This is a genomic window from Pseudomonas sp. Rh2 (assembly GCF_040762985.1).
In the GTDB taxonomy this organism is placed as follows: domain Bacteria; phylum Pseudomonadota; class Gammaproteobacteria; order Pseudomonadales; family Pseudomonadaceae; genus Aquipseudomonas; species Aquipseudomonas taiwanensis.
On record NZ_CP142890.1, the window covers coordinates 4,890,685 to 4,948,355 of the forward strand.

The following is a 57,671-nucleotide window of genomic DNA, read 5'->3' on the forward strand; positions in this document are numbered from 1 at the left end:
AGGTGAACCGCGCCGACCTGAGCCCCTCTTACTGCTGGGCGTCGCTCAGGATCAGCTGGCCATTCTTGTCCACCGGAATGGTCGAGCCAGGTTCGTGATCCATTTTCACCCGACCCACTTTGTCACCGATGGAATAGGTCACGTTGTACCCGACCACCTTCTCACTGACGTCATGCACCGTGCTGCAGCGCGTCTGGGTGGTGGTGTAGGTGTCGCGCTCCTGCATACCTTCTTGCACCTTGTTACCGGCATAGCCACCACCGACCGCACCGGCCACGGTGGCGATCTTCTTGCCGGTACCACCCCCGATCTGGTTACCCAGCAGGCCACCGGCAATGGCACCGACTACGGTACCGGCGATCTGATGCTGGTCCTTGACCGGAGCCTGACGGGTTACCGCCACGTCCTTGCAGACCTCTCGCGGCGTTTTCACCTGCTGCTTGATCGGCTGAACGTCGGTGACTTGAGCATACTCGGGGCCTTTGTTCACCAAGCTGTAGGTCGCCACAGCACCTCCGGCGGTAACACCGACAGCACCCAGAACCGCACCCACCAGCATTGATTTGTTCACGTGAACCTCCTGATCGTACCCGCGGGACTCACCCGCCTTCTCCCTGCCTTGGAACGAAAAAAAAGGCGCGAGTTCAACACTCGCGCCTTTTGAGGTGCCGGATGGCGAAGGATCGATCGTTAAGGACGGTCGTCCACACCCTCGGTCTTGGCAGGCGGAATCAGGTCTTCACTGCTCAGATTCAGCCAGATCAGCACCACGTTGGCGATGTAGATCGACGAATAGGTACCGGCCATGACACCGATGAACAACGCCAGCGAGAAGCCAAAGAGGTTGTCGCCACCGAAGAACAGCAGGGCCGCGATCGCCAGCAAGGTCGATACCGACGTGGCGATGGTGCGCAACAGGGTCTGGGTGGTCGAGACGTTGATGTTCTCGATCAGCGAGGCCTTGCGCATTACCCGGAAGTTCTCACGCACCCGGTCGAACACGACGATGGTGTCGTTCAGCGAGTAACCAATGATCGCCAGCACGGCCGCCAGCACCGTCAGGTCGAAGGTGATCTGGAAGAACGACAGGATGCCCAGGGTCACCACGACGTCGTGGATAAGCGAAACGATGGCACCGACCGCGAACTTCCATTGGAAGCGGAAGGCCAGGTAGATCAGGATGCCGCCCAAGGCCAGCAGCATGCCCAGGCCGCCCTGGTCGCGCAGCTCTTCACCCACCTGCGGGCCGACGAACTCGACGCGCTTGACGGTCGCCGGGTTGTCGCCGCCAGCCTTCTGCAAGGCGGCAGCCACCTTGTTGCCCAGCTGCGGGTCATCGCCCGGCATACGCACCAAAAGATCGGTGGTGGCGCCGAAGCTCTGCACCACGGCTTCGTGGAAGCCCGAATCGACAAGCTCTGCCCGGACGGCCTTGAGGTCGGCGGGGCGCTCGTAGGTCAGCTCGATCAGCGTACCGCCAGTGAAGTCCAGGCCGAAGTTGAGACCCTTCTGCCACCAGCTGAACAGTGCCAGTACGGTGAGGAGCACAGTGATGGCGAACGCGACATTGCGCACGCCCATGAAGTTGATGGTTTTCATCGCAGCTCCCTCAAACCCACAGCTTCTTGATGTCACGCCCGCCGCAGGTCAGGTTGACCATGGCGCGGGTCACCATGACGGCGGTGAACATCGAGGTGAAAATCCCGAGGGACATGGTGACCGCGAAGCCCTTGACCGGGCCAGTGCCCATGGCGAACAGGATGCCACCCACCAGCAGGCTGGTCAGGTTGGCGTCGATGATCGCGGTATAGGCGCGGTTGAAACCTTCGTGAATGGCACGCTGCACCGACATGCCGGCATTCAGCTCCTCACGAATACGCGAGAAGATCAGCACGTTGGCGTCCACCGCCATACCCATGGTCAACACGATACCGGCGATACCAGGCAGGGTCAGGGTCGCGCCCAGCAGCGACATCAGGGCCAACAGCAGCACCATGTTGCCCGCCAGGGCGATGGTGGCGATCACACCGAAAGCGCGATAGATGGCGATGATGAACAGCGAGACGAACAGCATGCCCCACAGGGACGCATCGATACCCTTGGTGATGTTGTCGGCACCCAGGCTCGGGCCAATGGTACGTTCTTCAGCGAAGTACATCGGCGCGGCCAGACCACCGGCACGCAGCAGCAGCGCCAGCTCGGAAGATTCGCCCTGGCCATTGAGGCCGGTGATGCGGAACTGGCTGCCCAGAGGCGACTGGATGGTCGCCAGGCTGATGATCTTCTTCTCTTCCTTGAAGGTCTGGACCGCGACGTCCTTCTCAACGCCGTCGACCATCTGCTTCTCGTAGCGAGTGACCGGCTTCTGCTCGATGAAGATCACCGCCATGCTGCGCCCGACATTGGAGCGCGTGGCACGGCTCATCAGTTCACCACCATGGCCATCAAGGCGAATGTTCACCTGTGGACGGCCATGCTCGTCGAAGCTGGCCTGGGCATCGGTCACCTGGTCACCGGTGATGATCAGACCCCGCTCGACTGCAGCGGAACGACCGCCTTCGCGGAACTCGAAGACCTCGGTAGTGGCCTTGGAGGCACCGGGTTCGGCACCGAAGCGGAACTCGAGGTTGGCGGTTTTACCCAGGATACGCTTGGCCTCGGCAGTGTCCTGCACGCCTGGCAGCTCGACCACGATACGGTTGGCGCCCTGACGCTGTACCAGCGGCTCGGCCACGCCCAGCTCGTTGACGCGGTTGCGCACGGTGGTGAGGTTCTGCTTGATCGAGTATTCGCGGATCTCGGCGACTTTCGCCTGGGTCAGCGCCAGACGCAGCACCGCGACATCGTTGCGCTCGGTGGTGGTCAGGTCGAAATCATTGAAATTCTTGCGGATCAGGACACGTGCCTGCTCGCGGGTAGCATCGTCAGCGAAGCCCAGCATGATCCCGCCATCCTGCTGCGGCAGGCTGCGGTAGCGGATGCGCTCTTTGCGCAGCAAGGTCTTCACCTCGCCTTCGTAGACCTTCATGCGGGCCGTCATGGCCTTGTCCATGTCCACTTCCAGCAGGAAGTGCACACCACCGGACAGGTCCAGGCCGAGCTTCATGGGGCTTGCACCCAGGTTGCGCAGCCACTGCGGGGTGGTTTGCGCCAGGTTCAGGGCCACGACGTACTCATCGCCCAGTACCTTGCGTACCACATCCTTGGCTGGAAGCTGGTCTTCCTGGTTGGTCAGACGCACCAGACCACTGCCCTTTTCGCCCAGGCTCGCGCCCTTGACGGCGATGCCGGCATCGACCAGCGCCTTGGTAGCGCGGTCCAGGTCGGCCTGGCTCACGTGCAGCGCGGAACTGGCGCCGCTGATCTGCACCGCCGGATCATCCGGGTAGAGGTTGGGAGCGGAATAAATAAAGCCGATCGCCAGTACCAGCACGATCAGTGCGTATTTCCACAGAGGGTATTTGTTCAGCATCACGCCGCCCGTTCAAGACGCGGGGCGCGTTGCGCGCCCCGACTGGTAAGAAAAAACGGTAACTCAGATAGCCTTGAGCGTACCTTTTGGCAGGGTCGCAGCCACGGCGCCCTTCTGGAACTTCAGCTCGACGTTGTCGGAAACTTCCAGAACCACGAAATCATCGGAAACCTTGACGATCTTGCCAGCGATACCGCCGTTGGTGACAACTTCGTCACCTTTCTGCAAGTTGCTCAGCAGGTTCTTCTGCTCCTTGGCACGCTTGGCCTGAGGACGCCAGATCATCAGGTAGAAGATGACCAGGAAGCCAACCAGGAAAATCCACTCGAAGCCAGTACCGGCGGGGCCGGCGGCAGGTGCAGCAGCATCCGCGTAAGCGGCGGGAATCAAGAAGCTCATTGGGCACTCCAGTTGCTAAGTTTTAATAATAAGAGCGAACAGTCAGTCCAAAGGCGGCACAGGCAGCCCGCGTTTGGCATAAAAGGCGTCGACAAAGGCGGCCAATTTACCCTGTTGAATAGCCTCGCGTAAACCGGCCATCAAGCGCTGGTAATGGCGCAAGTTGTGGATGGTATTCAGCATGCTGCTCAACATTTCGCCGCACTTGTCCAAGTGATGGAGATAGGCACGGGAGAAGTTGGTGCAGGTGTAGCAATCACAGGTCGGGTCCAGCGGCGAATCATCGTGGCGATGGAACGCATTGCGGATCTTGATCACCCCTGTATCGACGAACAGATGGCCGTTACGCGCGTTGCGCGTCGGCATCACGCAGTCGAACATGTCGACGCCGCGGCGCACACCCTCAACGAGATCTTCCGGTTTGCCTACCCCCATAAGGTAACGAGGTTTGTCAGCAGGCATCTGCGCCGGCAGGTAATCCAGCACCTTGATCATTTCGTGCTTCGGTTCGCCCACCGACAGGCCGCCAATGGCAAGGCCGTCGAAGTCGATGTTGACCAACGCTTCCAGCGAGCGCATGCGCAGGTCCTGGTACATGCCACCTTGGACGATGCCGAACAGTGCCGCTGTGTTGTCACCATGGGCGTTCTTCGATCGCTGGGCCCAGCGCAGCGACAGCTCCATGGAGGTGCGCGCCACGTCGTGCTCGGCCGGATACGGCGTGCACTCGTCGAAGATCATGACGATGTCCGAACCCAGGTCGCGCTGGACCTGCATGGACTCTTCAGGGCCCATGAACACCTTGGAGCCGTCCACCGGCGAGGCGAAGGTCACGCCCTCTTCCTTGATCTTGCGCATGGCACCCAGGCTGAATACCTGGAAACCACCGGAGTCGGTGAGGATAGGGCCTTTCCACTGCATGAAATCGTGCAAGCCGTTGTGCTTCTTGATCACCTCGGTACCTGGACGCAGCCACAGGTGGAAGGTATTGCCGAGGATGATCTCGGCGCCGATGGCCTCGATGTCACGCGGCAGCATGCCCTTGACCGTGCCATAGGTACCCACCGGCATGAACGCCGGGGTTTCCACCGTGCCACGTGGGAAGGTCAGACGGCCACGACGGGCCTTGCCGTCGGTGGCCAGCAGTTCGAAGGACATTCGACAGGTGCGACTCATGCTTGATCCTCTGGGCCGCGTGGCGCCGGATTGCGGGTGATGAACATGGCATCACCGTAACTGAAGAAGCGGTACCCCTGCTCGACCGCCGCCGCGTAGGCGGCCATGGTTTCGGGGTAACCGGCGAAGGCCGAGACCAGCATCAGCAGCGTGGACTCCGGCAGGTGGAAATTGGTGACCAGGGCGTCGACCACATGGAAGGGACGGCCTGGGTAGATGAAGATATCGGTGTCGCCGCTGAAAGCCTTGAGCACACCATCGCGGGCCGCGCTTTCCAGCGAACGTACGCTGGTAGTACCGACCGCCACCACTCGGCCACCGCGCGCACGGCAGGCATCGATGGCATCGACCACCTCCTGGCTCACCTCAAGCCACTCTTTGTGCATGTGGTGGTCTTCGATCTTGTCGACCCGCACTGGCTGGAAGGTGCCCGCCCCCACGTGGAGGGTGACGAAGGCCCGTTCCACGCCTTTGGCGGCGATTTTTTCCAACAACGCTTCGTCGAAGTGCAGCCCGGCAGTGGGTGCCGCTACCGCGCCCGCACGCTCGGCATACACAGTCTGGTAGCGTTCACGGTCGGCGCCTTCGTCCGGGCGGTCGATGTAGGGCGGCAACGGCATGTGCCCTACCCGCTCAAGCAACGGCAGCACCTCTTCGGTGAAGCGCAGTTCGAACAGCGTTTCGTGGCGCGCGACCATCTCGGCCTCGCCACCACCGTCGATGAGGATCAGCGAGCCGGCCTTTGGCGCCTTGCTGGAGCGCACATGGGCCAGAACCCGGTGGCTGTCGAGCACCCGTTCTACCAGCACCTCCAGCTTGCCGCCGGAAGCCTTCTGGCCAAACAGCCGCGCCGGGATCACCCGGGTATTGTTGAATACCATGAGGTCGCCAGGGCGCAGGTAGTCGAGCAGATCGGGGAACTGCTTGTGCGCCAGCGCCCCGCTAGGTCCATCGAGGACCAGCAGACGGCTACCATGGCGCTCGGCCAGCGGATGACGAGCGATCAGGGAATCGGGGAGTTCGAAAGAAAAATCGGCGACGCGCATGATGGTGTTCGGTTCGACAGGGCCGCAAAGTTTAGCCCAATGTGTGAAAATTGACTATGAAACACGATTGACCGACCCAAGACACCTCTCTATACTGCGCGCCACACGCCCTGATGGCGGAATTGGTAGACGCGGCGGATTCAAAATCCGTTTTCGAAAGGAGTGGGAGTTCGAGTCTCCCTCGGGGCACCAAATCCGAAGAAAACCGACCTTATGGTCGGTTTTTTTGTGCCTGTAACCAGGCTCCTGCCCTGTACCCTTGCTACCGCACCGAACCTGCCAATGACACGCCATTAATTGGCGCCACGCCAACGACTGTGCCGCCTGCAGCCATGCCTGGATTCTATTGGCCAGCAGCCAAGCCTCTACTTAGGATGTTATTCGTCGGATATACGCAGAAAGCATTGATCGAATGATGTCATCTGGCCATAGTTGCGCTCCCGTTTTTCCACCTCTGTGTGTGCCATGAAAAAAACCGTGCCCTGCCTGGCTGCAATGATGCTGCTCAGTGGGTGCAATGGAATGCCAACCTCCTACGTCTCAGATCCCGTCTACGACCAGGCTTTCGTGGTCACCTCAGGTGCTCCGCTGCCGATGCTGCTGATGGCCTCGGCCATTCAGTGGAATGAAGACTATGCGGTAACCGCCAAACACACGCCCTTCCTGCGCAACGTGGTCCACGAAGGCCTCGGCGACGTGGTGTTCTTCAAGCACAAGGCGGCGCAGGTTCCCACCTGGCGCCAGTATGTGCCGGGCGAGTCGGTCACGGCGGTAGGTTTCAACAGCTTCATGGTCCCCGTTCAGGGCACCGGTCATGCCCTGCCATCGCTGGTACGCCTGGAAGGTACGCCAGGCAGTGTGTTTTATTCGGTACACGACGGGCCGATGGTCAAGGGCATGTCTGGCGGCCCGGTGTTTGCTGGAGACGGCAAGGTGGTGGGTATCAGCGTCGCGTTCATCCCCACGAAGCAGATCGACGCGCAGAGCCGGCCGGACCTGGCCGGGCGTGAGCGCGTCAGTGTGTTCATGTCCTACAGCGAAATTGCCAAGGAATGGCGACGTTTCCAGTACCTGCAGGCGCGCAAGGCCAATCCTCGCGCGACGCCGCCAGCCATCAAGGGCTATGTGGCAACCGCCAACCCAGGAGGCTAAAGCGTTCAGGGGCAGCTTGTCCGATCGGCGCCACCGATGGAAGATGACGGACCATGAGCAATCATCAGTAAGGAACGCTGCCCCATGCTCCTGACACATCGCCCCGCGCAAACCGCCGATATACCCGTCATCTGCTGTTTCCCCCAAGGTCCGGACGAACTGTTCTACATGTTCCCCAAGGCCAGCTACCCGCTGACACCTGCTCAGTTGAGCGACGCCATCGCCCAGCGCAGTGGCTCGACGGTGGTCGAGGGCGAGGGCGTGGTTCTGGGCTTCGCCAACTTCTACAAGGCAGAAAGGGGCGGGGTTTGCGCATTGGGCAATGTCGTCGTGGCGCCGGCGGCGCGTGGCCGAGGGGTGGCGCGCTATCTGGTGCAACGCATGGTCGATCTGGCCCGCGAACAATTCGCGGCGCGGGAGGTGTGGGTGTCGTGCTTCAACCACAACACCGCGGGCCTGCTGCTTTATCCATCGCTTGGTTTCGCGCCCTTCGCAATCGAAGAACGGCACACCCCGGATGGCAAGCGGGTGGCGCTGGTGCAAATGAAGCAAGTGATAGGTTGACCCTTCACCTTTGCCAGGCTCTGCGTGAAAAGTCTTGAGACGAAGGTCAGGCTGTTTTCAACGCAGCCTCACCGAGTAGCAAGGCTTTTCATACAGCGCCTAAAACCCTTGGTCCCGTTACAGCGAACCTTCCCTTCTCCTCGACGTCCGAACCTGCATCGCCCACGTTTCGAGGTAGCGCGTGTGAAGAACCTCATCGCCCGCCAGTACCGCCTGGTGGTGAAGACTTTCGGTTACATCGGTTGGTCGCTGTTCTGGCTGCTGATCTGGGATGTGCTGGTCACCATCGACTTCATGCTGTTCTTCAACAGCAAGTTCACCCTGCCACTGATCCCGCTGACCCTGCTGGGTTCGGCGCTGGTGGTGCTGGTGAGTTTTCGCAACAGCAGTGCCTATAACCGCTGGTGGGAGGCCAGGACACTCTGGGGCGCGTTGGTGAACAGCTCTCGCAGCTTTGCCCGGCAGACGCTGACTTTGATCGACGACCCCACGGAGGGCCTGAACCCGGCCAAGGCAACCCTGCTGCGCAGGCACATCGCCTACGTCAACTGCCTGGCGGCACACTTGAAGGGCGAGGCCTGCCCGGATGAACTGATGGCGTTCATCCCCTTGGACGAGTTCGAGCGGCGCAACCGTTCCAACAATTTCGCCAACGATATTCTCAGCGGTTCGGCAACCCTGTTGGCCAGGGAATACCAGGCTGGCCGCCTGGACAGCATCCGTCTGGCGCGGCTGGAGTCCACCCTGGTGGACCTCTCCAATGCCCAGGGCGGCATGGAACGAATCGCCAACACGCCCCTGCCCTACCCCTATGTGTATTTCCCACGGCTGTTCATCACCTTGTTCTGCCTGATCGTGCCAATCGGGCTGGTGGAATCGCTGGGGTGGTTCACGCCCCTGGCGTCGACGGTAGTGGGGTTCATGTTGCTGGCCATCGAGCGTATCGGCACCGACTTGCAGAGCCCGTTCAAGTTCAGCGAGCACCAAATCCAGATGGACACCATCTGCGAAACGATCGAGCGGAACCTGGAATCGATGCAGCGCGAGGCGCAGCGCGGGGAACGGGTGTAGGCGCCGGCTTGCCAGCGGGGGGCCGCAAAGCGGCCGGTCCCTCTATCAGGCGCGCACGAACCGCTGGCGCAACAGATCACTCAACGCATCGACCAGCAGCACCAGCACCAGCATGGCAATGATCACCGTACTGGCCTGCGCTTCCTGGAACAGGCTCAAGGTGGTGTAAAGCATCTGCCCCAATCCCCCCGCGCCGACGAAACCCAGCACGCTGGCCATGCGGATGTTGTTTTCCCAGCGGTACAAACTGTAGGCCAGCAGCTGAGGCCAGAGGTTGGGCAACGTCCCGAAACAGAACGCAGCCAGCTGGCTACCACCTTGCAAACGAATGGCCGCCGCCGGTTCCGGTGACGCATTCTCCAACGCTTCGGCGAACAGACGCCCCAATACCCCGGCGGTATGCAGTGCCAGCGCCAGGGTACCGGCATTCGGCCCAAGCCCGGCAGCCAGCACCGTCAACGCAGCCCATACCAGTTCAGGTATGGCCCGCAGGGCGTTCAGCAGCAGGCGCGCGGCAGCCTGTAGCAGCCAGCCGAAACGCCCTGCCGCAGGCAATGCCAGCAGCATCCCCAAGCCCATTGCAAGCAGGGTGCCCATCCCGGACATGGCCAGGGTTTCCAGGGCACCACGCCCCACTGCGCGCAGGTGCTCGCCAGTCAGGTCAGGCCGCAGGAACCGCCCGGCATACTCACCCATCTGCCCCAGGCCACCGTTGCCGACCACCGCATGAAGATCCAGCTCAAGGTATGCGAAAGACGCCACCACCGCCGCGATGATGACAGCGACCACCAGCAGGTTGATCACCCGGTTCATGCCAACCTCCCCCGCAGGAAGCGGCTGAGTTGGTCGGCCAGAAATACCAGCACCAGAAACGCCAGCAGCATGCTTGCCACTTCAGCACCGGCGAACATGCGCATCGAGAGGTCTATCTGCTGGCCAAGCCCACCGGCGCCGACGAAGCCCATCACCACCGAAGCGCGCACCGCGCACTCCCAGCGGTATACGGTGTAGGACACGACCTCGGCTCCAGCCGTGGGCAGAATGCCGTAGAAGAATGCGGTCAGTCGGCCACTGCCGGCCTGCAGCAACGCATGGGCCGGGCGCTGGTCGACCGACTCGAAGATCTCTGCGTAGACCTTGCCGAGCATACCGCTGTAGGTAATGGCGATGGCCAGTACCCCGGCTGTCGGCCCCAGCCCCACGGCGCGCACGAACAGCAGCGCCCAGACGATCTCCGGCACACTGCGCAGGAAGATCAGCAGGCCGCGCACGGGCATGCGCAGCAACCGCGACCACAGCCCTGCCCTACCGCCCCTGGAGGCTGCGCGCAACGACAGGGCGCGGCTGGCCATCAGGCTGGCCGGCACCGCCAGCAGCAGCGCCAGGGCCATACCGGCAGTGGCCACGGCCAGGGTCTGCAACGTCGACTGATACAACAGCGCCAGGAACTCGTGGTCATGGGCTGGCGGCCAGAACGCGCGGGTGAAACTGGCGATCTGCTGCCGGTTCTCTGCCTGCAGCAACACACCAGGATCGAGCTCGCTCAACTGCAAACCGGGCCACAACAGGGCCACGGCAATCAGGCTCAGCAATAAGCGCGGCAGCAGCGCCGGGTCGCGGACATCGGATTTCAGCATCGTGGAATCTGTACCGTCAACGTCGGGCTGGTCGTGGGGGGCGACGCCAGTTGCTCGTTGGCATACAGCGCATCCAGGCGTGCTTCGCTGACCGCCGCCGCGGGGCAATCGAACGCCACCTGGCCATCACGGATGCCTACCACCCGAGGGAAATGCGCCAGAGCCAGGTCCACGGCATGCAGGCTCGCCACCAGGGTCACGCCATTGGTCATGGCGTGGCGGTTGAGCAAGGCCAGGCTGTGATCGGCCAACACGGGGTCCATGGCCGACACCGGCTCGTCGGTCAGCAACAGTTCAGGCTGCTGGTAAAGCGCCCGGGCGATGCCGACCCGCTGCAACTGGCCGCCAGACAACTGCCCGCACTGCACGAACAGTTTATCGGCCAGCCCCAGCTCGGCCAGCGCCTGACGCGCCCCCGGCACGTCGCTTGGGTAAAGCAGGTTGAGCAAGCCACGCAGGGTGCCCCACCGTCCGAGTCGGCCGGCCAGCACCGCCGTTACCACTCGCTGGCGCGGCGGCAAGGGCGGTGCCTGATGCACCAGCCCCACCCTCGTGCGCAAACGCTGACGAGCCCCTGCGGACAGGCTCCAGGGTTGTTCGCCAAACACCTCCAGGCGGCCGGCACTGGGCTCGATGGCCGTCGCCATCAGGTGCAACAGGCTGGATTTGCCAGCCCCTGAAGGACCGATGATCGCAACCCGTTCACCCTGCTCGATCCGCAGGTTGACGGCATTCAAGGCACGAACCTGGCCGTGTCGCAGGTCGACGTTGTGAAGATGGATAGTCACTTGAGCAGGCCGGCCTCACGTGCCGCTTGCTCGGTGCCTGCATAGTTCTCAGGCTGGGTCTCGATGAAGCGGCTGGCGGCCTGCAGGTCGAGGATCGCCTTGTGCTCCGGGTTGGCCGGGTCGAGGTCGAGGAAGGCCTTCTTGATCTTTTCCTTCAGCTGCGGATCCATGTTGCCGCGCACGGTCCAGTTGTAGTCGTAATAGGCCGGGGTAGTGGCGAACACCTTGACCTTGCTGGTGTCGACCTTGCCGGCATCGACCAGCTTCTGCCATACGCTGGCATTGAGCACGCCACCATCGACCTTGCCGGCCTGAACCCAGGCAACCGTCGCGTCGTGCGCACCGGAGTAGGCCACGCGGCTGAAGTAGCTCTCCGGCTTGATGTTGTCTTCCTTGAGCATGAAGTAACGCGGCATCAAGCTACCGGAAGTGGACGAGATCGAACCGAAGGCGAAGGACTTGCCCTTCAGGTCGGCCAGGCTCTTGACGTCCGGATTGGCAGTGATGAACTTCGAGGTGAATTGCGCGTCCTGTTCACGTTGTACCAATGGCGTGGCTTTGGGGTCCTTCAGGTGCACCTGGACGAAGGTGAAGCCTCCCAGCCAGGCCAGGTCCAAGCGGTCGGACGCCAGCGATTCGACCACTGCCGGGTAATCGGCCACCGGCACGAACTTCACGTCCATGCCCAGCTGCTTGGACAGATATTCCCCCAGCGGCTTGAACTTGCGCAGCAGTTCGGTTGGCGCTTCGTCTGGGATGGCACTGACTCGCAGGGTATCGGCAGCCTGGGCGATGACGGCGCAGCAAGACAGCGCAAGTCCGGCTGCAAGGGCCAGAGGGCGTTTGAGCATTGGGGTTCTCCGGTTCAATAGCGGGGAAAGGGCCGGCATCCGCGCCGACCGTGGCAAGTATAAGAGTCCATGGCGCAAAGACCAGCTTTGCTACAATCGCGCAACATCATTGAGCGCACGAGGTGCATATGAGCGAGCCGATTCGCCTGACCCAATACAGCCACGGTGCCGGCTGTGGCTGCAAGATCTCTCCCAAGGTGCTGGACGTGATCCTCGCCGAAAGCGGTGCACAGGCCCTCGACCCGAAGCTCTGGGTGGGCAATGCCTCCCGCGACGATGCCGCCGTCTACGCACTGGACGATGAACGTGGCGTGGTCTCGACCACCGACTTCTTCATGCCCATCGTCGATGACCCGTACGATTTCGGCCGCATCGCCGCCACCAATGCGATCAGCGACATCTACGCCATGGGCGGCGACCCCTTGATGGCCATCGCCATTCTTGGCTGGCCGGTCAACGTACTGCCACCGGAAGTGGCTCGCGAGGTGATCCGTGGCGGGCGCGCCGTGTGCGCCGAAGCAGGCATTCCATTGGCAGGTGGCCACTCCATCGACGCCCCGGAACCGATCTTCGGCCTGGCCGTCACCGGCGTGGTCAGCAAGCATCACCTCAAGCGCAACGACACCGCTACCGTGGGCTGCCGTCTGTACCTGACCAAACCCTTGGGCATCGGCATCCTCACCACCGCCGAGAAGAAAGCCAAGCTGCGCGAACAGGACCACGGCCTGGCCCGTGACTGGATGTGCACCCTCAACACCCCCGGCAGCCGCTTTGGCAAGCTTGGCGGCGTCAAGGCCATGACCGACGTGACCGGTTTCGGCCTGCTCGGCCATTTGGTGGAACTGGCCGAAGGCAGTGGCCTGACCGCGCACCTGAACTACACAGCCGTACCGCGTCTGCCCAGTGTCGACCACTACCTGGCCGAGGGCTGCATCCCAGGAGGCACCCTGCGTAACTTCGACAGCTATGGCCACAAGATCGGCGCCTTGAGCGACGAGCAGAAGCACCTGCTGTGCGACCCGCAGACCAGCGGCGGCCTGTTGGTAGCCGTTACTCCAGAGGGTGAAGCGGAGTTTCTCGACGTAGCTGCAGCGCTTGGCCTGAAGCTCGCGCCGATCGGCGCGCTGGTCGAGCGACAGAGCCACGCGGTCGAGGTGATCTGATGCGCCCCGACTGCACCGATTTTCGCCAGCTGTTCCTCGACGACGCGCCCATGATGGACATGCGCGCGCCCATCGAGTTTGCCAAGGGGGCCTTCCCGGGCTCCGTCAACCTGCCGCTGATGACCGATCAGGAACGGCAGAAGGTTGGCACCTGCTACAAGCAACAGGGCCAGGCCGCCGCCATCACCCTGGGCCACCAACTGGTCAGCGGCACTACCAAGCGCGAGCGCCTGCATGCCTGGGCCAGCTTTGCCAAGGCCCACCCCGACGGATACCTGTACTGCGCCCGCGGCGGCCTACGCTCGCTGATCGTCCAGCAGTGGCTGCGTGACGAGGCCGGCATTGACTACCCACGCATCAAGGGTGGCTACAAAGCCATGCGCATGTTCCTGCTGGAAACCACCCTGCAGGCGGTGGCGCAATGCGATTTCGTACTGGTGGGCGGCCTGACCGGCACCGGCAAGACCGATGTCTTGCACCAGCTGAGCAACGTGCTCGACCTGGAAGGCCATGCCAACCATCGCGGATCCAGTTTCGGCAAGCGTGCCACCGCACAGCCTTCGCAGATCGACTTCGAGAACCGCCTGGCCATCGACGTACTGAAGAAGCGCGCTCGCGGCATCGACCAGTTCGTGCTCGAGGATGAAGGCCGTATTGTCGGCAGTTGCTCGGTGCCGCTGGAGTTGTACCAGGGCATGCAGCAATATCCGATGGTGTGGTTGGAGGACAGCTTCGAGAACCGCGTGGAGCGCATCTTGCGCGATTACGTGGTCAACCTGAGCGCCGAATTCATCGCACTGCACGGCGAGGAGCTTGGTCAACGACTGTTCGCCGAGCGCATGCTGCAAAGCATGAGCAATATCCACAAGCGCCTGGGCGGCGAGCGTTTCCAGCGCTTGTCCGAGATCATGCGCCAGGCGCTGGACGAACAGCAGCGCTGCGGCGCGGTGGACCTGCACCGGGGTTGGATCGAGGGCTTGCTCAACGAGTACTACGACCCGATGTACGCCTACCAGCGCGAGGCCAAGGCCGAACGCATCGAGTTTGCCGGCGATGCACGCGAGGTGCGTGAGTACCTGAAGGCGCGCAAGCGATAAAGGATGGCTGCGCGACTTGCGCACTGACACCATCGCCGGCAAGCCGGCTCCGGCGAGGACTGCGCCAGGAATCGGCTTGCCGGCGAGCGTGACGGAGCCCCCACATCACTGCCCAGGGCTGAGCACCCGATCCAGCTCCCCCGCCCGCTCCCGAGTCATGTCCAGCATGCACATTCCACCTTCAAGCAGAGCCATGGTCCCGCCACTGGCCTGCACATGGAACTGGCAGTTGCCGTCGCGATAAGCGATCCACTGGCGCTGCACCTCCCGCAGACGCTTCTGCTGACCGGCATCGAGCTTGGCCATCAGCCGCTTGTAGACCCGGTTCAACCGCTGGTCCTGCAGCGCGGTCTCCTGTTGAATGCATGCACTCATTGCCGCCGTACTGGCCGCCTTGTCCATGCACTGGCCATAGCCCTGCGAGTTTTCCTCGGCCCATGCCTGCGGCAGCAAACCGGCCACTGCAAGGCCTATCAAAAAATGTCTGATCATCATCGTCCCTCCTGGCGAGCATCAGAATGCCCGCGGCTGCTCCGGCGGCATCAGCACCTTGCCAGGCTCGAAGCGCAACGATGGCATCTGCGTGGCGGCATAAAAGGTCACCCCAAGCGCCGCAATCAATGCCACATCCAGCCAGTTCCAACCTGGCACATCGTCACGGCTGCGGGCCTTCCAACACTGCCAGGCCTGGCCGGCACAGAACACGACGATTGCCGCCAGCCACAGGTAGAAGCCCGCACCAAAGCCGGTTCGCTCATGGAACTCATAGCTGATGTTATCGGGCAGGCGTTCAATGCCGAAGCTGCTGGCGGCGAGGTACAGCGCCCCCAAACCCAGCCCCAGGGCCAGCCGTCGGAAGCGCCGATGGCTCAGGAATGCCAATGCCAGCAGCGGATTGGCGAACCACTGGAACAACCCGAAGGGCACGCCCCAGGGCCCGTAAAGCAGCATCTGCAGTGCTGGCATGTGCCGATCAGCGCCCATCAGGGCGCCATCGAACGCCAGGCAGAGCAGGTACAAGGCGAGACTCAAGGTGAGGTAGAAAGCTGGCAAACGGCGGCTCCGTGCTCAATCGTCGAGATTGCCGACCATACAGCACCGGGCGGTCAGACGACAGGCGGCTCAAGTAACAGACCGTATATCCCCGAGTCGGACAGCTCGCCCGCCACGCACCAGCGTGCTCGCAGCGTGCCTTCCAATACGAATCCCTGGCGTTCCAGGGTACGGGCCGAACCGCTGTTGCGCGGGTCGATTTCCGCTTCAAGGCGGCGCATGTGCAAGGTGTGGGCGAGGTAATCGATGAAGCAGGTCAGCGCTTCATCCATGTAGCCCCTGCCCTGCACGGCGCTGGCCAGGCAATAGCCGATTTCGCCACGGCGGGAGACGTCATCGATATTGAACAGCTGCACCATGCCGATCAGTGCGCCGTTGTCACGGCGATACATGCCCAGCTTGAGCTGGTCGCCATTGGCGTACGCTTCGCGGTCGGCGGCCAGTGCGCTCTGGGCTTCGGCAAGGTCTTGCCAGGGTGCGTGGTGCCAGTAACGCATGACCTCGGGGTCGGCCATGATCTTCAGCCATTGTGCAGCGTCGGCGTGGCGCATCGGGCGCAACTGCAGGCGCGGGCTGTCGAGGCAGAGGTCACTGGGGAAACTGCGGGGTGGGGTCACGCCGGATCTCCTGTCCATGGCTGGGGAGATGACAGTTTAACGTCATGTGGGGTGGGTGGGGGTATGGCTTGGGTTTGGAGTGGGCGGCGGGTGCATGCCTGGCGTTTGCGGTGGTGCTGAAACCGAGCGCCGCCCGCGCGGCGCATCGCGAGCAAGGCTCGCTCCTACGTCTGTTTCGGGCCAGTAACGCCAGTGACAGGCGCGCGCGACCGCCTTGTTTGTACGGCACGGTATCGCGCTATGCAGCCAGGCGTTCGCGTGCAAATCCCGCAGGACTCATTGGCCCGAAACAGACGTAGGAGCGAGCCTTGCTCGCGATGCGCCGCGCGGGCGGCGCTCGATCTCAAGAACGCTGCAGCTCTATCGGCGAACACGCCTCAAGCCCAGCACCACCGGCAGCTCATCGAAGGCGTGGTCGAGCCGGATGCCGGGCTGGATGACGTACAGGTCGCGACACGGCCAGACCGAAGTCTGCACGCGCACCGCCCCCTGCCCTACTGAAGCATTCGGTTTCAGATTCAGAACCTTCTTACAGCTGACGCTTCAGGCCACCTCGGCCCCATCATCCGGCCAATGCGGCTCGTTGGCCTCTGGTGGCGTCAACGGAGGCAGGCCATAGAACGCCCGCGCATCGTCGCAACTTGGATTATGCACCCCACCCTCCCAAGACGCCTCGAACTCGCGGCATGGGCTGGAACGGTTGGCGTAGATGGTGCACGCGACTTCCTTGCCAATCTCGCCCTGCAGGCTCACGCAGCGGCAAGGCTTGGCGTCGGTGCCGATCATGGCAACACGCGTCGGGTTGATTTGCACCACCAGGTCATCCGGCACAAGGCCGCCGGCAGACTGGCATTCGCCCCAGAAAAAGGACACACGGAAATACCCGCAGCAGGCGCCGCAGTCAAGGCAAGGGTTGTATTCGGACATGATGGCACGGAGGGAAGGTTGTTGTTATCGGGGTTGGCCCGCGCGCCATTTGTAATCGAAGCCAGGTCGGCTGAGAAGAGGGGTAATGCAAAAATAGTTTGCCGTTGATCCGGCAATGGCAGGGGCCGCTTCACAACCCCTGCCCGTGTGCTATTTACGGGCCAGGCCGTCAGCTCGGAACATCTGGCGAATGCCGCGAATCGCCTGGCGAATCCGGTCCTGGTTCTCGATCAGGGCAAAGCGCACATGGTCATCGCCATAGTCCCCGAAGCCAATCCCCGGCGACACACAAACCTTGGCCTCGGCCAGCAGCTTCTTGGAAAACTCCAGCGAACCCAGGTGTGCGTACTGCTCCGGGATCTTCGCCCAGACATACATCGACGCCTTGGGGTTCTCGACCATCCAGCCCAGCTCGTGCAGCCCCTTGACCAGCAGGTTGCGCCGCTGGCGGTACTGCTCGGCGATATCACGCACGCATTGCTGGTCGCCCTCAAGTGCAGCAATCGCGGCCACCTGCAGCGGGGTGAAGGTACCGTAGTCGTGGTAGCTCTTGATCCGCGCCAGGGCGCTGACCAGCTCCGGGTTGCCGACCATGAAACCGATACGCCAGCCGGCCATGTTGTAGCTCTTGGACAGGGTGAAGAACTCCACCGCAATGTCCTTGGCCCCCGGAACCTGCATGATCGACGGCGCTTTCCAGCCATCGTAGACGATGTCGGCGTAGGCCAGATCGTGCACTACCAGCACGTCGTACTGCTTGGCCAACGCCACCACGCGTTCGAAGAAGTCCAGCTCCACGCATTGCGCGGTAGGGTTGGAGGGAAACCCAAGGATCATCATCTTCGGTTTGGGAATCGACTCGCGAATCGCTCGCTCGAGCTCGTTGAAAAAGTCCACACCCGGCACCAGCGGCACAGAACGCACCTGCGCGCCGGCGATGACCGCGCCATAGATGTGAATCGGGTAGCTCGGGTTGGGCACCAGCACCGTGTCGCCATGGTCGAGGGTGCCAAGCATCAGGTGCGCCAGGCCTTCTTTCGAACCGATGGTGACGATGGCTTCGCTTTCCGGGTCGATGTCGACCTCGTAGCGATCCTTGTACCAGTTGGAGATCGCACGACGCAGGCGCGGAATACCGCGCGAGGTGGAATAGCCATGGGTGTCTTCTCGCTGTGCGACCTGAACCAGCTTCTCGACGATGTGCGGCGGCGTGGCCCCGTCGGGGTTGCCCATGCTCAGGTCGATGATGTCCTCGCCACGGCGACGGGCCGCCATCTTGAGCTCGGCAGTGATGTTGAAGACGTAAGGGGAGACGATCGATGCGCGCGAAGCGGCGCGGCGAACCTGGATTGGCCATGGTTTCCTCTGAGAACGTAAGCGCCCGGAACCGTCCGAGCGACGCTGGCCGCTGCGGCGGCCTGAATCAGAAGATAATGCCGATACAGGTTATCTGTAAATGATAATTTCCTGTTTTGTTAGACCTTTTCAGACGATTTTATTGAATATTTCAAGTTTATGGTTTGACGAGCAGCCCTTTCGCCGACCAACCCGCTCCTACAGGATCAACCACATGCCTCGGAACGAGCTCACCGGCGAACGGGGCTGCACAGGAAGACGCCCATGAAAAACCCCGGCACATGGCCGGGGTCTTCGTGAAACAGGCGTCTGAATCAGCGTGCGTAGGTCATCAGTACGTCCGCAGCGGTCTGGCTGTCCACCGACATCATCACGCTAAGCGCAGTGACGGTGAGGATGGAGAAACCGAATACCTTGCGAGCCCACTTGTTGTCGTCCTCGGCCTTGTAGCCACCCCATGCCATATAGAGCCAGTACAGGCCCATGGCTGCTGCCACGGCCAGGTAGCCGAGGCCGGCGTAACCGCCGAGGGTAAGCATCAGGGTTGCGAGCACGAAGGCCAGCACGTACAGCACGATCTGCTTCTTCGCCGCCAGGATACCGCGAGCCACCGGCAAGACCGGAATGTTGGCAGCGCTGTAGTCCTTGAAGCGGAAGATGGCGATCGCGAAGCTGTGTGGCATCTGCCACAGGCTGAACATCACCAGCAGGGTCACTGCAGCCAGGTCGAAGTTGTTGCTCACGGCACAGTAGCCGATCACCGGAGGCATGGCACCCGAAAGGCTGCCGACCAAGGTGCCGTGCACCGATTTGCGCTTCAGCCACAGGCTGTAGAAACCGACGTAGACGATGAAACCGATCAGCGCACAGAACGCCGACAGCGGGTTGGCCTGTACATACAGCAAGCTGAAGCCCGCCACCCCAAGCAGGGTGGCATAGGCCAGCGCGAGGGGCAGCGGCATGCCGCCCTGAACCATGACACGGTTCTTGGTGCGTTCCATCTTCTGGTCGATGTCGCGGTCGATGCAGTTGTTGAACACGCAACCGGACGCCACCACCAGAGAAGTCCCTACCACCACCGCCAGGAACAGGGCGAAATCCACATGGCCCTTCGCGGCAAGGAAGAAACCGCCTGCCACGGAAAGCACGTTACCGAAAATGATCCCCGGTTTGGTGATTTGGATAAAGTGCTTCACGGACATGCAGTCTTACCTCACTTGGCCATCATTTCGATGTGGATGTTGAACATGATCCACAGCGACAGGCCGACCAGCAGTGCAATAACCAGAGTGGTGAACAGGAACGTCGACACGTTGGAACGCTGCTCTTTCGAGCGGTCCATGTGCAGGAAGTACACGAGGTGCACTACTACCTGGATGACGGCCATGGCCACAACAACCAGAACGGTCAGGTTCTTCGGCAGGCTTGGGAACATCACCAGGCCGAACGGAATCGCAGTCAGGATGATCGACAGCACGAAGCCGATCATGTAGGACTTGACGCTACCGTGGTTACCTTCGTGATGAGTGTCGTGTGCGTTAGCCATTACAGAACCCCCAGCAGGTAGACGACGGTGAATACGCAGATCCAGACCACGTCCAGGAAGTGCCAGAACAGGCTCAGGCAGCTCATGCGGGTCTTGGCGGTCGGCGTGATGCCCTTGGTGCTGATCTGATACATCAGAACAGCCATCCAGATCAGGCCGGCGGTTACGTGCAGACCGTGGGTACCTACCAGCGCGAAGAACGCCGACAGGAAACCGCTGCGGTTCGGGCCGTAGCCTTCGTTGATCAGGTGATGGAACTCATAGATTTCCATCGCGATGAAGCCAGCACCGAACAGGAAGGTGATGGCCAACCAGCCCAGCACGCCGCCCTTGTTGCCTTTGAACATCTGCAGCATGGCGAAGCCGAAGGTGATCGACGACAGCAGCAGGAAGGCGGTTTCAACAGCTACGAAATCGAGCTGGAAGATGTCATGACCCGACGGGCCGCCGGCAAAACTGCCGGACAGCACCGCGTAGGTGGCGAAGAGCGACGCAAACAGGATGCAGTCGGTCATCAGGTACAGCCAGAAACCGAGGACGGTCATCTGGCCCGAGTCGTGGTGGTGGTCGTCATGCCCATGGTCGTGACCATGAGCAGCACCGTGCATTACTTGACTGGACATTGATTACACCCGCTCAAACGATTCGACACGTGCGCCGGCAGGCAGAGCACCTGCTTTGGCCAGCGCTTTCATGCGCTCGCCTTCGATGCGCGCCACTTCTTCGGCCGGAACCATGTAGCCCTGGTCGTCACGCGCAGCGTGGCGAACGAAGACAGCGATGGTTGCAACCAGGCTCGCGCCAACCAGCCACCAGATGTGCCAGATGAAGGCGAAGCCGAAGACGGTCAGGAACAGGCCCATGAACAAACCGGTAGAGGTGTTGCTCGGCATGTGGATCGCTTCGTACTTGGCCGGAGCCTTGTAGGCGACACCGGCTTCCTTGGCTTCGTGCCAGGCATCCAGGCCAACCTTCTCAGGCATGTGGGCGAAGTTGTAGAACGGAGGTGGCGACGAAGTCGACCATTCCAGGGTACGACCGCCCCACGGGTCGCCGGTCACGTCCAGGTTCTGGTTGCGGTCGCGGACCGAAACGTAGAGTTGGATCAGCTGGCAAGCGATACCGAACAGGATCAGCACGGCGCCGACGACGGCAACGTACAGGTAGGGTTCCCACAGTGGGTTGTCGGAGTGGTTCAGACGACGGGTCATACCCATGAAGCCCAAGGCATACAGAGGCATGAACGCTACGTAGAAGCCCGAGATCCAGAACCAGAAGGCAGCTTTGCCCCACTTCTCGTTCAGGGTGAAACCGAAGGCTTTCGGGAACCAGTAGGCGAAGCCGGCGATATAGCCGAATACCGCACCACCGATGATCACGTTGTGGAAGTGAGCGATTACGAACAGGCTGTTGTGCAGCACGAAGTCAGCACCCGGAACAGCCAGCAGAACGCCAGTCATGCCACCGATGGAGAAGGTGATCATGAAGCCCAGGGTCCACATGATCGGCGCGGTGAAGCGCAGACGGCCCTGGTAGATGGTGAACAGCCAGTTGAACAGTTTCACACCGGTCGGAATGGAGATCAGCATCGTCGCCAGACCGAAGAAGGTGTTGACGCTGGCGCCTGCACCCATGGTGAAGAAGTGGTGCAGCCATACAGCGAAGCCCAGAACGGCGATTGCGCCCGATGCGTAGATCATCGAGTGGTGGCCGAACAGACGCTTGCCAGCGAAGGTCGAGGTCACTTCCGAGAACACACCGAAGGCCGGCAGGATCAGGATGTAAACCTCAGGGTGACCCCACGCCCAGAACAGGTTGACGTACATCATCGGGTTCCCACCAAGCTCGTTGGTGAAGATGTGGAAGTCCAGATAACGGTCAACAGTCAGCAGCGCGAGTGCAGCGGTCAGGATCGGGAACGAAGCCACGATCAGCACGTTGGCCCAGGTGCAGGTCCAGGTGAAGATCGGCATGTCCATCAGCTTCATGCCAGGGGCGCGCATCTTCATCACGGTGACGAGGAAGTTCACGCCTGTCAGTGTCGTACCCAAGCCTGAGAGCTGTAGCGCCCAGATGTAGTAGTCGACACCCACCCCAGGGCTGTACTGAATGCCCGCGAGCGGCGGATAGGCAACCCAGCCGGTCTTGGCGAATTCACCAACGCCCAGCGAAATGTTGACCAACAGCACGCCTGCCAGCAGCAGGTAGAAGCTCAGGGAGTTCAGGAACGGGAAGGCAACGTCACGTGCACCGATTTGCAGAGGAACGGCAAGGTTCATCAGGCCGGTGAAGAACGGCATCGCCATGAAGATGATCATGATCACACCGTGAGCGGTGAAGATCTGGTCATAGTGTTCAGGCGGCAGGTAGCCTTCGGAGCCACCGGTGGCGGCGGCCAGCTGGGTACGCATCATGATGGCGTCGGCGAAGCCGCGCAGCAGCATGACCATCGCGACGATGATGTACATCACCCCGATTTTCTTGTGGTCGACCGTGGTCAGCCACTCAGTCCACAAGTAGGTCCACTTGCGGAAGTAGGTGATAGCACCGACCAAAGCGATACCACCGAGCGCGATAATGGCGAGTGTCACCATGACTATCGGCTCGTGATAGGGTATCGCCTCCAGGCTTAATTTACCGAACATCTCTTACTCCTCTGCACCGGCAGCTGGTTGCATACTCGATTCCACACCCTTGGTAGTGGCCAGATCTTTGCTGCCTGCTTCTTCGTGGCTCGGACGACCGCGGTTCATGCCTTCGTACTTGTCGACGATGATCTGGAACTGGTCAGGCGAGGCCTCGCTGTACAGCGCGACTGGGTTGTTTTCGCTTGGTTTGGCCAAGGCTTCGTATTCGGCCTTGTCCAGCTTCTTCGGCGACTGCTTGACCTCGGCGACCCACTTGTCGAAGTCTTCCTGGGAGGTTGCAGTGGCCTTGAATTTCATGCCGGTGAAGCCAGCGCCGCTGTAGTTGGCGCTGATACCGTCGAACTCGCCGTTTTCGTTGGCGATCAGGTGCAGCTTGGTGGTCATGCCGGCCATGGCGTAGATCTGGCCGCCCAGGCCCGGGATGAAGAACGAGTTCATCACGGCGTCGGAGGTGACGCGGAAGTTGACCGGGGTGTTAGCCGGGAAGACGATCTTGTTGACCGTGGCGATACCTTGCTCCGGGTAGATGAACAGCCATTTCCAGTCCAGCGCGACCACGTCGATCTGCACCGGCTTCACATCGGAATCCAGTGGACGGTACGGGTCCAGCTTGTGGGTGGAGTGGTAGGTGAACCAGCCCAGGGCGATGATGATCAGGATCGGGATGATCCACACCGCGGCCTCGATCTTGGTCGAGTGCGACCAGTCAGGGGTGTAGGTGGCGGCCTTGTTGGAAGCGCGGTACTTCCAGGCGAAAACCACGGTCATGATGATGACCGGAATCACCACCAGCAGCATCAGGCCGGTAGCGATAAGGATGAGGTTCTTTTGCTCAATGCCGACCTGACCTTTCGGGTCGAGCAGGGTCCAGTTGCACCCACTGAGTAAAAGCATGCCTAAAAAGGGCAATATGCCAAACAGTCTGGGGTAACGCTTTTTACTCATCTCACGACCTCTAGATCAGCTTGCTTCAATGCAATTTGTGTTTTGGTAGCCAACACTTCGTCCTGCCAAGTGCGGCATTTCGCGCCCGTACTCGCTCCTGCCCGGGGTCCGACTGCAGGAACCTTGGCGTCAAGCGGGTTAGCGGTGCTTATGGTTTCGTAGGCAACAGGCCTGTACTTCAGACCAAGTCCGTTTGGTGCGGGAAAACGCGGAGGGGGGTCCGCCCGGTATCGCCGTTGGGCGAAACTTGACGAAGTCAGCAAAAAGGAGCGCTGCGGCTTCCTTCAATCCTGCGACTCGCAAGCAGTGCCGAACGGAAATTGGGGGCGATTGTAGATAGGTCGCTTACCCTTGACTATGACTTATTGAGCAACAGTCTTTTACAGAATCCGCAACAATGACCCTGAAAAAATCAACTTCGCGACAGTTTGTCGCACCCCGCTTGATAGCCCTGGAAGCCGCATTCTGCAAGGCTTTGAGATTGACCTGGATCAAGCGGGAGGTGACTTTTCGCTCTTCTCACGCGGCGTAAAAGACCACGTGGAAATCGGGACTTTTGTCTAAGCCCCACGTCGGTTGCGGTAGATCCCCAGCGGTACCAGAACGGTGGTAAGGACGAATGCAACCAGCGCCCATTGCGCCAGCGACAAACCGAGGATCGGCGGGTACGGCGTGCTACAGAAGCCGTCGACCTGAAACGCCAGCGGCCACAGCTTGGCCAACGGCAGGTCATCGACGATCGGCTGCAGGGTATCGATGCCGCAACTGACCATCGGGTTGGCGAGTATATACACATGGTTGCCCGCCGCAACGATTCCGCCAATCGCGCTGAGCACCACCAATGCCTCGAAGAAGGTCAGGCTGCGACGTCCCGGCATGGCTGCGGCGATGAACGCGAACACGGCAATCAACAGCAATGCGTAGCGCTGCAGGATGCACAACGGGCAAGGCGCCTCACCGAGCACCACTTGCATGTAGAGCGCGCCGCCAATCAGGGAGAGGCAGATCACCCCCAGCAGCACCAGAAAGCGCCGTTCCCGATTAAGGCGCGATGTTTGTTCGTTCATTGCCGATTCCTTCGATGGAGAGTGGCAGCGTGTGATTCGCCTGCCTTGCGCAAGTCTACACGCCGGTTTGACCTTTGAGCATGTCGAGGACGAGGCATGGCAGCGCTGCACTATCCAGAGATGGCTGAGACCTGTTGCTGCGGCGTCGGTTCAACGTCGGCCAGCAAAAAAGCTACCCAGGTGCCGCGCAGGGACAAGCCCCTCGACACCCGGGAGTGAAGGATACAGTGATTAAAGGAGGATTAAAGGTGAAAGATGGTCAATGCTGATTCATCATTCCTTCTATATAGGCAACCACCTGAGGGAGCGACTCTGCGTCGCGAGGCCGCTCCCACCGGGTCACCGTGGTACCTCTGTGATCAGGCCTGCAGGGTCAGCACATCACTGCAGCGCGGCCGCCGGCCCGAAGAACTCGTAGCGGCTCTGCTGCTCCGGAACGCCCAGCCCCTTCAGGTAGCCTTTGACCGCCGCCATGAAGCCCTTGGGCCCGAGGAAGTAGGCATCCACGTCACGCTCGACCGGCATCCATTCGGCCAGCAGATCCTCGCTCAGCAGGCCAACCGCATGGGCGTCGTTGCTGCCATCCGCTTCGGCATAGCAATAGAAGTGCTGCAACTGAGGGTGACGTTCGGCCAACGCGCTGATCCAGTCGCGGAAGGCATGCACAGCGCCATTGCGCGCACAGTGAATGAAATGCACTGGACGCTTGGTCTCAAGCGCCGCCTCCAGCATCGCCAGGGTCGGGGTGATACCCACACCTCCACTGATCAATACCAAGGGCTTGTCGCTGGCGGTCAGCGTGAAGTCGCCCGATGGTGGGAACAGCTGCAGGGTATCGCCGACGACAAGCTGGTCGTGAAGGTAGTTGGATACCTTGCCACCGGCCTCGCGCTTGACGCTGATCCGGTACTCCTTGCCGTCGCACAGCGCCGACAGCGAATAGTTGCGGCGCTGCTCGACCCCGTCGATGAACAGCTGCAGGCCAATGTATTGGCCCGGCTCGGCCTTGAGCACCGGCTTGCCATCCAGCGGAGCAAAGTAGAACGAAACGATTTCGCTGCTCTCTTGCGCGCGGCGGACCAGGCGGAACTCACGGGCGCCACGCCATCCACCGGCGGCCTCTTCCTTCTGTTTGTACAAGTGCTCTTCCGCGCCGATCAGGATATCGGCCAGCTGGCCGTAGGCAGCGCCCCAGGCCGCGATCACTTCGGGGGTGGCGATTTCCTTGCCCAACACTTCCTCGATGGCCCGCAGCAGGCAGCTGCCGACGATCGGGTAATGCTCCGGGAGAATCTGCAGGGCGACGTGCTTGTTGATGATCTGGCCAACCAGGCCGCCCAGCTGTTCAAGCTGGTCGATATGGCGGGCATACATCAGCACACCGTTGGCCAGCGCGCGAGGCTGGTCACCGCTGGCCTGGTGAGCCTGGTTGAACAGGGGACGCACTTCGGGGTATTCGCTGAGCATCATCTTGTAGAAATGAGTGGTCAGCGCTTCACCACCGCTTTCGAGCAGCGGGACAGTGGCCTTGATAATTGCACGTTGTTCGGCATTGAGCATTGCGACGACTCCTAAGCCTGTGGCTTCGAATGGTTGCACTGGCTATTTCAGCATTCGTGCCAACTCGAAAGGCCCATGAAATCAATGCCTTGACACCGATCATGTCAAAACGACCCACCCCAGCGTATAGTCATTACGACCAATAGGAGTCAATATGACTGCAAAGCCTCTGCTCACCGCCCTCCTCCCGCTGGTCAGCGACCTGTCCCGCGACCTGCCCGACCAGGAGCGTTACCGCCGCCTGTTACAGGCCATGCGCGGCCTGCTGCCGTGTGACGCCGCCGCCCTGCTCCGCCTGGATGGAGAATGGCTGGTGCCACTGGCAGTGGACGGACTGTCGCCAGATACCCTCGGCCGGCGTTTCAAGGTCAGTGAGCATCCACGCTTCCAGATCCTGTTGAGCCGCCCCGAGCCTACGCGCTTCGCCAGCGACTCCGCGTTGCCCGACCCTTATGACGGCCTGGTGCATGCCCCGGACGCCAACCTTGAAGTCCATGACTGCATGGGCTGCCCGCTGATGGTCGATGAACGTCCCTGGGGCCTGGTCACCCTCGACGCGCTGACCCCCGGCCAGTTCCAAAGTCTTGAACTGGAAGCCCTGCAGGCCTTCGCCAGCCTGGCAGCGGCTACCGTGACCGTGGCCGAGCGCATCGAACACCTGGCTCTGCGCGCCGAGGACGAACACCACCGTGCCGAAATCTACCGTCAGGCCAGCGGCCAGCATCAGGAACTGATAGGCCAGAGCAAGGCACACAAACGCTTGGTGGAGGAGATCCGCCTGGTCGGCGGCAGCGACCTGACCGTGCTGATCACCGGTGAGACCGGGGTGGGCAAGGAGTTGGTGGCCCAGGCCCTGCACCAGGCCAGCAAACGCGCCGACCAGCCAATGATCAGCCTCAACTGCGCAGCCCTGCCAGACACCCTGGTGGAAAGCGAGCTGTTTGGCCATGTGCGCGGCGCCTTTACTGGTGCCCATGGCGAACGACGCGGCAAGTTCGAACTGGCCAACGGCGGCACGCTGTTCCTCGATGAAGTCGGCGAGCTGCCATTGACCGTGCAGGCCAAGCTACTTCGGGTGCTGCAAAGCGGTCAGTTGCAACGCTTGGGGTCGGACCGTGAACATCAGGTCGATGTGCGCCTGATCGCCGCGACCAACCGCGACCTGGCCGCGGAAGTGCGCAACGGCAACTTCCGCGCCGACTTCTATCACCGCTTGAGCGTCTACCCCCTGCAGGTGCCACCGCTGCGCCAGCGAGGCCGCGACGTGCTGTTGCTGGCCGGCTACTTCCTCGAACAGAACCGCTCACGCCTTGGCCTCAATAGTTTGCGCCTGTCCAGCGACGCGCAGGCCGCACTGCTGGGTTACGACTGGCCTGGCAATGTCCGCGAACTGGAACACCTGATCGGCCGCTCGGCGCTCAAGGCACTGGGCCAACACGCCGACAGACCACGGATTCTGACCCTGGAAGCCCGCGACCTGGACCTGCGCGCGGTCGCGTCTTCCAATGAGGCTCAATCCGCCCTGCCACAGCAGGAAGCGCCCTTACCTGAAGGCGGCCTGCGTGACGCGGTGGACGCCTATCAACGCCAGGTGATTGAAGCCTGCCTCCAACGTCATGACCACAACTGGGCTGCCGCTTCCCGTGAACTGGGCCTGGACCGCGCCAACCTCAACCGACTGGCGCGCCGGCTAGGGCTTCGCTGAGGCCCGTGCACCAAAGCATTAGTCGGTAAAGCTATCTAGCCGATTGCCAGTTGGCTGCTTAACTGCATAAGGAATCGGTACCTCGGCCTTTGAGTGGCCAGTACTGTTGAAGGCATGCCGCGCCCGCTCGGCCCTGGGCCAATGGACGTCGACCATGTCGCCGTACAACTGCAGGGAGCACTCATGGACAGTATTGTCGTTGCCGATAAGCAAACTTCAGTCGCTACCCAGAATGCCTGGGGCAATATCAGCCTGAAAAGCCCCGCGGTCGTGCAAATGCCGATTTCGCCCAACCAGGTGGCCACCGTCACCCAGCGCGGGCAGGACCTGATCGTTACGCTCAAGTCCGGCGAAAAAATAACGATCGGTAATTTCTTCGCCGTCGACCAGGCGGGCGTTGCCAGCGACATGGTCTTCGTCGGCGAAGATGGCACCCTGTGGTACGCCAACTACGATGCCGAAGCGTTCACAGGCTTCACGTTCGAAGAGGTGAGTTCGCTCGACCAGGTGGTGGCGGGTATCGGCGTCGCCGGCAGTGCGACGCCAACCTGGGCGATCGCGGGCCTGAGTCTGCTGGGCGTCGGAGGCGCAGCCGCGGCAGTCGACAACGGGAGCAGTGGCGGCGGTGGCGGCGGATCGGCACCGTCCGACACAACGCCTCCGGCTACCCCCATCGACCTGCTGGTTTCCCCGGATGGCCTGCGCCTGACCGGCCGGGGCGAAGCCGGCACAACGGTCAACGTCCGCGATGCGGCCGGTAATCTGATCGGCAGCGGCACAGTGGGGGCCGATGGACGCTTCGAAATCAGCCTCGACCCGCCGCAGATCAACAGCGAAAACCTTCAAGTCATCCTGACCGACGCCGCAGGCAACGCCTCCCCGGCAGGCACCGTCGTCGCGCCGGACGCGACCGCTCCGCTGGCGCCGACCAACCTGGCGATCGACGAACAAGGCACCACCCTCAGCGGCCGTGCCGAGCCGGGCGCCACGGTTCAGGTACGCGGCCCTGGCGGCACGCTGCTGGGCAGCGTCGTGGCAGGTGCCGACGGTCAGTTCAGCATCACCCTGCAACCCCCTCAAACCGACGGCCAGGCCCTGACTGTCACCGCCCAGGACGCTGCTGGCAATACCTCGCCCGCGGCAAGCATCACCGCGCCGGACGACGTCGGCACGCCCCCGGACACCACCCCGCCCGACGCCCCGGTCAACCTGGTGATCGCAGCGGGTGGCCAACAACTGAGCGGTCGCGGTGAAGCGGGAACCAGGGTCGAGGTGCGCAATGCCGACGGCACCTTGATCGGCAGTGGTGTGGTGGGCAATGACGGCAATTTCACCATTCCTCTCTCTCCAGCCCAGGCCAACGGTGAAGCACTGAACGTCGTGCTCATCGACAACGCCGGCAACACATCGTCGCCCAGCCCGATCACCGCACCGGACACCACCCCACCCAGTCCTGCCACCAACCTGGCACTGAGCGCCGATGGGGTTACCCTCACCGGGCGCGGCGAAATCGGCACCACGGTACAGGTTCGCAATGCCCAGGGCGTGCTGCTCGGTTCTGCCGTGGTTGGGCCTAATGGCCAGTTCACGGTGACTTTGACCCCTGCGCAGACCGACGGCCAGATACTGGACGTGACGCTGCGCGATGCCACAGGCAACACGACGACCACCCCGCTCACCGCTCCGGACCTGGACGGCCCGGCACAACCCTCCGGGCTGGCACTCGATGTCGCCGGCACCCACCTCACCGGGCAAGGGCAACCCGGCTCGATCATCACCGTGCGCGCGGCCAATGGCACCGTGCTAGGCACTACCACGGTCGGCACCGACGGGCGCTTCGAGGTCACCCTCTCGACACCGCAGCGCAACGGTGAAAGCCTGACCGTGGACGCCACCGACAGCCTCGGCAACAGTGCCGGTGCCGTCAACTTCACCGCACCGGACACCTCACCTCCATTGCCGATCACCACCCCCAGCATCGACAGCACCGGTACAACCGTCACAGGCAGCGGGGAACCTGGGGCCACCGTGACCGTTCGCGCCCCCGATGGCAGCGTGCTCGGCACCGGCCAGGTCGCCAGCAATGGCAGCTTCACGGTCACCCTCAACACACCGCAGACCAACGGCCAGGCGCTCTCCGTCGAGCAGCGTGACCCTACCGGCAATGTGTCGACCTCGACCGACCTCACCGCCCCTGACAACCAGGACCCCACCCCACCGGCAGACCTGTCTTTGTCCGGCGATGGCAGCACCCTGTCCGGCACGGGCGAGCCTGGCGCGCAGGTCACGGTCAAAGATGGGTCTGGCGGGGTCTTGGGCACGGCAGTGGTACAGGCCGACGGCAGCTTCCAAGTCATCCTCGACCCGCCGCAGCTCAATGGCCAGACGTTGTCAGTGAGTCAGGCCGATGCCGCCGGCAACGGCTCGACAGACACCCCGTTCGTAGCCAACGACCTTGAAGCGCCCACGCCTGCCCAAAACCTGGCACTGGATGCCAGTGGTACCTTGCTCACCGGGCAAGGCGAGCCTGGCACCACGGTGGTGGTGCGCAATGCCAACGGCCAAATACTGGGTAGCGACCAGGTCAATGCCAACGGCAGCTTCACCGTCACCCTCAGCCCGCCACAAACCAATGGTGAAACGGTGTCGGTGGTGCTGATCGACACCGCGAACCACAGCTCTCCGTCAGCCAGCTACACCGCCGACGACAGCAGTGCGCCAACGTCACCGACAGGGCTGCTGGTCGGCCCGGGCGGCACATACCTGCAGGGCACTGGCGAGGTAGGTGCGACGGTGGAGGTGCGCAACGCTCAAAACGTGTTGCTGGGCAGCGTGGTGGTTCCGCCAGGCGGCGCCTTCACGGTTGCGCTTTCACCGGCACAGCTCGACGGGCAGTCACTCAACGTGACCTTGACCGACGGCAGTGGTAACACCTCCATGGCCACACCGGTCACCGCCCCCGACCTCACGCCACCGGCCGCCCCCAGCGACCTCGCAGTTGTCCTGAACGGCACGGCGCTCACGGGTAACGCCCCAGGTGCGACCTCGATCACGGTACTGGACCCCAACGGCAACCTCCTTGCCAGCGGGACAGTCCAGTCCGACGGCAGCTTCAGCGTGCCCCTGTCGACTGCACAGCAGAACGGCGAAACCCTCACCGTCATCGTGGCCGATGCCGCAGGCAACAGCGCCGCCCCGGCAGCGGTGACCGCCCCGGACACCACGCCCCCCAGCGCAGCGACCAACGTCTCCCTGAGCCCGGATGGCACCCTCGTTGCCGGCAATGCCGAGCCAGGCACCGTTGTCATTGTCCGGGACGGCAGTACGCCCTTGGGCAGCGCGACCGTGGGCCCTGACGGTACCTTCCAGGTCGTGCTCGATCGCCCGCTCACCAACGGTGAAGTGGTCGACCTGGTGGTGCGCGACGGCGCCGGACAGGAAGCGAGCAGCCTCTTGAACGGACCCGACGGCAGTGAAGTCGCCAGCCCCACCAACCTGGCGCTCAGCGCCGATGGCTTCGTCCTCACCGGCCAAGGCACCGTCGGCACCCTGATCACGGTGACCTCCAACGGCAATGTACTGGGCACCGCCACCGTCGGCAGCGATGGCACCTTCCATGTGTTCCTCAACGCCGCCCAACTCAACGGACAAACCCTGCAGGCCTACGCCCAGGCGACGGTGGGCGGCACGGCGTCGGTACCCGCCGTGATCGTGGCGGCCGACAGCACCGCACCGGATGCGCCGACCCAGGTCGACCTGAACCCGGCCGGGACCGTTCTCACGGGTCGTGGCGAGGTCGGTGCCACCGTCAAAGTGTTCGATGCTCAAGGCACGCAAGTAGGCAGCGCAGTCGTTGCGAGCAACGGTCTGTTCAGCGTCACCTTGGTGCCTGCGCAGACCAATGCCCAACAGCTGACCATCACCCAGACGGATACCGGCGGCAACACTTCACTGCCCGCGACGCTCCAGGCGCCCGACCTGCAAGCACCACTGGCCGCCAACCAACTCAGCCTCAACAGCGCCGCCACCGTGGTCAGCGGCCAGGGCGAAGCCGGCGCGACTGTCACCGTGCGCGACGCCAATGGCACTGTCCTCGCCACCGGCACGGTCAACCAGAGCGGCGTGTTCCAGGTCACCCTGCCCAGTGCGCAGACCACCGGCAGTGCCCTGCAGGTCACCCTTACCGATGCCGCCGGCAACGTGTCCGCCCCCGCCAGCCTGGCAACGCCGGACCGCACGCCACCGAATGCCGTCGCCGACGTCGCACTCAGTGCCGACGGTCGGCACCTGACGGGCAGTGGCGAGATCGGAGCCATTGTCCAGGTGCGCAATGCCGCGGGTACCGTGCTAGGCACCGCTACCGTAGGCGCCGATGGACGCTTCACGGTGGCCTTCAGCACACCTCAGGCCGATGGCAGCACCCTTGGCGTGACCCAGGCAGACAGCGCCGGCAATACCTCCCCGGCAGTGAGCGTCAACACCCCGGACCTCACGCCGCCTGCCGCACTGACCAATGTAATCTTGAACAACAACGGACTGACCCTGACCGGTCTTGGGGAAGCGGGCGCCACGGTCACCGTTCGCGGTCCGGATGGCACCGTCATCGGTACCGGCCTGGTGGCCGCAAATGGCAGCTTTACCCTGACGCTCGATAGCGCGCAGCTCAATGCCCAGCATCTGAGCGTGACCCAGACCGACGCAGGCAACAACACCTCCGCCGTCGTTACGGTGATCGCGCCCGACCACACCTCACCCGCCGCCCCCAGCGGTCTGTCGCTGGCCGCCAGCGGGCTGCAGTTGAGCGGCATTGCCGAGGCAGGCAGTACGGTCACGGTACGCGATGCCTCAGGCAATGTCCTAGGCACGGCCATCGCCAACAGCAACGGAACCTTCCAGGTCACCCTCGACAGCCCACAGACCAATGGCCAGACATTGCAGGTGAGTGCAACCGATGCCGCAGGCAATGTGTCGCCCACCACTCCCTATACCGCCGCGGACACCACCCCGCCAGCGCCAGTGTCGCAACTGGCGGTGTCTGCCGATGGCAGCACCCTGACGGGGATCGGCGAGGCCAATGCCTCGGTGACCGTTCGCGCACCAGATGGGTCGATTCTGGGTACGACCACTGTGGGTGTCGATGGTCGGTTCAGCGTGACGCTGTCGCCCGCCGCTGTCGCTGGCCAGGACCTTGGCGTGGTGCAGACCGATGCCGCACAGAACGCCTCGCCCGCACAGACCGTCACCGCTCCGGGCAATCTTGCCCCGGACATTCCCGATGACCTGGTGCTATCGGCCAATGGCCTGACGGTAACCGGCACCGGCACGCCCGGTAGCGCCGTGAACGTCTATGGTCCCCATGGCGTGCTGCTGGGCTCCGGCCTGGTGGCTGTCGACGGCACTTTCACCGTCGGCCTCAGCAGTGCTCAGGCCAACGGCGAAGTGCTGCAAGTGGTTGCCGTGGGTAGCGATGGCAACACATCCTTGCCTGCCACCCTGGTGGCACCCGACACCACCGCGCCGCAACCGCTGACCAACCTGGCCATTTCCAGCAACGGGCTGGTGCTGAGCGGGCGTGGCGAGCCTGGCGCCACCGTCAAAGTACTGGGCGACGGTGGGGTCGAGCTCGGCCAGGGTGTGGTCGATGCCTCGGGCCAGTTCAGCATTAACCTCAGCCCTGCGCAGCTCAACGGCCAGCACCTCAGTGCCAGCCAGACCGATGCGGCGGGCAACGAGTCCAACAGCGTCAGCCTCACCGCCCCCGACCTGGTCGCCCCCGCCGCGCCGCAACAACTGGCCTTCGCCGGCGGCGGCACCCTGCTCAACGGTACTGGCGAGGCCGGCACCAGCGTCAAGGTGCTGGCTGCCGACGGCAGTGTGCTGGGCACTGCGGTGGTTCGTGGCGACGGCACCTTCCAGGTCAACCTGACACCCGCCCAGGCCAATGGCCAGACCGTGCAGGTGATACTCACCGATGCCGCCGGCAACCAATCCGATGCCACGTCCCTTACCGCGGCGGACACAACGCCCCCCGCGGCGCCAAGCGAACTCGCCATCGCCAGCGACGGCGCCACCCTCACCGGCCGTGGTGAAGCGGGTGCACGGGTGTCGGTGAAAGATGCCAACGGCAACGAGATCGGCAGCGCCGTGGTCGATGCCAGCGGCGCCTTCACCATCACCCTCAACCCGCCGCTGGGCAATGCCGAGCTGCTCAGCGTCAGCCAGAGCGACGCCGCCGGTAACGCCTCGCCTGCAACCTCGCTGCAAACGCCGGACTTCACTCCACCTGACGCCCTTACCCAGGTGGTCATCAATGCCGATGGCAGCCTGGTCAGCGGCCGTGGCGAAGCAGGTGCAACTGTCACCGTGACCAATGCCGCCGGGGAGGTGCTCGGCACCACCGTCGTACTTGCCGATGGCAGCTTCCAGGTCGCACTGACACCGGCGCAGATCAACCAACAGGCGCTGTCGGTGCAGCAGGCCGACCCGCCCGGCAACATCAGCGTCCCAGTGGTCGTCACCGCCCCCGACCTGACACCACCCGCGACGCCTGACGCACTACGCCTGAACGCTGCGGGTGACCAGCTCAGCGGCAATGGCGAAGCTGGCACCACAGTGCGGGTGTATCAAGGCAACACCCTGATCGGCGAGGCCACGGTGGACGCCGACGGCACCTTCGTGGTCGACCTGACGCCCGCACAGCTCAATGGCCAGCAATTGCAGGTCACCCTGGAAGATACCAGCGGCAACGTTTCGCCGATCGGCACCCTCACCGTGGCCGATGTCACCCCGCCCGCCAGTGTCCTGGCGACACTCAACGGCAGCGGCACCCAGCTGACCGGCACAGGTGAAGCCGGCGCCAACATCACCGTGGTCAACGACCAGGGCGATGTCGTCGGCCAAGGAGTGATCGATGCCGACGGCACCTTCGTGCTGGATCTGAGCACCCCTCAGATCGACGGCCAGGTGCTGACCATCATCGCCCAGGACGCCACCGGCAACCCGTCGTCGCCATTCCAGGTCACCGCACCGGACCTGACACCGCCCGCACAACCGACCGGCCTGAGCCTGACCGCCAATGGCTTGCAGCTCAGCGGCAGCGCCGAACCGGGCAGCACCATCACTGTGCGCGGGCCGGACAACACGGTGCTGGGTGAAATCGAAGTTCCCGTCAATGGCGTGTTCACCGTCACGCTTTCACCCGCTCAGACCAACGGCCAACTGCTGTCGGTGGTGGCCACCGATGACGCCGGCAACACCTCGCCGACTGCCTCCTACCAAGCTGCCGACACCACGGCGCCAGACCTTGTCACCAACTTGAGCATCAGCCCCGGTTACGATGTGCTCAGCGGACGCGGTGAGCCCGGCGCAACCGTGACCGTCACGCTGAACGGCAACCCTCTCGGCAGCGCAGTGGTGGCCGCCAACGGTACTTTCCAAGTCACCTTGCAACCGGCGCCAGGCCCGGACGAGGAACTGCGAATCACCCAGCGTGACGCAGCCCAGAACACATCGGGCGAAGCCAGCTACGATACGCCGCTGGTGCCGGCACCTGCCGCCCCCACCAACGTGGATCTGGCCGCAGATGGCCTGATCTTGAGCGGCAACGCCGAGATCGGCACCACCATCGAGGTGCGTGACGCGTCAGGGACACTCATAGGCACTGGCCTGACAGGCGCTGGTGGCACCTTCACCCTGACGTTGGACAGCGCCCAGCTCAATGGCGAAACGCTGTCGGTCACCGCTGTGTCCGCATTGGGGGGAAGCTCGATACCCGCCATCGTGCAAGCGGAGGACAGCACGGCCCCGGCCAACCCCATCGTCACCGCACTTTCAACCAATGGCCTGGTGCTCAGCGGTACGGGTGAAGCAGGCGCAACCGTGACGGTCCGCGATGCAGGAGGGGCCATCATCGGTACCGGCCAGGTGAATGCCGGAGGGGCCTTCTCCATCACCTTGTCGAGCCCACAGCTCAACGGCCAGGTGCTGGGGGTGACTCAAACCGACGCGGCGCTGAATCCATCCGGCAGCACCAGCTTCACAGCACCTGATTCACAGGCACCAGCGCCTGTGAGCAACCTGGCGATCAATGCCGGCGGCACCGTGCTTACCGGTACCGGCGAACCCGGGGCGACTGTCACCGTGCAAGGCCCCGGCGGTGTCGCACTGGGCAATGCCACGGTCGGCAGCAACGGCCAGTTCAGTATCACCCTCACCACGGCGCAGAACGACGGACAGCAACTGACCGTGCGCCAGGCCGACGCGGCAGGCAACACCTCCAGCAGCGCCAGCATCAACGCGCCCGACACCACGCCGCCCACTGCCCCGGTCGCCAGCATCAACAGCAACGGTACGGTGGTTTCAGGCACTGGACAGGCCGGTACCACAGTTACCGTGCGCAACAGCGCCGGGACGATTCTCGGCACCGCGACCGTCGGCACCAACGGCCTGTTCGTGGTCAGCCTGGCCGCAGCACAGGTGGACAACCAGGCGTTGACCGTCACCCTCACTGACGCGGCGGGCAACACCTCCCAGGGTACCGCGCTGACCGCACCGGACCTCACACCGCCAGCGGCGGCCAGCAACCTGGTCATCAGCGCCCACGGCAGCGTGCTGACCGGTAATGGCGAACCCGGCGCCACGGTCACGGTGCGCAACGCCAGCGGCACCGTGCTGCAGACCGCCACCGTGCAGCCCAATGGCAGCTTCACCGTCACCCTGAGCCCTGCACAGGACAACGGCCAGGTGCTGTCGGTGACGCTAACCGACCCGCGCAACAACGTCTCGGGCAATACCAACATCACGGCACCGGACGTGGACGCCAACGCCCCGGTGGTGGCCAGTGACAACCTGGCGACCGCCACCGTCAACCTGGCACCGGTGGTGTCCACGCAAACCTATCAGGACAGTTTCTCGACCCTGCTGGCGGGCTTCTCCAAGACCTATACCTGGACGGTCGCTGCCGGCACCACGGTGGATCCTACCCTGACCCTCAACACCAGTAGCGCCCTCGCCTTGCTGGACAACGCCACCTTCACCTTGCAAGTGAAAAACGCCAGTGGCGCCTGGGTGACGCTAGCCACCGGCAACACCCAAGGTTTGCTCGACCTGATCCTGCTGCCGCTGGGTCAGGGTATTCGGGTCGACATCGGCGACTTGCTGGCCGGTGAATACCGGCTGACGGTGAGCAGTGGCGGCATCGGCCTGCTGACCACGGTTACCACACAACTGGACATCGAAACCACCAGCCAGACCCAGTTCACCGGAACCGGAACGCCTACCTCCGGCAACGTCATCAGTGACCCGGGCACCGATGGCGCCACCGACCTGCTCGGGCCGGACAGCGGTGCAGTCCTGCAAGTGCTGAAGAACGGCAGCTATGTCGCGGCTGGCAGCGCCACCGAGGTGCAGGGCCTGTACGGCACCCTGGTGATCCGTGCCGATGGCAGCTACACCTACACCCCAAACGGCAGCCCATCCAGCGTCGGCAAGGTCGATATCTTCAGCTACCAGCTGGTTCACGCCAATGGCCTGGTGGATGGCGCCACGCTCTACGTGCGCATCGACAGCCCGCAGGCCACCGAGATTTGGAGCAACACCAACTACGGCGCTCCCGCCACGGTTGTGGATGCGGTCAATGACATCGACAGCACCGGCATCAGTCTGGTGAATCGCGAATCCACCAGTTCCACCACCTTCACACCGCTGAGCCTGCCGGTGATCGGCACACGGCAGGCAACCTACAGCACCACCGTAGCCACCGATACCACGGCCGACCTTCAGGTCGTGCTCAACTCGACCAACCTGCTGGGGCTGCTCAACGGCACGACCATCGACCTACTCAAGCTCAACCCAGCAACGGGCCTTTACGCAGTGGTTCAGTCGGTGAACGGCAGTTCGCTGGTCAGCCTGCTGGGGGGCGGCTCCGCCTACACCTTCCAGGACCAGACCGCAGGCTCTTACCAGATACGCGTGACCGCCAGCGGCATCGGCCTGGCCAGCTCCCTCACCACCACGCTCAACACTACGACGACCCATCTCACCGAGTTCGTGGTCAGCGGCTATACCCCGGTCACCGGTAACCTGCTTACCGACACCGCAGGGGGTGGAGCCGATAACCTCGGCTCGTCCCTGACCGTGCTCAGCGTCCTGGTGGCCGCCAACACCTATGCGATCCCGGGCTACAACGGCGTCAGCGTGACAGGCACCTATGGCACCTTGCTGGTGCAGGCCGACGGCAGTTACACCTACACCCTCAAGGCGGGCTTGACCTCGGCCATCATTGGCCAGCACGACACCTTCACCTATGAATTGACCCACCCCAACGGCACCACCGATACCGCCACCTTGACCATCAACCTGGACAGCGCCGCCAGTTTCAGTGCCACGAGCGCGCTGCTGGCCGACACCAGCGACGATGGCGTTGCGCTGGCCAGCGTTGCAGCCGCATCCAGCGACGTGATCGCCGGTACCGACGGCAACGACCACCTCGATGGCAGTCAGGGCGGGGCCATCAGCCTGCAGGGGGGAGCCGGCGACGACACCCTGGTGATCGTCGACCAGGACTTCACCAGCGTAGAGGGTGGGGCCGGCACCGACACCCTGCTGTGGGCCGGGGGCGATGCCAGCATCGACCTGGGCAACCTGGCCGAGCGCGTACACGACATCGAGGTCATCGACCTCAATGACACCAGCGCCGTCACCCTCACCCTCAACCTGGCGGACGTCGTGGCCGTCACGGAGACCGGCAAAGACACCTTGGTGATCAAGGGTGATGACAAGGACACGGTGCACCTGACGGACACCTGGACGCTTGCTGGTACCCAGACCGCCGATGGCATCGACTATAACCAATATACGGCCCAGGAGGATCCCAGCCACCACCTGTGGGTGCAAAGCGGCATCCACGTCGTCTGAGCCTGCAGCAAACCGCCGGGTTACCGCCCGGCGCCAAGGATGACCAGCAGTAAGGGAATGATGTGAAGCGAAGCAGTACGCTGTCACCGCTGTTAACAGGCGCCTTTGGGCTCCTGGCCCTGTGTATCACTCCAGCAGCCTGGTCGGCCGACGATATCGACCCGCAGCTGCGCAGCATCGGGCCGTCGCGTCTGCGCGACGCCCCCGAAGCCATACCTGCTCGCCCGCCTTCCGGGCAGGCCGAAGCCGACGGCGACCGCCTGGGCATGGCCGAAGCCGTGCTGCTCGCGGCGCAGTGGCACCCGAGCATCGCCGAGGCCGTCGGTAACCTGTACAAGCAAGGCGAAGGCATCAACGTGGCCCGCGCCGGTTACTACCCGCAGGTCACCGGGGGTATACGCGCAGGGTATGACACCGGGTATGGCAACGACCGGGGCAGCCAGGCGCTGAACCTGTCGCTGAAACAGATGCTCTACGACTTCGGCAAGGTCGACAGTGCAGTGAACGCGGCAAAAGCCGCGGCAGCACGGGCACAAGCCAATATCTTGCTGGTGGTGGACGAACTGGCCCGCGACACCGCCTACGCCTGGATCGAAACCCGTCGCTACGAGCAGTTGATGGCCATTGCCCGCGATCAGATCCGTGGCATCGGCGCCATTGTCGGCCTGGCACGCCAACGCAGCGACATGGGCGCGAGCACCCGGTCCGACGTGGTCCAGGCCGAGTCCCGGGAAGAAGGAGCACGCGCGACCTTGGAGGAGTACCAGTCGCAATACCAACGCTGGCGCTCGACACTTGCCGCGCTGCTCGGGCGCATGTCCCCGCCGGCGCTTGCCGAAGCGCCTCCGGCCGAACTGAACCAGGCCTGCAAACGGCCAGAGCAGGGCGACGACCGCCTGCCCGCCGTGCTCATGGCGCTAGCCCTGCGCGCGCAGTCCCAGGCCGAGCTGGCGCAAGCCAAGGCCGAGGCCTATCCGACCCTGTCGCTGCAACCGCAGGTCAACCATTACCTGGACAACGAGTACGACCGCGACAACTCCCGCCTCGACCGCACGCAGGCCGGGATCTACCTGAACCTTGAGGTGCCGATCTACCAGGGCGGGGCCATCAGCGCCCGCACCCGAGCTGCCGGCCATGCCCTGACTGCGGCCGATTCGGCGGAAGATGCTGCCCGCCTGCAGGCCCGTCGCGGGCTGGCCGAAGCCAAGGCGCAGACCTCTGGATTGGGGCGGCGACTCAGCTCGCTCGAAGCACGCCAGACCAGCATTCAGGAAGCCCGCGAGCTGTACGGTCGCCAGTACCTGGACCTGGGTACACGGCCCTTGCTCGACCTGCTCAATGCCGAGCAGGAGATCTACCAGTCACGCTTCGACCTCGCTGGCACACGCGCCGACCTGCTGCGCCTGGATGTTGATTGCCTGTACAACAGTGGCGCCCTGCGCACAGCCTTCGGGCTGGAAGGGCGCAACCTGCAAGGGGTGCAGATCGAGCCATGAATGAAACCATCAACCTTGCCCAGCCCGCGCAGGCCACCGTCCAGACCGGGCATCCGGACCTGGGGCCGTGGCTCGAAGCCATGCTGCAGGTGGCGCACCACTACCGTCTTGATGTCTCACCCCAGCGCATACACCTGGCCGCTGTGGAAGATGCCCGGCCGCTGGACGAAATCCTACGTCACATGGCCCGCCAGGCGGGGCTTACCCTGCGCTTCACCCATTTCGATGGCAAAGGCCTACGGCAATGGCGCACGCCCTTGGTGCTGGAGCTGGACGACGGCCAGCTGGCCGTGGTCGAGTCGGTGACCCAGGACGACGAACTGGCGGTGGTCTTCGCCGGCGACCAGGGCCTGGCCTCGCGGGTATCGCAGGGCACGCTGGACGGGCGGATATCCCGTGTCGCATTGCTCCGCCCCGCTCGCCCCCTGCGCGACGTTCGCACCGACGACTACACCGCGCCTTACGACCGCCACTGGTTCGCCCGCATCGTGCTGCGCGACCTGCGCCCCTATGGCCAGGTCATGGTCGCCTCATTGGTAGCCAACGTGCTGGCCTTGGCTGGCGTATTGTTTTCCATGCAGGTGTACGACCGGGTGATCCCTGCCGAGTCATTGCCGACGCTGTACGTGCTGTTCGCGGGGGTGGTGCTGGCGCTGGTGTTCGACCTGAGCATGCGCTTGCTCAGGCTCAAGGTGACCGACCTGCTGGGCAAGCGCGCCGACCTGCGGGTCAGCGACCTGGTTTATGGCCATGCCCTGCGCCTGCGCAACTCGGCGCGGCCCAAGTCCACCGGCTCGTTCATCTCGCAGTTGCGCGAGCTTGAGCAGATTCGCGACCTGATCACCTCCAGCACCGCCTCGGTGCTGGCCGACCTGCCCTTCTTCCTGCTGTTCCTGTTGGTGTTCTGGCTGATCGGCGGGGTCCTGGTGCTGATTCCCCTCGTCGCGCTGCTGGCCATGCTGCTGCCTGGCCTGCTGGCGCAGCGGCGCCTGGCCGCATTGGCCAATGCCTCGATGCGCGAGTCGGCGCTGCGCAACGCCATGCTGGTGGAAAGCATCCAGGGCCTGGACGAGATCAAGGCCCTGCAGGCAGAGGCGCGCTTCGAACGCCAGTGGAATCAGTACAACACCGCTTGTGCCCACAGCAACCTGCGCCTGCGCACCTTGACCAACGGCCTGGTGACCTGGACCCAGAATGTCCAGGGTGCAGTGTTCGCCGTGGTCATCGTCATCGGCGCCCCCATGGTGATCGCGGGCGACCTTACCACTGGTAGCCTGGTGGCGGCTTCGATGCTGTCATCGCGCATGATGGCGCCACTGGCCCAGTTGACCCATGTATTGACCCGCTGGCAGCAGGCCAAGGTGGCCCTCAAGGGCCTGGACAATCTCATGCAGTCGCCGGTGGACCATGCCGAAGGCGAGGCGCGCGTCCACCTGCCGGCCCTGCGTGGGGAATACCGGGTGCGCCAGGCGATCTTCCGCTACAGCCCCGAGGCGGCACCGGCGCTGACCATCGGCCAGCTGGACATCCAGCCCGGCGAACGCATCGCCCTGCTGGGGCGCAACGGTTCAGGGAAATCCACCTTGCTCCAGGCCTTGGGCGGCGCCATGGACCTGATGCAAGGCGAGCTCAACCTCGACGGTATTGCTCTGGCCCACCTGGACCCAGCCGACCTGCGCCGCGACGTAGGCTTGCTGCCCCAGTACTCGCGGCTATTTCATGGCACCCTGCGGGAAAACCTCACCCTGGGCGCGGGACAAGCCAGTGACCAGGAACTGGTGGCCGCGCTGTCCGCCACCGGCGCGCTGGACTTCGTCCGCCGACTGCCCAAGGGCATGGACCATTTGATCCTTGAGGGCGGCCAAGGGCTGTCCGGTGGCCAGCGCCAGGCCCTGGTGCTGTCTCGTCTGCTGGTACGCCAGCCACAGGTGCTGCTGCTCGACGAACCCACCGCCTCGCTGGACGACATCAGCGAACGCCACCTGCTCGATAGCCTCGACCGCTTCTGCCAGGGCCGTACCCTGGTGATCGCCACCCACCGCCTGAACGTGCTGCAGCGGGTCGATCGGATCATCGTGCTCGACGGCGGTCGCATCGTCATCGACGACAAACGCGACGCCGCCCTGGCCAAGCTCAAAGGAGGCCAGGCATGAGCAGCCATGAACTTCCCTCGTCCTACCTGGATGGCGAGGACGACCGCGCCGTGCTGCGCGCCGGTCGCCTGATCACCCTGTGCGCGCTGATGCTGGCGGGCTTTCTGGGGTGGGCGGCGTGGTTCGAGGTGGTGGAAGTGTCCACCGGCACTGGCAAGGTGATTCCCAGCTCACGGGAGCAGGTGATCCAGTCCTTCGAAGGGGGCATCGTCACCACCATGAATGTGGCCGAGGGCGACCTGGTCGAGCGCGGCCAGGTGCTTGCCCAGTTGGACCCGACCAAGACCGCCTCCAGCGTGGGCGAAAGCGAGGCCAAGTACCGCGCGGCCACCGCCAGCGTCGCCCGCTTGCGAGCCGAGGTGACCGGCAAGCCGCTAGCCTTTCCCGACAGCCTGCGAGCGTCCCCCGACCTGATCGACGCCGAGACCGCGCTGTACCAAACCCGCCGCCAGGGCCTGGAGCAGACCCTGGCCGGCATCGAGGACTCTTTGCGGCTGGTACGCAGCGAACTGCAGATCACCGAGAACCTGGCGAAGATGGGCGCTTCGAGCCGGGTCGAAGTGATCCGCCTGAACCGTCAACGCTCGGAACTGGAACTCAAGGCCAACGAAGCACGCTCCGACTACCTGGTACGCGCCCGTGAGGAGCTGGCCAAGGCCAGCGCCGAGGCCGACAGCCTGGCCGAGGTGATCCGTGGGCGCAGCGACTCGCTGACGCGCCTGACCTTGCGTTCCCCAGTGCGGGGCATCGTCAAGGACATCGAGGTCAACACCTTGGGGGGCGTGGTACAGCCGGGCGGCCAAGTGATGAAGATCGTGCCGATGGACGAGCGGCTGCTGATCGAAACCCGCATCGCCCCCAGGGACATCGCATTCATCCACCCCGAGCAGGCCGCCAAGGTCAAGATCAGTGCCTACGATTACTCGGTGTACGGCGGCCTGGACGGCAAGGTGGTGGGGATTTCGCCCGACACCTTGCAGGATGAAGTGAAACCGGAGATCTACTACTACCGAGTGTTCATCCGCACCGAACAGGACAGCCTGCAGAACAAGGCCGGCAAGCGCTTCGCGATCGTACCGGGGATGATCGCCACGGTGGATATCCGTACGGGCGAGAAGACCATCCTCGATTACCTGATCAAGCCACTGAACAGGGCGCGTGAGGCGTTGCGGGAGCGTTAAGGTCTGTCGATGTTTTTTTGGAAGGAGTGAGATCGAGCGTCGCGCGGTCCGCGCTCGATTCACCGCAGAAAATCCAGAATCGTACACCCCCACCCTCCCCCAACCTAAAGCCAGGCGATAACACGCCGATAACCCGGCATCCCCTCTCTGAACGAAGGTCACCATGGCCACGCAAAACGCCCGCGCGGACGCGTTGTCCCTGCTGCTGTTCACCCTGCGCAGCGGCAAGCTGATGGCAATCAACCTGCTCAAGGTCAGCGAAATCATCCCCTGCCCGCCCCTGACTCGGTTGCCTGAATCGCACCCCCACGTCAAAGGTGTGGCCACCCTGCGCGGCAACTCGCTGTCGGTGATCGACCTGTCCCGTGCCATCGGCGAGCGGCCGTTGGCCGACCCGGACGGCGGCTGCCTGATCGTCACCGAGATCAGCCGCTCGCGCCAGGGCCTTCATGTACAGGCGGTCAGCCGCATCGTTCATTGCCTGAGCACCGATATCAAGCCGCCGCCCTATGGCTCGGGCAATCGCTCGTTCATCACCGGCGTGACCCGGGTCGACAACACGTTGGTACAGGTGTTGGACATCGAGAAAGTCATCCACGGCATCGCCCCGCCCGAACCTGAGGCACACCCGGGCGAGGTGAGCGAGCAAGATGCCAGTCTGCTGGCCGCGGCCAATATCCTAGTGGTGGACGACAGCCAGGTAGCGCTGCAGCAATCGGTGCATACCCTGCGCAACCTCGGCATCGAGTGCCACACGGCCCGCAGCGCCAAGGACGCCATCAATGTCCTGCTGGAACTGCAAGGCACCGCCCAGGAAATCAACATCATCGTCTCCGACATCGAGATGTCCGAGATGGACGGCTACGCCTTTACCCGGACCCTGCGCGAAACCCCGGACTTCCAGCACCTGTACATCCTCCTGCACACCTCGCTGGACAGTGCCATGAGCAGTGAAAAGGCCAGGCTGGCAGGAGCCAATGCCATCCTCACCAAGTTCTCCTCGCCAGAGCTTACCGATTGTCTGGTGGTGGCGGCGCGGGCGGTGGCGCACACCGAGCACTGATATATTCAGCGACAATCTCCCCGGCTTGCCGCCGGGGACGTGTAAGGCATAATCACGCCCCTCGGATGTTTCTTGCCGGTATTGCGTATGAAGTTTTTCAGCTCGCTCCTTATCTCCTGCACCCTGTTCAGCGGTGCAGCCCAGGCCTCCAGCAGCCAGGCCTGGAACGAACAGCGCCAGCAGATGCTCAAGGCTTGTCTGGCCGCCAGCCAGTTCAAGGATGCCCACGCCCGCGGCAAGCCTGCGGAGTTCGATGATCAGGTCGGTTTCAGCGCCCTGCTGATCGAAGGTGTCTATCCGCAGAAACACATGCAGCAACGCACAGGCACCGAGTTGTGCCTGTACGACCGCCAGCATCAACGAGCCTTCGTCAGCGAATGGAGCCCGGGAGCTCAGTGAACGACCGTCTGCGTTTTGCCTGTACTGGCTGTGGCAAGTGCTGCACCGGCCACCATGTCCCCCTGACACTGGATGAAACCCGCCAGTGGGCAGCGTCCGGCGGCCAGGTCATCATCTTGATCGAAGGCTTCGTGGCCGACGGCCCTGGCATGCCCATCGAGCAGCGCGAGCACGTGCTGCGCCGCTCCCTGGCGGTGCCCTGCGGCAGCGGCGAGGCACGGGTCTCGGTGACCTTCGCGGCGTTCAACCCAGGCCGTTGCCGGAATCTGGACGATAACGACCTGTGTACCATTTATGAGTCACGCCCGCTGGTGTGCCGCATTTACCCGGTGGAGATCAACCCGCACATCCCCCTGCGCCCCGAAAGCAAGGACTGTCCGCCCGAAGCATGGGAACAGGGGCCCACGCTGATTCATGGCACGCTACCGGTCGACCCGCAACTGGTGGCACTGGTGGAGGCTTCACGCCAGGCCGACCGCGACGACATCGCCGCCAAGGTTGCCCTGTGCCAGGCGCTGGGCATCACCACCAGTGCACTCAAGGGCCGTGGTTTCACGGCTTACTTGCCGAACATGGACGCCTTCGCCACAGCCCTTCGACAGGAATTTCCTGCTGTGCAGACCGCCTGGACCCTCCATGTACCTGATGCCGAACTGGCGGTCGCCCTAGGCGACCTGGGTCTGCAAACCACCGCTGAAACATCGGACTATTACGCCTACATCGGATTCTGATTCAGCGCTTGCCCTGCATGGGTAAACAATCCGTTTACCCACCCCGCCCGATGTCATCCCCTTCCTACACCTCGTGTCGCCCTGCGTCCTACATACCCAGGAAGCGTTTTCCCGTAACGTTCTAATCCATCACAACGGCTTCAGATATTGCGCCCGACACGGCCAACTCGACTTAGCAGTCAACTGCGCAAGAAGTTGCGCACTCAAATGTGAATAAACCTGTGCATACATTCCTGTAGGCCTTAAGAAATATGGCGTACAGGAAACTGCGCAACTTTTTGCACACCACTGCGCAAGAAGTTGCGCACTTTGCTGGTATTTCGTTGCACAAAAGCCCCTCATTGAAACGACTTAACCTTTAGAGCCCGCGATATATAAGGACTCGCCTGGAATTGGCACGTTTTCTGTATTAACCAGACATGGGAAAGCGGAAATTTCCCAGTCGATATCGACTTATCCACAGCAAGGAGAGCAGCACCATGGCAACACCCGCGTACATGTCCGTCACCGGCGAAAAACAAGGCCTGATCACCGAGCGCGCGTTCACCGTCGAGTCGGTGGGCAACACCTACCAGGAAGGCCACGAGGACGAGGTGATGGTCCAGGCCTTCGACCACCAGGTGATCATCCCCCGTGACCCGCAGTCCGGCCAACCGACCGGCCAGCGCGTGCACAAACCGGTGAAGATCACCAAGGTCTTCGACAAGACTTCGCCGCAGCTGCTGGCGGCCCTGGCCTCCGGCGAGCGCATGACCAAGGTCGAGATCAAGTGGTACCGCACCTCGGCGGCCGGTACCCAGGAGCATTACTACACCACCGTCCTGGAAGACGCGATCATCGTCGACATCAAAGACTACATGTACAACTGCCAGGACGAAGCCAACGCCCACTTCACCCACCTGGAAGACGTGTCCTTTACCTACCGCAAGATCAGCTGGACCCACCTGATCTCCGGAACTTCTGGCTCCGACGACTGGCGCGCCCCGGTCACAGGCTAAACCTGGATCACACCGCTGCCTGCCGCGTTCGCGCGGCGGGCTGCGGTCGTTTTCACTACGTTTTCCTAAAGGAGGACAGGGATGTTTGCCGCCGCGAACCAGACCCATTTCAGCTTGCACATCGACGGCCTGGAGCACGATTTCCAGGTCCTCGCCTTCAACGGCACGGAAGCCATCAGCCACGCCTATGCCATTGACCTCGAGCTGGTCAGCGAACGCCCTTCGCTGGACCTGGAACGCCTGCTGCACAAACCCGCCTTCCTCCAGCTCGGCGATGCCGGCCGTGGCCTGCACGGCCTGATCTATCGCGCCGCCCAGGGCGAGTCGGGCAAGCGCCTGACCCGCTACCAGGTCACCCTGCGCCCGCAGCTGGCGTACCTGGACCACCGCATCAACCAGCGCATGTTCCAGCACAAGACCGTGCCGCAGATCATCGCCCTGGTCCTGGAGGAGCATGGCATCCTCGCCAATGCCTACCAGTTCCAGTTGGGCGCGCAGTACCCGCAACGCGAATACTGCGTGCAGTACGACGAGTCCAACCTGCACTTCATCCAGCGCTTGTGCGAAGAAGAAGGCATCCACTATCACTTTCGTCACCGCGCCGACGGCCACCTGCTGGTGTTCGGCGACGACCAGACGGTGTTTCCCAAACTGGCCCCGGTCAGCTTCCAGCACGACGCCGGGCTGGTCGCCGACACGCCGATGATCAAGGGCTTCGCCCTGCGCCTGGAAACCCGCACCAGCAGCGTCACGCGCCGCGACTACGACTTCAAGAAGCCGCTGATCCAGCTCGAAGGCGAGGCCGTCAGCCACGCCGAGCCGGACCTTGAAGACTACGACTACCCCGGCCGCTTCCTCGACCGCGCCCGTGGCAAGCACCTGGCCACCCGCGCCCTGGAGCGCCACCGCAGCGACTTCCGCCAGGCCGAGGGCCGCAGTGACCAACCGCTGCTGGCCAGCGGGCACTTCCTGGCCCTGGCCAGCCACCCCAACGCGGCCTGGAACGACCTCTGGCTGCTGCTCGCCGTGCACCACCAAGGCCGCCAGCCGCAGGTGCTGGAAGAAGTCATCACCAGCGACATCGACGCGAAGCACGACGGTTTCCAGCAGGGTTACCGCAACACCTTCACCGCCACGCCGTGGGACGCCCCGTACCGCCCGCCGCTGCGCCACCCCAAGCCCCGGGTGCTGGGCGACCAGCGCGCCGTGGTCAGCGGCCCGGCCGGCGAAGAGATCTACTGCGACGAATACGGCCGCATCAAGGTGCAGTTCTTCTGGGACCGCGAAGGCCAGGCCGACGACAAGTCCAGCGTGTGGCTGCGCGTCGCCTCCGGCTGGGCCGGCCAGGGCATCGCCGGCCTGCAGTTGCCCCGCGTGGGCATGGAAGTGCTGGTCAGCTTCCTTGAAGGCGACCCCGACCAGCCGCTGGTGACCGGCTGCCTGTACCACGGCGTGAACATGCCGCACTACAAGCTGCCCGACCTCAAGACCCTGGCCACGATCAAGAGCAAGGAATACAAGGGCAGCCGCGGCAACGAACTGCGCATCGACGACACCACCGGTGAAATCAGCATCGCCCTGCGCAGCGACCACGGCGCCAGTGCGCTGAACCTCGGCTACCTGACCCACCCCCGGCCGAGCGGCGGCGCCCCGCGCGGTGAAGGTTTCGAGTTGCGCACCGACCGCCACGGCGCCGTGCGCGCCGCTGGTGGCCTGCTGATCACCACCGAGCCCCGGCCGAACGAAGCCAGGCACCACAAGGACCTGCCCGAGACGGCCGAGCGCCTGGCCACCGCCAGCGAGCAGCAGGACAGCCTGGCTGAACTGGCCAAGCAGATGCAGGCACAGGAGCCAGGCGATCAGGACGAGGTGGCCAAGCGACTGCACGAGCAGCATCAGGGCATTCTCGGCAGCGGCCCGGCCAACCAGAGCGCCAATGAGTTTCCCGAACTCACCCAGCCGCACCTGGTGCTCGCCAGCCCTGCCGGCATCGCCCTGACCACGCCAGGGCCGACGCACGTGTCGACCGGTGAGCACCTGGCCCTGAGCAGTACCGGGCACACCAGCCTGTCGATCGGCAAACGCCTGCTGGCCAGTGCCAGCCAGGGCATGCGCCTGTTCGTGCAGAGCCTGGGCTGGAGACTGGTGGCGGCTGCGGGCGACATCGATATCCGCGCGCTGAAAGACAACATCAACCTGCTGGCCAAGCTCGACATCACCGCCAATGCCGACCGCATCGTGCTAACCGCCAAGACCGAATTGGTCGTGCAAGGCGGCGGCAGCGCCACCACGTACAACGCGGCGGGTATCACCCACGTCACCAGCGGCAACTACACCGCCCACGCGGCGCAGTTCGCCCACATTGGCGCGGCGAGCATGGCCGGCACCTTCCCCGAACCACCGAAGCCAGGCAAGGGCGCACTGGAGCTGTTCAACCTGTACGCCAATGCCAAAGGCATCAAGGCCGGGGATTACGAAGTCACCGATGCCCTGGGCAAGGTGTTCAAGGGCAGCCTCGACGGGCAGGGTTTCAACGCCGTGTCCGGCGCCGCGCCGGGGCCGGCCTGGGTCAAGTTCGGCGACGACACCAACGCACCCTGGACCCCCTCCAGCTATGTCGGCGTGATCAACTGGCCGCTGCAGCTGCCGGACGCGCCCAGCATGCCAACCCTCGTGGAATACCTAGCAGACAGCGTGCCCTTGGCCGCGGATGGCGAGGGCGGGCTGTTTGCCAAGGCCAAGCAACTGACCAGCAGCGGCATGAGCCTGCTCAAGAGCGGCCAGGACGCTCTGCAAAGCACGCAACAGGTGCAAGGCGCGCTCGCCAACCGGCCCTCTCTTCCAGCACTGCCCGAGTTCAAGGCCCTGAGCCCGAGCGCCGTTACCGACCTTCTGCCTGGTGAACTGATTTCATGACCGATATCCCCGAAAAACAACGCCCGGCCCAGGCAGCGGTCGTTCCCCTGGACCAGATCGGCGTCGAGGACGTCAGCCGTGGTGCCGCCGTGTTCGACGCCTGGCTACGCGACATCAGCCATGGCTACGTCAACCTCGAACGGCTCAAGGACGCCGCCGAGATGTTGCCGGTCATTGGCAACATCATGGCCCTGGTCGATGCCGTGGGCGACATCGTCAACCTGGCGACTGCCGACCAACCGGACCCATGGGACTGGCTCAGCCTGGGCATCAACCTGATCGGCGTGGTGCCAGCGCCACCCACCATGGCCTATGCCCGCAAAAGCCTGCGGCCGATGCTGGTGCTTGCCCGCCAGGAAGCCAAGCAGGTGCTCGGCGACTCGCTGATCGAGATTCTGGTCGGCCACCTCAACGCCACGATCATTGGCGAGCTGGACACGTTCCTGGGCGATGCCGAAGCCCACCTCACCGAGGTGATGACCGAAGCGGCCAAGACCGGTGAGAAGCTGGTCAACAACACCGCTGATGCCATTGACGCGATCATCCTTGGCAAGCTCGACAGCCAGGGCGACTTGAAAACGGCTGCCACGCAGTTGCAGAAAGTCAGCGAGACCATGACGTCAGACCCGCAGGTCTCCCTCGAAAACGCCTTCGGAGCCCTGAGCAATGCCTACTCGGCAATGAGCAAGGGCGCGGCCAACATGGTCATGGGTAATGTCGTGCCCACCCGTGTGCAGCAGGCAGTGCTCGGCTACACCGCGCAGTTCCGCAGCCTGGGCGCGCAGATGAGCAAGCAGATGCTCAACCTCACCAGTCTGGCCAACCCCAACTCCATCGCCAGCATGCGCCTGATCCTGCACAAGAGCAGCACGATCTGGCACGCGCGCAACCCCAAGGCAGTGGCCGGCAACGTCAAGGAAGGCAGCACCTCACAAGCCAGGCATCAGAAAGGTGATGGCCTGCTCGAAGCCACGGCCAACCAGGGCCCGGCCAAGGGTGCCGCCAACGACAAGAAGAACGTCGTCTGCACCAGCACCTGCAACCGCATCAACTTCGCCGTGGGCAGCGAGTCGTTGCACCACACCGACTTCAGCCTGTCCGGCCCGTTCCCGGTCACGTGGACTCGCACCTACAACTCACGCCTCGACAAGCTGGACAACGGCATCCTCGGCGCCCGCTGGATCACCGAGTTCACCACCTGCATCGACGTGGTCGACAAAGGCCTGCTGTTCCACGACATGGACGGACGCAGCCATGCCTTCGCGCTGCCGAAAAAGGGCAAGCCGCAGTATGACGCAGTCGAGTACTTCACCTGGGTGCGCACCGGTGAGCAGCAACTGGTGCTGCTGCGCGGCCTGGGCCGCCGGGAAACCTATGCCCGTCACGGTGACCGCTTCTACCTGACCCATATCCAGCTGCGCAGTGGCGCGGGGGCGATGCTGCATTACGAGCATCGTCACCACGACCAGCCGGTGCTGTCGGACATCAACACCTATTTCGACAACGACCCGAACAAGGTCCACCTGCAACTGGGCACCCTGCTCGACGATCACGGCCACATTCAAGGCTTGTGGCAGGTGGTCGACGGCAAGCCGCTGCGTCAGCTGTGCGGGTATCACTACGATGGCCAGGGCGACCTGATCGGCGCCCAGGATGAAAACGGCGCCGCCTGGCACTACCGCTACCGCCATCACCTGATCACCCGTTACACCGATCGCACCGCGCGCGGCTTCAACCTGGAGTGGGACGGCAGCGGCCCCCATGCCAAGGCCATTCGCGAGTGGGCCGACGATGGCAGCTTCGAAACCCGCCTGGCATGGGACACGCGCATCCGCCTGACCTACGTCACCGACGCCCAGGGTCAGGAAACCTGGCATTACTACGATGCCCAAGGCTACACCTACCGGATCAAGCACCCGGACGGCAACTCCGAATGGCTGTTCCGCGACGCACGCAAGAACGTCATCCGCCACGTCCATGCCGACGGCAGCCAGGACCGTTACGCCTACGATGAGCGCAGCAATCTGCTGCAGCACATCCGCCCCGATCACAGCGTCGAGCACTATGCCTACGACGACCACGACCAACTGATCAAGATTCGCGATGCCGAGGGCGGGCTGTGGCTGCGCGATTACGACGCGCGCGGCAATCTGGTCGAGACCACCGATCCGCTGGGCAACAAGACCGAGTTCGCCTATACCCCGGCGGGCTTGGTCAAGGCGATCAAGGACGCCAACGGCAACGAAAAGACACTCGCTTACAACGACGCCGGCCAGTTGCTGGCGTACACCGACTGCTCAGGCAAGACCAGTGTTTGGGCCTACAACGCCTTCGGCCAGTTGATCGAGTTCGCCGATGCACTAGGCAACAAAACCGCCTATGAGTACAAGACCGGTCAGTTGGCCAAGGTCTCCCACCCTGACAAGACCGAAGAGCGTTTCGACTACGACGCCGAAGGTCGCTTGCTGGCTCACTCCGATGGCCTTGATCGTTGCACCACTTGGTCCTACACCGCCGCCGGCCTGCTGGCTGAGCGCATCGACGCCAACGAGCACACCCTGCGCTACCGCTGGGACAAGCTCGGACGCCTGATCGGCCTGGAGAACGAAAACGAAAGCAAGGCGACGTTCTTCTACGATCCAGTAGGTCGTTTGCTCCAGGAAACCGGATTCGATGGTCTGGTGACCCGCTACCAATACGACCCGTATTCCGGTCGCCTGGCCTCCACCCAGGTCGGCCAACGCCGCATCGACCTGCGCTTCGACCGCATGAACCGGCTGGTCGAACGCACCGCACGCCTGGGCGATCAGAGCCAGACCGAAACCTTCGCCTACGACGGCAACGGCAAGCTGATCCAGGCGATCAACGCCGTCAGCAAGCTGCAGTGGTTCCATGATGAGGCGGGCAACCTGACCCGTGAGCACCAGCACTACCTCGCAACTGGCACGCCGATGGTTGCGGTCTGGCAGCACACCTACGACGCGCTCAACCAGCGTATCTCGACCCTTCGCCCGGATGGACATAAGGTCAGTTGGTTGACGTATGGCAGCGGGCATCTGCTGGGCATGACCCTCGACCATCACGAGATGTTAGCTTACGAGCGTGATGACCTGCACCGTGAAGTCGTACGGCACCAGGGCAACAAGCTCATGCAAACCCAGGCCTGGGACCCGGCCGGGCGCCTGCAAGAGCAGTGGTTGGGCAGCCACGATGGCCCATCCACGCTGCTCAAGCGTCAGTACCGTTACGACGCTGCGGGCCAATTGACCAACATCCACGACACTCGTCGTGGCCAGTTGGAGTATCAATACGATCCGGTTGGCCGCCTGCTCCAGGCCACCAGCCGCCTGGGCGTCGAGACCTTCGCCTTCGACCCGGCTGGCAACCTGCTGGATCAGAAAACCCAAGAGCTGAACCGCCCGCTGGAAGCGGACCCACGTCGCAACAAGCTGATGGACAACCTGCTGCGCGAGTACGCCGGCACCCACTACAAGTACGACGAACGCGGCAACTTGGTGCACCGCTTACAAAACGGCGCGCACGCCCACTTCACCTGGGACCTGTTCGACCGGTTGGCCAGCTACAGCGACGACAAGCTCAAGGTCGACTTCGCCTACGACGCCTTGGGTCGACGTCTGTACAAGAACTCGGTCGCACATTACTGGGATAGGCCGGAAGCGGGTACCGGCTGGAACCAGATGCAGCGAGCCAAGCGCCAACGTGAACTGGGTTGCGGATTCACCCTGTTCGGCTGGGACGGCGACACCCTGGCCTGGGAAAGCTCACCGCCAAGGGACGATGGCGATACCGGGCGTACCGTGCATTATCTGTATGAACCGGGCAGCTTCGTGCCGGTGGCCCAGGCCCTGCGCAAGCGCCCGATCGTGCTCCACAGGCAGCCGGATTGGCGCCAGCGGGAGTACGACTTCGAACAGGATCCGTTGTGGCAAACGACGATGCCGCCGCAGGCGTTCGATGCGATTGCCTGGTACCACTGCGATCACCTCGGCACGCCGATGGAGCTGACCGATCCGCACGGCAACGTTGCCTGGGCGGGGCAGTACAAGGCGTGGGGTGAGGTGCGGGAGGAGCGTTCGGAGTGGGCCAGGCAGCATGGACTGGGTAACCCGATCCGCTTCCAAGGGCAGTACCACGATCACGAGACGGGGCTGCACTACAACCGCTATCGGTACTATGATCAAAAAGCGGGGCATTTTATCACTCAGGATCCTATTAGCTATGTCGGCGGCTTAAATCTCTTTTTATATGCACCTAACCCAACTGGCTGGATTGACCCCCGAGGTCTAGCACGACATGACTCCAATGGAAAATATTGTCAAGAGCTCAAGCAAAAAATCGCGAACATCAAGTTATCAGTGGAAAAAAGATGGCACGAACTTGAAACTGACGAAATGCAACTTCCTGAGTATATTGGGCCTGGCGAACGCTTATATCAGACTAAGCGAGGCCACAGGAAGCTGATAAACAAAGAGGACAACAACCTTCGTAGATTAGAGCTGGAGCATGAGTTAAGCTGCTCGGCAAAATACGATACAAAAAAAATTTGCAAGTGCCCATAAAATGGCAAACAAGACTATGAACATGTTTTCCGAACTGTTATCAGCCTTACAAAAAGCTGACGGCAAAAAAATTAGAAAAGAAGTTGCCCAGCTTGCGGACAGGTACGAACAATTGTTATTCGAAATCGACGGAACCAGCGACGAATCTGTTGATTTTATGCTATCAATCTTTTCCGATGAGCGTTTGTTTAACAAACCAGGAATGGATATCTTCGTATTGAAGGCAGGAACCGAATTTTTCTGCATGACCGATGAGCAAAAGAGCAAGATATACAATGCATTACTTAACGCCTACCATAAATGTAGTAACTTAGACTATTGTTGGGCGACTGGTGATTTGATTGCTCGAAATTTCAATAGGAAATGTGCACTGCATTTTTTTTCTCAAACGTTCGTTTGCGCCACTAAAAATGGCAAGGAAGGTATAGCTCTCGGACTGGACGTTATTGCACGGCAAGAGGGGCGAAACCAGCAGGTGAAGGAAATTATCGCCCGGATTTTACGCTCTGGCTGAAAAGTGAGCGTCAACTAGGCTCTGCACGAGAAGAGATTTCGCAAGCACCGCATGGAACAAGCCAGCTAAACGACTGCTCAATTGCTTGGACAAACACGACCCCGCCGGCAACCTGTTGGACCAGGAATGCGGCAACCTGGTGCACCGCTTACAAAACGGCGCGCACGCCCACTTCACCTGGGACCTGTTCGACCGGTTGGCCAGCTACAGCGACGACAAGCTCAAGGTCGACTTCGCCTACGACGCCCTGGGTCGACGTCTGTACAAGAACTCGGTCGCGCATTACTGGGATAGGCCGGAAGCGGGTACCGGCTGGAACCAGATGCAACGGGCCAAGCGCCAACGTGAACTGGGTTGCGGATTCACCCTGTTCGGCTGGGACGGCGACACCCTGGCCTGGGAAAGCTCACCGCCAAGGGACGATGGCGATACCGGGCGTACGGTGCATTACCTGTATGAACCGGGCAGTTTCGTGCCGGTGGCCCAGGCCCTGCGCAAGCGCCCGATCGTGCTCCACAGGCAGCCGGATTGGCGTCAGCGGGAGTACGACTTCGATCAGGATCCGTTGTGGCAAACGACGATGCCGCCGCAGGCGTTCGATGCGATTGCCTGGTACCACTGTGACCACCTCGGCACGCCGATGGAGCTGACCGATCAGCACGGCAACGTTGCCTGGGCGGGGCAGTACAAGGCGTGGGGCGAGGTGCGGGAGGAGCGTTCGGAGTGGGCCAAGCAGGTCGGGATGAGTAACCCGATTCGCTTTCAGGGGCAGTATCACGATCATCAAACTGGGCTGCATTACAATCGACATAGATACTATGATCCCGATGTAGGGCGGTTTGTCAGCAAGGATCCGCTAAGCTACGGCGGAGGAGTAAATATTTTCCTTTACGTGGCTAACCCTACCGGAATGATTGACCCGCTGGGGCTTTGCAGTTCGAAGCTCAACAATGCATTAGGAGGGATTGCGGGCGACCACCTTCAAGCTCACCATATCGTTCCTGAACAGATTTGGAAAAACCACACATCATTCTTTGTCTCTATAGGCCTCGGCGGGGATGTGGACAAGAAACAGAATGGAGTTCTAATGCCGGATAGGGAGGGCAAAGCAAAACAAATGGGGCGCATGCTCTATCATTGCGGAAGCCATGCTAAGTACAGTGCGGGGGTTGATTTCGAGGTGTCTAGAATCTCGGCCGCTCATTCTGCGGGAATGATTAATAATTCTACTGCGCGGGATAAAATTGCGGCGCTACAAAATAGGAACAGGATGTTGCTACAAGCTCCCGGTGCTCCTGGTATTGCACCTAAACGCTTAGAATAAGGGGTAAAAATGAAATTCTACATGATGAGCCAGAAAAAAGACTCTGGTTGTCCTTTGGGGCTTCTTGATGCCACCTTGTACGACACGATTTATGAAAATTGGGGGGAGGTGGAATATGGCGCCTTCCCTTGGTACGCTAATTCAGCGAGGCACCACCCTCATGAAAAAATGCCTGAAGGCATGGTCCTAGTGGGAGCCGGGAAAAAGTACTGTTTTGGTGCGCGCCGACTAATTAACGATCTATACGCAATTAGTGATAGTTTTTATAATGCGTGTGAAAAGTCCGGGGTGGTTTTTCAGGATGTTGTTCGCGTTAGCTTTAAGGTAGGAGGAGGTAGAAGGGAAAACCCCGGTGCTTATCATGTGGCTGTTTTTAAGTCATACGCAATTGAAGAGGTTATAAAAGGTTCTTTAGGTTTGGTGCGCGACGAGTACAATATGGTGGAGTCATTTGGCAAGTTGGAGTTGAATGATGTTGGGAATGCTGTATTTAAGATATCTGGCCTTTCTCCTTATATAAATACTTTATTTTGCAGTGAAGAATTTAAAAATAAAGCCGAAGAGGTAAAAGTCTTGGGTGTCGATTTTTACTCCATTGAAGAGTGGGGGTCGGAGAAGATATATCCTTTGTAATTAAGTTTGCCTTGTTTTTAGGTCAGGATTGTAGGGCGCTCGGTGGGTACAGCTCGGTGGGGCGTCTGCTCAAAGTCATCAGCCGCCCCTACTTGGAAATTTTCGCCTTCGATTCAAATAGCAACCTTCGGGATCTGAGTCGATGGCAAGCCGCTTCGTCAGTTGTGCACTTACCATTACGACGGCCAGGGCGACCTGATCGGCGCCCGTGACGAAGATGGCGCCGCCTGCACAGTCGGTACCGCAATCATCGGATCACGCGGTCCAATGATCGCGTTGAGGGCGGCTTCATCTTGGAATGGGATGGCAGTGGTCCCCGTTCCAAGGCCAGCGCCGAATCGAGCTGCGTTTTGACCGCATGGGCCGCGTGGCCGCGCTCACCGCCCACCTGGCCGAGCAGAACCAGACCGAGACCTTCGCCTTCGACGCCACCGGCATCCATTACAAGTACGACGAACGCGGCAACCTGGTGCACCGCTTACAGAACGGCGCGCACGCCCACTTCACCTGGGACCTGTTCGACCGGTTGGCCAGCTACAGCGACGACAAGCTCAAGGTCGATTACAGCTACGACGCCCTGGGTCGGCGCTTGCACAAACATTCGGTGGCGCACTACTGGGATCGGCCGGAAGCGGGTACTGGCTGGAACGAGATGCAGCGCGTTAAACGCCAGCGCGAACTGAACTGTGGTTTCACCCTGTTCGGCTGGGACGGCGACACCCTGGCCTGGGAAAGCTCACCGCCAAGGGACGATGGCGATACCGGGCGCACGGTGCACTACCTGTATGAACCGGGCAGCTTCGTGCCGGTGGCCCAGGCCCTGCGCAAGCGCCCGATCGTGCTGCACAGGCAGCCGGATTGGCGTCAGCGGGAGTACGACTTCGATCAGGATCCGTTGTGGCAAACGACGATGCCGCCGCAGGCGTTCG

General features: G+C 62.5%; 38 protein-coding genes, 1 tRNA gene and 5 pseudogenes (1 of these 44 running past the window's edge). 22 read left to right on the forward strand and 22 right to left on the reverse strand.

Annotated features, from left to right (window positions below):
• Positions 1-28: 28 nt before the first annotated feature.
• From VXM67_RS22355 to queA, 6 genes are all read right to left on the reverse strand, one after another.
• Positions 29-571 (reverse strand): glycine zipper 2TM domain-containing protein, encoded by a 543-nt coding sequence (locus VXM67_RS22355; protein ID WP_023382219.1) that lies wholly within the window; start codon positions 569-571, stop codon positions 29-31.
• Positions 572-690: 119 nt separating this feature from the next.
• Positions 691-1,599 (reverse strand): protein translocase subunit SecF, encoded by a 909-nt coding sequence (secF, locus tag VXM67_RS22360; protein ID WP_023382220.1) that lies wholly within the window; start codon positions 1,597-1,599, stop codon positions 691-693.
• 10 nt (positions 1,600-1,609) lie between these two features.
• Complete coding sequence (gene secD, locus VXM67_RS22365) at positions 1,610-3,472, reverse strand: protein translocase subunit SecD (protein WP_027906608.1); 1,863 nt, start codon at positions 3,470-3,472, stop codon at positions 1,610-1,612.
• Positions 3,473-3,535: 63 nt separating this feature from the next.
• On the reverse strand, positions 3,536-3,871 hold the full coding sequence (gene yajC / locus VXM67_RS22370) for a preprotein translocase subunit YajC (protein ID WP_023382222.1): 336 nt from the start codon (positions 3,869-3,871) through the stop codon (positions 3,536-3,538).
• A gap of 42 nt (positions 3,872-3,913) precedes the next feature.
• Positions 3,914-5,029 (reverse strand): tRNA guanosine(34) transglycosylase Tgt, encoded by a 1,116-nt coding sequence (gene tgt, locus VXM67_RS22375; RefSeq protein ID WP_162144435.1) that lies wholly within the window; start codon positions 5,027-5,029, stop codon positions 3,914-3,916.
• 14 nt (positions 5,030-5,043) lie between these two features.
• Complete coding sequence (gene queA / locus VXM67_RS22380; RefSeq protein ID WP_023382224.1) at positions 5,044-6,093, reverse strand: tRNA preQ1(34) S-adenosylmethionine ribosyltransferase-isomerase QueA; 1,050 nt, start codon at positions 6,091-6,093, stop codon at positions 5,044-5,046.
• 107 nt (positions 6,094-6,200) lie between these two features.
• Between queA and VXM67_RS22385 the strand changes: the two genes are divergently transcribed.
• The 4 genes from VXM67_RS22385 (at position 6,201) to VXM67_RS22400 (ending at position 8,880) form a co-directional block, all read left to right on the forward strand.
• Positions 6,201-6,285: transfer RNA gene (locus VXM67_RS22385), tRNA-Leu, on the forward strand.
• A 306-nt stretch (positions 6,286-6,591) separates the two neighbouring features.
• Entirely contained in the window at positions 6,592-7,245 is a 654-nt protein-coding gene (locus VXM67_RS22390) for a trypsin-like peptidase domain-containing protein (RefSeq protein ID WP_027906609.1), read from the forward strand.
• An 84-nt stretch (positions 7,246-7,329) separates the two neighbouring features.
• Positions 7,330-7,809, forward strand: coding sequence for a GNAT family N-acetyltransferase (locus tag VXM67_RS22395; protein ID WP_023382242.1), 480 nt, complete (start codon positions 7,330-7,332; stop codon positions 7,807-7,809).
• Between the two features lie 183 nt (positions 7,810-7,992).
• Positions 7,993-8,880 (forward strand): bestrophin family protein, encoded by an 888-nt coding sequence (locus tag VXM67_RS22400; protein WP_023382244.1) that lies wholly within the window; start codon positions 7,993-7,995, stop codon positions 8,878-8,880.
• Between the two features lie 45 nt (positions 8,881-8,925).
• Here VXM67_RS22400 and phnE read toward each other — a convergent pair whose 3' ends face one another.
• The 4 genes from phnE to VXM67_RS22420 are packed head-to-tail and all read right to left on the reverse strand — an operon-like array spanning position 8,926 to position 12,156.
• The gene (gene phnE, locus VXM67_RS22405) at positions 8,926-9,693 is read right to left on the reverse strand and encodes a phosphonate ABC transporter, permease protein PhnE (protein ID WP_023382245.1); all 768 of its coding nucleotides are present in this window, start codon (positions 9,691-9,693) and stop codon (positions 8,926-8,928) included.
• A complete protein-coding gene (locus tag VXM67_RS22410; protein WP_027906611.1) occupies positions 9,690-10,517 on the reverse strand; it encodes an ABC transporter permease in 828 nt (275 codons plus the stop codon). Before VXM67_RS22410 ends, phnE begins: the two co-directional genes overlap by 4 nt.
• The gene (locus VXM67_RS22415) at positions 10,511-11,305 is read right to left on the reverse strand and encodes a phosphonate ABC transporter ATP-binding protein (protein ID WP_023382247.1); all 795 of its coding nucleotides are present in this window, start codon (positions 11,303-11,305) and stop codon (positions 10,511-10,513) included. The genes VXM67_RS22410 and VXM67_RS22415 overlap by 7 nt, the downstream gene beginning before the upstream one ends.
• A complete protein-coding gene (locus VXM67_RS22420; protein WP_023382248.1) occupies positions 11,302-12,156 on the reverse strand; it encodes a putative selenate ABC transporter substrate-binding protein in 855 nt (284 codons plus the stop codon). The genes VXM67_RS22415 and VXM67_RS22420 overlap by 4 nt, the downstream gene beginning before the upstream one ends.
• Positions 12,157-12,284: 128 nt before the next feature.
• On the opposite strand from VXM67_RS22420, the gene selD reads away from it, so the two are divergent.
• Together selD and mnmH are read left to right on the forward strand one after the other, a co-directional pair.
• The gene (selD, locus tag VXM67_RS22425) at positions 12,285-13,319 is read left to right on the forward strand and encodes a selenide, water dikinase SelD (RefSeq protein WP_104883336.1); all 1,035 of its coding nucleotides are present in this window, start codon (positions 12,285-12,287) and stop codon (positions 13,317-13,319) included.
• Positions 13,319-14,416, forward strand: a complete 1,098-nt coding sequence (gene mnmH / locus VXM67_RS22430; protein ID WP_367237380.1) for a tRNA 2-selenouridine(34) synthase MnmH — start codon at positions 13,319-13,321, stop codon at positions 14,414-14,416. Before selD ends, mnmH begins: the two co-directional genes overlap by 1 nt.
• Positions 14,417-14,521: 105 nt before the next feature.
• Here the strand turns inward: mnmH and VXM67_RS22435 are convergent, their stop codons facing one another.
• The 12 genes and pseudogenes from VXM67_RS22435 to hmpA form a co-directional block, all read right to left on the reverse strand.
• Complete coding sequence (locus tag VXM67_RS22435; protein ID WP_023382251.1) at positions 14,522-14,908, reverse strand: lysozyme inhibitor LprI family protein; 387 nt, start codon at positions 14,906-14,908, stop codon at positions 14,522-14,524.
• A 21-nt stretch (positions 14,909-14,929) separates the two neighbouring features.
• Positions 14,930-15,469 (reverse strand): hypothetical protein, encoded by a 540-nt coding sequence (locus tag VXM67_RS22440; protein ID WP_023382252.1) that lies wholly within the window; start codon positions 15,467-15,469, stop codon positions 14,930-14,932.
• 53 nt (positions 15,470-15,522) lie between these two features.
• Positions 15,523-16,086, reverse strand: coding sequence for a GNAT family N-acetyltransferase (locus VXM67_RS22445; RefSeq protein ID WP_027906614.1), 564 nt, complete (start codon positions 16,084-16,086; stop codon positions 15,523-15,525).
• A gap of 543 nt (positions 16,087-16,629) precedes the next feature.
• Complete coding sequence (locus VXM67_RS22450; protein WP_023382254.1) at positions 16,630-17,013, reverse strand: YkgJ family cysteine cluster protein; 384 nt, start codon at positions 17,011-17,013, stop codon at positions 16,630-16,632.
• Between the two features lie 150 nt (positions 17,014-17,163).
• Positions 17,164-18,370 (reverse strand): annotated as a pseudogene (gene alaC / locus VXM67_RS22455) (alanine transaminase).
• A gap of 313 nt (positions 18,371-18,683) precedes the next feature.
• Positions 18,684-19,571, reverse strand: coding sequence for a heme o synthase (cyoE, locus tag VXM67_RS22460; RefSeq protein ID WP_023382256.1), 888 nt, complete (start codon positions 19,569-19,571; stop codon positions 18,684-18,686).
• 11 nt (positions 19,572-19,582) lie between these two features.
• Positions 19,583-19,915 carry a cytochrome o ubiquinol oxidase subunit IV gene (gene cyoD / locus VXM67_RS22465; protein ID WP_023382257.1) on the reverse strand — a complete coding sequence of 111 codons (333 nt, stop codon included), beginning with the start codon at positions 19,913-19,915 and terminating at the stop codon, positions 19,583-19,585.
• Positions 19,915-20,538, reverse strand: a complete 624-nt coding sequence (gene cyoC / locus VXM67_RS22470; protein ID WP_027906615.1) for a cytochrome o ubiquinol oxidase subunit III — start codon at positions 20,536-20,538, stop codon at positions 19,915-19,917. Before cyoC ends, cyoD begins: the two co-directional genes overlap by 1 nt.
• A gap of 3 nt (positions 20,539-20,541) precedes the next feature.
• The gene (gene cyoB / locus VXM67_RS22475) at positions 20,542-22,560 is read right to left on the reverse strand and encodes a cytochrome o ubiquinol oxidase subunit I (protein ID WP_023382259.1); all 2,019 of its coding nucleotides are present in this window, start codon (positions 22,558-22,560) and stop codon (positions 20,542-20,544) included.
• Between the two features lie 3 nt (positions 22,561-22,563).
• Positions 22,564-23,508, reverse strand: a complete 945-nt coding sequence (cyoA, locus tag VXM67_RS22480) for a ubiquinol oxidase subunit II (RefSeq protein WP_023382260.1) — start codon at positions 23,506-23,508, stop codon at positions 22,564-22,566.
• A 560-nt stretch (positions 23,509-24,068) separates the two neighbouring features.
• Entirely contained in the window at positions 24,069-24,575 is a 507-nt protein-coding gene (locus VXM67_RS22485; RefSeq protein ID WP_023382261.1) for a disulfide bond formation protein B, read from the reverse strand.
• Between the two features lie 381 nt (positions 24,576-24,956).
• Positions 24,957-26,135 carry an NO-inducible flavohemoprotein gene (gene hmpA / locus VXM67_RS22490; RefSeq protein ID WP_023382262.1) on the reverse strand — a complete coding sequence of 393 codons (1,179 nt, stop codon included), beginning with the start codon at positions 26,133-26,135 and terminating at the stop codon, positions 24,957-24,959.
• 154 nt (positions 26,136-26,289) lie between these two features.
• Here hmpA and norR point away from each other — a divergent pair, with 154 nt between their 5' ends.
• The 16 genes and pseudogenes from norR to VXM67_RS22570 form a co-directional block, all read left to right on the forward strand.
• Positions 26,290-27,840, forward strand: a complete 1,551-nt coding sequence (norR, locus tag VXM67_RS22495; protein ID WP_023382263.1) for a nitric oxide reductase transcriptional regulator NorR — start codon at positions 26,290-26,292, stop codon at positions 27,838-27,840.
• A 174-nt stretch (positions 27,841-28,014) separates the two neighbouring features.
• Positions 28,015-38,754, forward strand: a pseudogene (locus VXM67_RS22500) (BapA/Bap/LapF family large adhesin); the annotation flags it as partial.
• 62 nt (positions 38,755-38,816) lie between these two features.
• Entirely contained in the window at positions 38,817-40,250 is a 1,434-nt protein-coding gene (locus tag VXM67_RS22505; RefSeq protein WP_023382264.1) for a TolC family outer membrane protein, read from the forward strand.
• Positions 40,247-42,403, forward strand: coding sequence for a type I secretion system permease/ATPase (locus VXM67_RS22510; RefSeq protein WP_023382265.1), 2,157 nt, complete (start codon positions 40,247-40,249; stop codon positions 42,401-42,403). Before VXM67_RS22505 ends, VXM67_RS22510 begins: the two co-directional genes overlap by 4 nt.
• Positions 42,400-43,584: an HlyD family type I secretion periplasmic adaptor subunit gene (locus VXM67_RS22515; protein WP_023382266.1), complete on the forward strand. Its 1,185-nt coding sequence runs from the start codon at positions 42,400-42,402 to the stop codon at positions 43,582-43,584. Before VXM67_RS22510 ends, VXM67_RS22515 begins: the two co-directional genes overlap by 4 nt.
• A gap of 163 nt (positions 43,585-43,747) precedes the next feature.
• A complete protein-coding gene (locus VXM67_RS22520; protein ID WP_023382267.1) occupies positions 43,748-44,647 on the forward strand; it encodes a chemotaxis protein in 900 nt (299 codons plus the stop codon).
• A gap of 87 nt (positions 44,648-44,734) precedes the next feature.
• Positions 44,735-45,046 (forward strand): hypothetical protein, encoded by a 312-nt coding sequence (locus VXM67_RS22525; protein WP_023382268.1) that lies wholly within the window; start codon positions 44,735-44,737, stop codon positions 45,044-45,046.
• A complete protein-coding gene (locus VXM67_RS22530) occupies positions 45,043-45,777 on the forward strand; it encodes a YkgJ family cysteine cluster protein (protein WP_023382269.1) in 735 nt (244 codons plus the stop codon). The genes VXM67_RS22525 and VXM67_RS22530 overlap by 4 nt, the downstream gene beginning before the upstream one ends.
• A 479-nt stretch (positions 45,778-46,256) precedes the next feature.
• Positions 46,257-46,775, forward strand: a complete 519-nt coding sequence (locus tag VXM67_RS22535) for an Hcp family type VI secretion system effector (protein WP_023382270.1) — start codon at positions 46,257-46,259, stop codon at positions 46,773-46,775.
• Between the two features lie 81 nt (positions 46,776-46,856).
• A complete protein-coding gene (locus VXM67_RS22540; protein WP_367237381.1) occupies positions 46,857-49,691 on the forward strand; it encodes a type VI secretion system tip protein VgrG in 2,835 nt (944 codons plus the stop codon).
• Positions 49,688-54,271 (forward strand): RHS repeat-associated core domain-containing protein, encoded by a 4,584-nt coding sequence (locus VXM67_RS22545; RefSeq protein WP_367237382.1) that lies wholly within the window; start codon positions 49,688-49,690, stop codon positions 54,269-54,271. Before VXM67_RS22540 ends, VXM67_RS22545 begins: the two co-directional genes overlap by 4 nt.
• Positions 54,272-54,293: 22 nt before the next feature.
• Positions 54,294-54,785 carry a hypothetical protein gene (locus VXM67_RS22550; protein ID WP_148299932.1) on the forward strand — a complete coding sequence of 164 codons (492 nt, stop codon included), beginning with the start codon at positions 54,294-54,296 and terminating at the stop codon, positions 54,783-54,785.
• 130 nt (positions 54,786-54,915) lie between these two features.
• Positions 54,916-55,716 (forward strand): annotated as a pseudogene (locus VXM67_RS22555) (RHS repeat-associated core domain-containing protein); the annotation flags it as partial.
• Positions 55,717-55,767: 51 nt separating this feature from the next.
• A pseudogene (locus VXM67_RS22560) lies at positions 55,768-56,109 on the forward strand (AHH domain-containing protein); the annotation flags it as partial.
• A gap of 9 nt (positions 56,110-56,118) precedes the next feature.
• Entirely contained in the window at positions 56,119-56,742 is a 624-nt protein-coding gene (locus tag VXM67_RS22565; RefSeq protein ID WP_023382275.1) for a hypothetical protein, read from the forward strand.
• A gap of 56 nt (positions 56,743-56,798) precedes the next feature.
• A pseudogene (locus tag VXM67_RS22570) lies at positions 56,799-57,671 on the forward strand (RHS repeat-associated core domain-containing protein); its annotated part runs 335 nt beyond the window's last position; the annotation flags it as partial.

Coding starts and splice junctions, on each gene's coding strand:
- queA (WP_023382224.1), bottom strand. CDS start 6,093: ATGCGCGTCGCCGATTTTTCTTTCGAACTCCCCGATTCCCTGATCGCT.
- cyoD (WP_023382257.1), bottom strand. CDS start 19,915: ATGGCTAACGCACACGACACTCATCACGAAGGTAACCACGGTAGCGTC.
- VXM67_RS22540 (WP_367237381.1), top strand. CDS start 46,857: ATGTTTGCCGCCGCGAACCAGACCCATTTCAGCTTGCACATCGACGGC.
- VXM67_RS22420 (WP_023382248.1), bottom strand. CDS start 12,156: ATGCTCAAACGCCCTCTGGCCCTTGCAGCCGGACTTGCGCTGTCTTGC.
- phnE (WP_023382245.1), bottom strand. CDS start 9,693: ATGAACCGGGTGATCAACCTGCTGGTGGTCGCTGTCATCATCGCGGCG.
- VXM67_RS22545 (WP_367237382.1), top strand. CDS start 49,688: ATGACCGATATCCCCGAAAAACAACGCCCGGCCCAGGCAGCGGTCGTT.
- VXM67_RS22450 (WP_023382254.1), bottom strand. CDS start 17,013: ATGTCCGAATACAACCCTTGCCTTGACTGCGGCGCCTGCTGCGGGTAT.
- VXM67_RS22515 (WP_023382266.1), top strand. CDS start 42,400: ATGAGCAGCCATGAACTTCCCTCGTCCTACCTGGATGGCGAGGACGAC.
- VXM67_RS22535 (WP_023382270.1), top strand. CDS start 46,257: ATGGCAACACCCGCGTACATGTCCGTCACCGGCGAAAAACAAGGCCTG.
- mnmH (WP_367237380.1), top strand. CDS start 13,319: ATGCGCCCCGACTGCACCGATTTTCGCCAGCTGTTCCTCGACGACGCG.
- yajC (WP_023382222.1), bottom strand. CDS start 3,871: ATGAGCTTCTTGATTCCCGCCGCTTACGCGGATGCTGCTGCACCTGCC.
- VXM67_RS22565 (WP_023382275.1), top strand. CDS start 56,119: ATGAAATTCTACATGATGAGCCAGAAAAAAGACTCTGGTTGTCCTTTG.
- VXM67_RS22435 (WP_023382251.1), bottom strand. CDS start 14,908: ATGATCAGACATTTTTTGATAGGCCTTGCAGTGGCCGGTTTGCTGCCG.
- tgt (WP_162144435.1), bottom strand. CDS start 5,029: ATGTCCTTCGAACTGCTGGCCACCGACGGCAAGGCCCGTCGTGGCCGT.
- VXM67_RS22550 (WP_148299932.1), top strand. CDS start 54,294: ATGTTTTCCGAACTGTTATCAGCCTTACAAAAAGCTGACGGCAAAAAA.
- VXM67_RS22410 (WP_027906611.1), bottom strand. CDS start 10,517: ATGCTGAAATCCGATGTCCGCGACCCGGCGCTGCTGCCGCGCTTATTG.
- VXM67_RS22520 (WP_023382267.1), top strand. CDS start 43,748: ATGGCCACGCAAAACGCCCGCGCGGACGCGTTGTCCCTGCTGCTGTTC.
- cyoA (WP_023382260.1), bottom strand. CDS start 23,508: ATGAGTAAAAAGCGTTACCCCAGACTGTTTGGCATATTGCCCTTTTTA.
- VXM67_RS22395 (WP_023382242.1), top strand. CDS start 7,330: ATGCTCCTGACACATCGCCCCGCGCAAACCGCCGATATACCCGTCATC.
- cyoE (WP_023382256.1), bottom strand. CDS start 19,571: ATGTCCGTGAAGCACTTTATCCAAATCACCAAACCGGGGATCATTTTC.
- VXM67_RS22525 (WP_023382268.1), top strand. CDS start 44,735: ATGAAGTTTTTCAGCTCGCTCCTTATCTCCTGCACCCTGTTCAGCGGT.
- hmpA (WP_023382262.1), bottom strand. CDS start 26,135: ATGCTCAATGCCGAACAACGTGCAATTATCAAGGCCACTGTCCCGCTG.
- selD (WP_104883336.1), top strand. CDS start 12,285: ATGAGCGAGCCGATTCGCCTGACCCAATACAGCCACGGTGCCGGCTGT.
- VXM67_RS22485 (WP_023382261.1), bottom strand. CDS start 24,575: ATGAACGAACAAACATCGCGCCTTAATCGGGAACGGCGCTTTCTGGTG.
- secF (WP_023382220.1), bottom strand. CDS start 1,599: ATGAAAACCATCAACTTCATGGGCGTGCGCAATGTCGCGTTCGCCATC.
- VXM67_RS22390 (WP_027906609.1), top strand. CDS start 6,592: ATGCTGCTCAGTGGGTGCAATGGAATGCCAACCTCCTACGTCTCAGAT.
- norR (WP_023382263.1), top strand. CDS start 26,290: ATGACTGCAAAGCCTCTGCTCACCGCCCTCCTCCCGCTGGTCAGCGAC.
- cyoB (WP_023382259.1), bottom strand. CDS start 22,560: ATGTTCGGTAAATTAAGCCTGGAGGCGATACCCTATCACGAGCCGATA.
- VXM67_RS22510 (WP_023382265.1), top strand. CDS start 40,247: ATGAATGAAACCATCAACCTTGCCCAGCCCGCGCAGGCCACCGTCCAG.
- secD (WP_027906608.1), bottom strand. CDS start 3,472: ATGCTGAACAAATACCCTCTGTGGAAATACGCACTGATCGTGCTGGTA.
- cyoC (WP_027906615.1), bottom strand. CDS start 20,538: ATGTCCAGTCAAGTAATGCACGGTGCTGCTCATGGTCACGACCATGGG.